Origin of the sequence: Kocuria sp. NPDC057446 (genome assembly GCF_042802875.1) — a bacterium.
Lineage (GTDB): Bacteria > Actinomycetota > Actinomycetes > Actinomycetales > Micrococcaceae > Kocuria.
Genome location: NZ_JBHVDI010000010.1, coordinates 1 through 47,085 on the forward strand (window position 1 = coordinate 1; position 47,085 = coordinate 47,085).

The window sequence follows — 47,085 nt, forward strand, 5'->3', positions numbered from 1 at the left end:
CTCGTGCGAGCGGGCCCCGTCGTCGTCCCCGGGCGGGGGCGGGTCAGCGCCGGTCGATCCAGTGGGCCGGCGAGTCGTGGATGGGCTCGAGGGCCGTGGCGGCCGCGCCGGTCAGGGCGGGGTGGGCGTCCGCCGCGGAGCGCTCGATCTCGACGGGGCCCACCTCCGCCGTGAGCGCGTGCGCCTCCAGGACCTCGCGCAGCACGGGCTCCAGCTCCGGGGCGATCGGGGCGAAGTACCCGGAGAGCACGACCGTCGACAGGTCCAGGACGTTCATCGAGTTCGCGAGCACCACGCCCAGGGGCCGCCCGATCATCTCCATGACCGCCTCCCGGCTCTGCAGCCGCTCGGCCGTGGCCGCCACGAGGTCCTCGATCCGCACGTCCTCCGGGAGGCCGGTCCGGCCCCGCAGCGCGTGGTAGCTGGCGTAGGCCTCGAGGCAGCCGCGCCGCCCGCACCGGCACAGCTCCCCGCCGGGAGTGACCGTGACGTGGCCCAGCTCCCCCGCCCAGCCGTGCTCACCGCCGTGGATGCGTCCCTCCAGGACCACGGCGCCGCCGATGCCGGTCTGGCCGTGCAGGAAGAGGAAGGACGCGCCGGGCCGGCGCAGGACCTCGGTGCGCGCGGCGAGCATGCTGTCGTTGCCGGCGGTGAGCGCCGCGCCCCGGAACGCCGGGTGCTCCCGGAGCCGCTCGACCAGCGGGACGTCCTGCCAGGCGAGGTTGGGGGCGGAGAGCACGGTGGCGCGGTCCGTGGAGAGCCTGCCGGGGACCGAGATGCAGATCCCGGCCACGGGCACGTCCCGGCGGGGCGCGAGGGCGGTGTCCAGCAGACCGGCCAGCACGGCGGCGACCTCGTCCACGGACGCCCCGGCGAAGGCCCCGAAGCGGGACTCCTCGTGCAGGACGCGGCCGCCGAGATCCGTGACGAGGCACGCCAGGTGGTCGGCGGCGATCTCCAGGCCCACGCCCAGCACGGTCCCCCGGGCCACGGTCAGGGGGACCGTCGGCCGCCCGGACACCCTCGCGGCCGCCTGCCGGCCCTCGACGAGCAGACCCGCCTCGAGCAGCTCCTGCACCAGCTTGGACACGGTGGGCTTCGTGAGCCCGGTGAGCTTGGCGAGCGCGGCGCGCGAGACCGGCGCGTCCGCCCCGGCGACGGCGCGCAGCACGGTGGAGAGGTTGTGCTCCCGCAGGTGGCTCGACTGCACGGACGGCTCTCCTCTGGTGCCGACGGGACCGGGCCCGGTGCGGATCCCGGCCGACCGGACGGCAGAAAATCCGCCGCCGGTCTTCCCCCACGGTAACCCAGCTCCTATAGTAAGTAACGGTAACTAACCAACTGGGAAAGGACCTCCGATGCCCACCGCCTCCCCCGCGACCTCCCTCGCCTCCTCGCTCACCCCGTCCCCCGCGGACAAGTTCTCCTTCGGCCTGTGGACCGTGGGCTGGGCCGCCCGCGACCAGTTCGGCACTGCCTCCCGGCCCGAGCTCGACCCCCTCGAGTCCGTGCGGAGGCTCCAGGAGCTCGGCGCCTGGGGCTTCACCTTCCACGACAACGACCTGATCCCCTTCGACGCCGCCGAGGCCCAGCGCGAGAAGCTGATCGGGCAGCTGAAGCAGACCATCGACGAGACCGGCATGGTCTGCGAGATGGTCACCACGGACACCTTCGCGGAGCCGATCTTCAAGGACGGCGCGTTCACGTCCAACGACCGGCGGGTCCGGCGCTACGGCCTGCGCAAGGTGCTGCGCAACGTGGACCTCGCCGCCGAGCTCGGCGCCACGACCTTCGTGATGTGGGGTGGGCGCGAGGGCACGGAGTACGACTCCTCCAAGGACCTCCACGCCGCCCTGGACCGCTACGCCGAGGGCATCGACACCGTGGCCGGGTACATCAAGTCCCAGGGCTACGACATGCGCATCGGGATCGAGCCGAAGCCCAACGAGCCCCGCGGCAACATCTTCCTGCCCACCATCGGGCACGCGCTGGCGTTCATCGAGCGGCTCGAGAACGGGGACGTCGTGGGCGTGAACCCGGAGACCGGGCACGAGCAGATGGCCACGCTCAACTACACGCACGGCCTCGCCGAGGCGCTGTGGTGCGAGAAGCTGTTCCACATCGACCTCAACGGGCAGAACGGCCCGATGTACGACCAGGACCTGGTGTTCGGCCACGGCAACCTGATCAGCGCCTTCTTCACGGTCGACCTGCTGGAGAACGGGTTCCCGTCCCTGCCGGGGGCCTACCAGGGGGCCCGCCACTTCGACTACAAGCCCTCGCGCACCGAGCACCTCGACGGCGTCTGGGACTCGGCCGCGGCGAACATGCGGATGTACCTGCTGCTGAAGGAGCGGGCCGTGGCCTTCCGCCAGGACCCCGACGTCCAGGAGGCCATGGAACAGTCCGGCGTCCTCGAGCTCGGCGAGCCGACCCTCGCGGAGGGCGAGGACCTGGAGGCCTTCCTCGCCGACCGCAGCGCCTACGAGGAGCTCGACCTGACGGGCCCGTCGGAGCGCAACTACGGCTTCGTGCGCCTGCACCAGCTCGCCGTCGAGCACCTCATGGGCGCCCGGGGCTGAGACACCCGGGGCCGGCACCCACCCCCCCGATCCCGGGTGCCGGCCCCGTTCCGGCCCGGACCGGCGCACGTCCCCCCTGCGCCGGCCCGGGCATCCCCCGGCCTCCTCCCCGCGGTGTCCTCGCGGCCCCGCCCCGATCCTGCACCGAGGTTCTTCATGGCACGCACCACCGTCCTGGGCATCGACTCCTCCACCCAGTCCACCAAGGCGCTCCTCGTCGACGCCGGCACCGGCGAGGTGCTCGCGCAGCGCCGCGCCCCCCACCCGGACGGGACGGAGGTGGACCCCCGGGCCTGGCTCGCCGCGTTCGACGACGCCGCCGGGCCCTTCCTCGAGGAGGCCGCCGCGGTCTCCGTCGGCGGCCAGCAGCACGGGATGGTCGCCCTCGACGAGCACGACGCCGTGGTGCGCGACGCCCTGCTGTGGAACGACACCCGCTCGGCGCCGCAGGCCCGCCGGCTCGTCGAGGAGATGGGCGGTGCGGCCGCCTGCGCCGAGGAGCTCGGCAGCGTGCTGGTCGCGTCCATGACGTCCACCAAGCTGCGCTGGATGGCGGAGCACGAGCCCGAGCACGCCGCCCGCACCCACCGGGTGCTGCTGCCCCACGACTACCTGTCCCACCACCTCGACGCCGACCCGTCGTCCTTCTTCACCGATCGCGGCGACGCCTCCGGGACCGGCTACTTCTCCACGCGCACCGGCGCGTGGGACCACGCCCTCGTGGAGCAGGCGCTCGGCCACGACCTGGAGCTCCCGCGGGTGCCCGCGGCCCCCCAGGAGGTCATGGGCCGCACGGCCGCGGGGGCGGTGCTCGCGGCCGGCACGGGAGACAACATGGCCGCCGCGCTGGGCGTCACGCTCGGCCCCGGGGACGTGTCCCTGTCGATCGGCACCTCCGGGGTCGCGGCCATGGTCTCGGAGACCCGCACCGCGGACCCCAGCGGTCTCGTGACCGGCTTCGCCGACGCCACCGGCCGGTACCTGCCCATGGCCACGACCCTCAACGCCGCACGGATCCTGGAGTTCGGGGCCCGGGTGCTGGGCGTCGACCACGCCGGTCTCGCCGACCTGGCCCTCGCGGGCCGTCCCGGGGCGGGCGGCGTCACCCTGCTCCCGTACCTCGACGGGGAGCGCACGCCCAACCGGCCCGACGCCCGCGCCACCCTGCACGGGATGTCCTCGCGCACCGACCGGGAGGACATCGCCCGGGCCTGTGTGGAGGGCCTGCTCTGCTCCCTCGCCGACGGCGTGGCCGCGCTCGAGCGGGCCACCGGGACCACCGCGGAGCGGATCTTCCTGATCGGCGGCGGCGCGCAGTCCGAGGCGGTGCGCCGGCTCGCCCCGGCCGTGCTGGGACGCCCCGTGCTCGTGCCCGCACCGGCCGAGTACGTGGCCCTCGGCGCCGCCCGGCAGGCCGCCTGGGCCCTCTCCGGGGACGCGGAGCCGCCCGCCTGGGCGCTCGCCGGCGCCCAGCAGTACGAGGCGGAGCCCACGCCCCGGGTCCTGGAGTCCTACCGCACGCTGCGCGACCGGACCGCGGACTGGTCCAGGTCCCCGGCGGGAGCCGATCGTGGGCGCTGAGACCGGCCCGGAGGCCTTCGGCACGCTGCCCGACGGCCGGGAGGTGACCGCCCACGTCCTGGGCGCCCCGGGCGGACCGGTCCTGCGCGTGCTCGACCTCGGCGCCACCGTCCAGTCCCTGCACCTGCCCGACGGATCCGGGGGCACGGTCGACGTGGCCCTGGGCCACCCGGACGCCGCCGGCTACGCCGAGCACGCGGACGCGTTCCTGGGCTCGGTCGTGGGCCGGTACGCCAACCGGATCTCCGGCGCCCGCTTCCGCCTCGACGGCGAGCTCGTGCGGCTGGCGGCCAACGAGGACGGCAACACCCTGCACGGAGGACCCGACGGCTTCCACCGCCGCACCTGGCAGGTCCTGGACGCCGGCCCCGACCGCCTGGTGCTGGAGCTGGTCAGCCCGGACGGGGACCAGGGCTTCCCCGGCCGGCTCAGCCTGCGCGCCGCCTACGCCGTCACCGGGCACACCGTGGCCCTGGACCTGGAGGCCCGCACCGACGCCCCCACCGTGGTCGGGCCCGCGAGCCACGTCTACCTCAACCTCGCCGGGGAGGGGTCCGGGACCGTCGACGACCACCGGCTCGCCGTCGAGGCGGACCGTTACCTTCCCGTGGGCCCGGACGGCCTGCCGCTGGGCGGCCTCGCCGCCGTGACCGGGACACCGTTCGACCTCACGGCACCGGCCCGGATCGGGGACCGGGTGCGGGCGGAGCACCCGCAGACGATCGCCGTGGGCGGCATCGACCACTCCTTCCACCTGCGGGGGACGGGCCTGCGCCGGGCGGCGCGGCTGGAGCACCCGGCGAGCGGGCGATCCGTGGAACTGTGGACCGACCAGCCCGCCCTGCAGGTCTACACGGGCAACTCCCTGGACACCACCGGCAGCTCGGGGCGCCGGTACCGCCAGGGCGACGGCGTGGCCCTCGAACCCCAGCGGCACCCCGACTCCCCCAACCGGCCCGAGCTCACCGACCCGGTGCTGCGCCCGGGGCAGACCTGGCAGTCCCGCACGGAGTGGCGCTTCCGGTACTAGCCGCTCACCCCAGCGCCTCCTCCAGCACGGCCAGCACCTCGGCCGCGCTCCCGGCGTCGAGGAGGGCCCGCCGGCAGGACTCCCCGGCCAGGGCCTCGGAGAGCTCGGCCAGCAGCCCCAGGTGCTCCTCCCCGGAGCGCTCCTCGGGGAGGGAGATCAGGAAGACCAGGTGGACCGGTTCGCCGTCGAGCGCGTTCCACTCCACGCCGTCCCGGCTGCGGGCGAACGCGATCATCGGCCGCTCGGCACCGGCGGACTTGGCGTGCGGCAGGGCCACGCCGTTGCCCACCCCGGTGGACCCCTCCTCCTCCCGGGCCAGGGCCGCCGCCACGGTGCTGTCGGCGTCGTACGCGCGCCCCGTGTGCGCGCCGAGCTCGGCGAGCTGCCGGATGACGCCGTCCCGGTCCGCCCCGTGGACGTCCAGGAGCACGGTCGACTCGCTCAGGTGGTCCAGGACGGCGCCGGAGCGCCCCGGGGAGTCGTCCGCGGCGCGGGAGGTCCTGTCGCTCATGTGCTGTCCCATCGGTGGAGGTGGACGGGCGGCGCGGCCCCACCGCGCTGCCCGCGGCACCGCTGCGCCCTCGTGCGGGCCAACCTACGGGGAGCGCGGGCTGGCGTCCACCGTCCGGGACACGATCCGACCCGGGGAAAAAATTGTTGAACAATCCTGGAGGACAGGGCATCCTGGAGGGACCGACGTGACAAGGAGCACAGCATGCCCCCCTTCGACATCGATCTCAACGCGGACTGCGGGGAGTCGCTCAGCGCCTGGGCCATGGACGGCGACGAGGCCGTCCTGCACGTGGTCACCAGCGCCAACGTGGCCTGCGGCTTCCACGCCGGGGACCCGACGGTCGCCCGCCGGACCTGCACCGTGGCCGCCGAGCAGGGCGTGGCCGTGGGCGCCCAGGTCTCCTACGACGACCTCAAGGGCTTCGGCCGCCGCTTCATCGCCGTGCCCCGGGCGGAGCTGAGCGACCAGCTGGTGTACCAGATCGGCGCCCTCCAGGCCCTGGCCCGCGTCTCCGGCACCGCGGTGCGCTACGTCAAGCCGCACGGCGCCCTGTACAACGCGATCGTCCACCACGAGGAGCACGCGGGAGCCGTCGTGGACGCCGTGCGCGACGTCGACGACACCCTGCCGCTGCTGGTGCTGCCCGGCTCCGAGATCGAGCAGCAGGCCCGGGCGGCCGGGCTGCGCACGGTCCGCGAGGCCTTCGCGGACCGCGGCTACACGCCGCAGGCCACGCTCGTGCCCCGCACCGAGTCCGGCGCCGTCCTGCACGACGCCGAGGAGATCGCCGCCCGCGTGGTGCGGATGGCCGTCGAGGGCGTCGTCGAGGCCGTCGACGGCTCCCTCGTGGCGGTGGACGCCGAGAGCATCTGCGTGCACGGGGACACCCCGGGAGCACTGGCCATCGCCGAGCGCGTGCGCCGCGCCCTCGAGGAGGCCGGCCTGCGGGTCGGCAGCTTCATGTGAGCGGGCGGCCCCCCGCCGAGGCCCGCCGGGTCCGGCCGCTCGGCCCGCGGGCGGCGCTGGTCGAGTGCGCCGACCTGCACGACGCCGTGGCGGTGCACGCCCGGATCGCCGCCGCCGGCCTGCCGGGGCTCGTGGACTGCGTGGCCGGGGCGGAGACCGTGGTGGTGCGCGCGAGCAGCACCGCGGCGCTGCGGGACGTCGTCCGCGCCGCCCGCACCGCCCCCCGCGGCGGCGCCGGTGCCGGCGAGGCCCGCACCGTGAGCATCGACGTCGTCTACGACGGCGAGGACCTCGCGGCCGTCGGCGAGATCACGGGCCTCGGCGCGGACGGGGTGGTGCGGCTCCACTCCGAGCAGGTCTGGACCGCCGCCTTCGCCGGCTTCGCCCCCGGCTTCTTCTACTGCGTGGGCGAGGACGACCTCGACGTCCCGCGCCGGGACACCCCGCGCACCGCCGTCCCCGCCGGGTCGGTGGCCCTGGCCGGCCGGTTCTCCGCCGTCTATCCCCGCGCGTCGCCCGGCGGCTGGCAGCTCATCGGGCGCTCCGCCGCCCGGATGTTCGACCTCGGCCGCGAGGACCCCGCCCTGCTGCGCCCCGGGGACCGGGTGCGCTACCGGCCCGTGCGCGAGCTCGTGGCGGTGGCCCCGGCCGCCGCCGGGACGCCCCCGGTCCGGGGACCCCACCTGGAGGTCGCGTCCGCCGGGCTGCAGACCCTCGTCCAGGACCGCGGTCGCGCGGGCTCCGCCGGAATGGGCGTCTCCCCCTCGGGTGCGCTCGACGCCCCCGCCGCCGGATCCGCCAACCGGCTCGTGGGCAACGCCCCCGGGGCGGCCGTGCTGGAGCACCTGCTCGGCGGGCTCGAGCTGACCGCCCACGGGGAGCACGTCCTGGCGGTCACCGGCGCGCGGGCGGCGCTGACCGTGGAGGGCCCGGCCCCGTGGCGACCGCCGCTGGGCACCCCCTTCGCCCTGCGCGACGGCGAACGGCTGGCCGTCGGCACCGTGACCGCCGGGGCGCGGGTCTACGTGGGCGTCCGCGGCGGGATCGCGGTCCCGCCGGTGCTGGGCAGCCGCTCCGCCGACACGCTCGCGGGACTGGGCCCGGACCCGCTGACCAGCGGCGACGCGCTGCCGGTCGGACCGGACCCGGGCACCGCCGTGCGGCCCGCCGAGCCGGTGCCGGACCCGCCCGCGGTGGCCGGGGTCCGCGTGGTCCCCGGCCCCCGCGACGACTGGTTCTCCTCCGCCGCCGCGGCGTCCTTCTTCGCGCAGGAGTGGGAGCTGACGGCCTCCTCCGACCGCGTGGGCGCCCGGCTGTCCGGCGAGCCGCTGGAGCGGGTGCGCACGGACGAGCTGCCCAGCGAGGGGACCGTGCCCGGCTGCGTCCAGGTCCCGCCCTCCGGACTGCCCGTGGTCCTGCTGCAGGACGCGCCCACCACCGGCGGCTACCCCGTGCTCGGCGTGGTGCACCCGGAGGACCTCGCCGTGCTCGCCCAGCTGCGCCCCGGCGGGCGGCTGCGCTTCGTACGGCTGGCGGCGCCCGAGCTCGGCGCGCCGCTTCCCGAGGACCCCGCCGCCGGGCATTCCACCGACACCGACACCTCCCAGGAGTAGCACCGTGCGCAAGATCCTGATCGCCAACCGCGGGGAGATCGCCGTCCGCGTCGTCCACGCCTGCGCCGAGGCGGGCCTCGCGTCCGTGGCCGTCTACGCGGACCCCGACGCCGACGCCCCCCACGTCCTGCTGGCCGACGAGGCCTACGCCCTGGAGGGCACCTCGGCCGCGGAGACCTACCTGGACGGGGACGAGGTCCTCGCGATCGCGCTGCGATGCGGCGCCGACGCCGTGCACCCGGGCTACGGGTTCCTCTCCGAGAACGCCGGCTTCGCCCGGGCCGTGATGGAGGCCGGCCTCACCTGGATCGGCCCCTCCCCCGAGACGATCCTGCTGCTGGGGGACAAGGTCGCCGCCCGTGAGATCGCCCGGCGCGCCGGCGCCCCGCTCGTGCCGGGCAGCGACGGCCCGGTCGAGTCCCCGGAGGACGCCCGCGCCTTCGCGCAGGAGCACGGCCTGCCCGTCATCGTGAAGGCCGCCCACGGCGGCGGGGGCCGCGGCATGCGCGTGGTCCGGGAGCTCGAGGAGGTCGAGGAGGCCTTCCGCTCGGCCGCCCGCGAGGCGCAGAGCGCCTTCGGCCGCGGCGAGTGCTTCGTGGAGCGCTTCCTGGACCGTCCGCGGCACGTGGAGGCACAGGTCGCGGCGGACGCCCACGGCCACGTCGTCGTCCTCGGGACCCGGGACTGCTCCCTGCAGCGCCGCCACCAGAAGCTCGTCGAGGAGGCCCCGGCGCCCTTCCTCACGGACCCCCAGCGCGAACGGATCGCCGCCGCCGCCGAGGGCATCTTCCGGGAGGCGGGGTACGTGGGGGTGGGCACCGCCGAGTTCCTGGTGGCCCCGGACGGGCTGATCTCCTTCCTGGAGGTCAACACCCGGCTCCAGGTGGAGCACCCGATCACCGAGGAGGTCTACGGCGTGGACCTCGTGCGCACCCAGCTGGCGGTGGCCGCCGGGGAGCCCCTGCCGGTGCTCGAGACCCCGGCCCCGCGCGGGCACGCGTTCGAGTTCCGGATCAACGCCGAGGACCCCGGCCGCGGCTTCCTGCCCTCCGGGGGCACGGTCGAGGCCGTCGACACCCCGACCGGCCCGGGCGTGCGCGTGGATTCGGGAGTGCACCGCGGCACCCGGGTGGCCACGACCTTCGACTCGCTGCTGCTCAAGCTCGTGGTCAGCGCGCCCACCCGGGCGCAGGCCCTCGTGCGGGCCCGCACCGCCCTGCGCGAGCTGCGGGTGCACGGGGTGGCCACCACGATCCCGTTCCACCGCGCCGTGCTGGACGCCCCCGCCTTCACCGGGGACGAGGAGCTCGGTGTGTGGACCACGTGGATCGAGGACGAGTTCGCCGGCCGGCTCGCCCCGGACACCGGCTATGCCCGCGCGGACGAGCCGGGCCGCACCCGCTTCACCGTGGACGTGGACGGGCGGCGGATGAGCGTCGGGATCCCCGACGCCCTTGCCGCGGCCCTGCGCGCCGGCCCCGCGGCGGAGGCCGCCGCCGCGGCCGCGGAGCCGGCCGACGAGGGCGCCGTCACCGCGCCCTTCGCGGGCACGCTCGTCGCGTGGCTGGTGTCCGAGCAGGACGACGTGGAGGCGGGCCAGGACGTCGCCGTGCTGGAGGCCATGAAGACCGAGACCCGGGTGTCCGCGCCGCGGGCCGGGACGGTGCGGGAGCTCGTGGTGGGTCCGGGGGACGCGGTGGCCGCCGACCAGGTGCTCGCCCGCCTCTCCTGACCGGGCTCCGCCCCGGGACGGCCGGGGCGCCCCGGGGCGCTCACTCGGGGAGCAGCTCCTCGAGGGGCGGCGCCTCCTCGATGAGCCCGTGCTGGACGGCGAGGTCCGCGAGCTCCTGCACGGACTGCCGGTTCACCTCGGTGGGGTAGGCGGGCAGGACGAGCTGGTCGATCAGCTCCGCGTCGAGCTGCGTGTAGCTGGGCAGGACGGCGCGGACCTCGTCGGGGTTGTCCTGGGCGAACTGCAGGGACCTCTCGATGGCCGACCGGAACGCCTCGACGGTCTCCGGCTCCTGGGCCAGCACGTCCTCGGTGGTGAAGTACACGGCCACCGTGAGGTTCTCGATCGGGAAGGCGTAGTTGGAGACCGCCGAGCGCGCCCCGTCCTGCATGGCGATGGTCCGGAACGGCTCGATCGAGCCGATGGCGTCCACCTCGCCCCGGTCCAGGGCCGCCGGCATGTCGGGCAGCGGGATCTCGACGAAGTCGACGGCGCCGGGATCCCCGCCCTGCGCCTCGATGGCCGCCCGGATGGTGGTGTCGCTGATGTTGTTCAGGGTGTTCACGCCGACGGTCCGGCCCTCCAGGTCGGCGGCGTCCTGGACGTCGCTGTCCTCGCGCACCAGGACGTCGGCGAAGTCCTCGCCCTGGACGCCGGTCGAGTTGTTGGCGTTGGCGATGATCTGCAGCGGCAGCCCCTGGGCGCGGGCGACGATCAGCGACGTCACGTTGCTGAAGCCGAAGTCCATCTCCCCGCTGACCACGGACGGGACGATGGCCGCCCCGCCCTGGGCCTGGGTGATGTCGAGTTCCAGGCCCTCCTCCTCGAAGAAGCCCTGCTCGATCCCCAGGTAGAGGGGGGCCACGTCGGTGCTCGCGATGACGCCCACGCTGACCGTGGTCAGCTCCCCGTCCTCGCCGGCCCCGCCGCCGGAGTCCCCACCCCCGCACGCGGTCACGGTCAGGACGGCCGCCGTGGCGAGTGCTGCGCCGGTCTTCTGCATCGAAGCCTCCAGGGAGTGGGTCGGACGTCCTGACAGCGTAGAGGACGGGACGGGCCCCCACCAGGGTGCGGCGCACGGCGGGGCGCCGCCGGGATGTCAGGATGGGGACCGATGAACACCGTGGAGAACGAGTTCCTGACGGCGGCCGTGGCGCTGGCCGGGCCCGCCCCGCAGGGCGAGGCCATCCCGTGGGCGGTGGACGTGCTGCGCCAGGGCGTCGTCGCGGGCCGGCTGCCGCCCGGGACGCGGCTCTCCGAGGCCCGGGTCAGCGAGGCGCTGGGGGTCTCCCGCAACACCCTGCGCGAGGCGTTCACGATCCTCGTCGGGGAGAACCTGCTGGTCCGGGTGCCCAACCGCGGCGTGTCGGTGGCCCGGCCCGGCGCGGACGACGTGCGGGAGATCCACCGGGTGCGGCTCGCGCTGGAGACCTCGGCGCTGCGCTGGTCGGAGCCGGCCCCGCAGCCGGGCCTGCACGCCGCCGTGGCGGACGGCCGCGCCGCCCGCCGCCGCGGGGACGCGCCCGGCATGGCCGACGCGAACCAGCGGTTCCACCGCGGCGTGGTGGAGCTGGCCGGCTCGGCGCGCCAGGACGAGCTGATGGCCCGGACGCTCGCGGAGCTGCGGCTCGTGTTCTACTCCATGCGGCAGGACCCGTCCTTCCACGAGCCGTACATCGAGCGCAACGCCCGGATCCTCGAGCTCTTCGAGCAGGGCCGGCGCGAGGAGTCCGCGGTGCAGATGCACGACTACCTGGAGGCCTCGCGGCGGCAGCTGCTCGAGGTCCTGGAGGGTCCCGGGCCGGGCCCGGTCAGGGCACCTGGTACTGCCAGTCGGGCACGTCCGTGACGAGCATGTGCCCGGGGGCGTGCCCGAGGGCGAACGGGACCCCGGACTCGAGCACCGCCGCCTGCGGCGTGACCCCGCAGGCCCAGAACACGGGGACGTGGCCGTCCGGGATCCGCACCGCGTCCCCGTGGTCCGGTGCGGCGAGGTCCCGGATGCCCAGCTCTCCCGGCGCCCCCACGTGCACGGGGGCCCCGTGCACGGCGGGATAGCGGGAGGTGATGCGCACCGCGTCGGCCACCCGGGACGCGGGGACCGGCCGCATGGACACGACCAGCGGCCCGGACAGCCGCCCGGCGGGCGCGCAGGGGACGTTCGTGCGGTACATCGGGACGTTGACGCCCTGCTCGATGTGGGCGACGGGGATCCCGGCCTCCTGCAGGGCCGCCTCGAAGGTGAAGCTGCAGCCGAGGGCGAAGGTCACGAGGTCCTCCTGCCACACGTCCAGCAGATCGGTGCGGGTGCCGACCGCCTCCCCGTCCCGGTAGACGGTGTAGAGCGGGACGTCGGTGCGGACGTCGCCCCCGCCCAGCAGGGGCCCGGTCACCTCGCCGGCCTCGAGCACGCCCAGCACCGGGCACGGCTTGGGGTTGCGCTGGGCGAAGAGCAGGACGTCGAAGGCCCAGTCCTTCGGGACGACGATCAGGTTGGCCTGCGCGAACCCGTCGCACCAGCCCGACGTGGGCGTGACCAGCCCGCTGCGGAACATCGCCCGGGCGGCGCCCGGGGTCAGCGCGGCCCGGCCCTGCCGGGTCCCGGTGTCCGCCGCTCCCACGGCGCTCACGCCCACAGCGCGGCGATGCCGCTGAGGGACTGGTAGCCCAGGAACAGGGTCAGCAGCCACACCGCGGTCCCGATCAGCGCGAGCCACGTGGGATACGCGTAGCCGCCCAGCAGGTCCCGGCGGCGCCACGCCACCCACAGCAGCACGGCGAAGCCCAGCGGCAGGATGAGCCCGTTCACGGCTCCCGCCACGATCAGCAGCGTGGAGGGCGCCTGCCCCAGCAGGGCGAACACGGTGGCCGAGACCAGGATGAACGCGACGGTCATCAGGTTCCGGGTGCGGGGCCTCGTCCGGGACGTGGTGAGGAAGGAGACCGAGGTGTAGGCGGCGCCGATCACCGAGGAGATGGACGCGGCCCACAGGATGACGCCGAACAGGCGCAGGCCGACCTCCCCGGCGGCGGAGCGGAACGCCTGGGCCGCCAGGTTCTCGCCCGTGAGCTGGGCGCCGCCGGCGACCACGCCGAGGATCGCCAGGAACAGCAGGAAGCGCATGACCCCGGTGAGCACGATGCTCACCACCGAGCTGCGCGAGATCTGCTTGACGCTCTCCACGCCGGTGATCCCGGCGTCGACGATGCGGTGAGCACCCGCGTAGGTGATGTACCCGCCCACGGTCCCGCCGATGAGGGTGGTGATGATCAGGAAGTCGACGTTCTCGGGCAGCACCACGTTGCGCATCGCCTCCCCCACCGGGGGGCTCGAGACGAACGCGACGTAGCTGGTGACGAGGAGCATGAGCACGCCGAGGACCACCACGATGCGGTCCAGGGCGACGCCCGCGCGCTTGCTGACGAACACGCCCACCGCGATCAGCGCCGTGAGGATGCCTCCCCACGTGGGGTCCAGCCCCAGCAGCGCGTCCAGGCCGAGTCCGCCGCCGGCGGTGTTGCCGACGTTGAAGACCAGGCCGCCGAGGGCCACGAGCGCGGCGATGAACCAGCCGAGGCCCGGCAGGACGCGGTTGCCGAGCTCGTGCGCCTTGAGCCCGGAGACGCCGATGATCCGCCACACGTTCAGCTGCACCGCGATGTCCACCACGATCGAGACGACGATGGCGAACGCGAAGGCGGCACCGAGCTGCACCGTGAAGTTCGCGGTCTGGGTGATGAACCCGGGGCCGATGGCACTGGTGGCCATCAGGAAGAGGGCGCCCAGCAGGGCGGAGCGGTTCACCACGCGCATCGCCGCGGGGCTGCCGACGGAGCCGCGGCCCTCCGGGGCGGGAGGGACGGGGGCGGAGCTGGACATGCGGTCTCCTCGGGACGGAGTGCCACCTGCGCCGGAGCACGGCGCCGGCCACCCTGGACGTGGCCGCGGTCACTTTCGTGCCAGTGTAGTGATTGTTGAACAATCTGCACAGGGCTTCGTGGTTTTTCCTCCTGGACAGGCGGCGGCCCCCCGGCCAGGCTGGGTCCCGGACCTCCGCCCCTCGACGACCGGGAGCAGCGCATGCACGACGACGGGTCCGCGGGTGCCGTGGACGTCCTGCTCCCGCCGCCGGCGTCCCCGGGGTTCCTCCGGGACTTCCTGGCGTCCCAGGCCGTGCCCGGGTGCGACGACCTCGCGGGCGGCGCCCACCGGCGTCCCGTGGTCGTGGACGGTGCCGCCCGGACCGTGACCGTCGACTGGCACGGTCTCGGCCCGGCCGGTCTCCCCGTGCGCGTGGGCCCCGGACCGGCGCACACCCTGGCGCCCGTGCTGGACCGGGTGCGCCGCTGGCTCGGCGAGGGCACGGAGTCCCCCGCGGCGGACCGCGCCCTGGCCGCCGACCCCGCGCTCGCGGCGGACGTGCGCGCCTGGCCCCTGATCCGGCTGCCCGGCGCCCCGGACGGCTTCGAGACGGCGGTCCTGACCGTGCTCGGGCAGCAGGTCTCCCTCGCCGCGGCCCGCACGTTCGCCGGGCGCCTGGTCCGCCACCACGGCACCCCGGTGGCGGGCGGCGCCACGGCCTTCCCCCCGGCCCACCGGATCGCCGGGACGGACCCCGCCCGGCTGCAGCGGGACATCGGCGTCACCACCCGCCGGGCCGCGACCGTCCACGCGCTCGCGGTGGCGGTCCGCGACGGACTCGTCCTCGACGCCCCGCCGGGCGGCGGCCCGGCCGGGGAGCAGGCCGCGCTGCTGCGCGAGCGTCTGCTCGCCCTGCCCGGCATCGGGCCGTGGACGGCGGGGTCGATCTCGCTGCGCGTCCTGGGCGACCCCGACGTCTTCCTGCCCCAGGACCTGGTCCTGCGCCGCGCGCTCGGGGTGTCCGGGGCGTCGGCCGCGGCCGCCGCGGCCGCCGCGGCCGCCCGCTGGGCCCCCTGGCGCAGCTACGCCGTGATGCGGCTGTGGGCCCGCGCGGCGTTCCCGGACTCGGCCGCGGTCCCCGCCGGCGGGGACCGCGCAGCGCCCGGCGGCCCCTGCCCCGCCGAGGGCCCCGGAGGGTCCGGGGCCCGCTGAGCCCGTCCGGCGGCGCGGGGCGGCCGCCCGGGCCGGCGGCTACGCCGAGCCGGGCACGAGGTCCCGGCTCTCGGCGAAGTGGCAGGCCGCCGGGTGGCCCTGGCCGCGGTCCACGAGCTCCGGCTCCTGCTCGGCGCACACGTCCCGCGCCTTCCAGCACCGCGTCCGGAACCGGCACCCGGAGGGCGGGTTCGCGGGACTGGGCAGGTCGCCGCTGAGCATGATCCGCTCACGCCCCCCGCGCAGGGCGGGCTCGTGGACCGGTACCGCGGAGAGCAGGGCCTGCGTGTACGGGTGGGCGGCCCGGTGGTAGATCGCGTCCCGGTCGCCCGTCTCCACCACCTTGCCGAGGTACATCACCGCGACCCGGTCGCTGAGGTGGCGCACCACAGAGAGGTCGTGGGCGATGAAGAGGAAGGACAGGCCGAACTCGTCCTGCAGGTCCTGCAGCAGATTGATGACCTGCGCCTGGACGGAGACGTCCAGGGCCGAGACCGGCTCGTCGCAGATGATCACCTCGGGGCGCAGGGCCAGGGCCCGCGCGATCCCGATGCGCTGCCGCTGGCCCCCGGAGAACTGGTGCGGGTACCGGTTGGCGTAGTCGGGCCGCAGCCCCACCCGCTCCAGCAGCTCCCGGACCGTGGCCGCGCGGTCCTGCCGCGCCACCGCGTTGGGGTGCACGTCCCAGGCCTCGGCCACGATGTCCCCCACCGTCATCCGCGGGTTGAGGGACGAGTAGGGGTCCTGGAAGATGATCTGCACGTTGCGGCGGTACTCCCGCAGCTGCCGCGAGGACATCGCGGCCACGTCCCGGCCCTTGTACAGGACCTGGCCCGCGGTGGGCTGCTGCAGCGCCATGATGAGCTTCGCCACGGTGGACTTGCCGGAGCCGGACTCGCCCACGAGCCCCAAGGTCTCCCCCGGGCCGAGGGTCATGCTCACGCCGTCCACCGCCTGGACCTGGCCCACGGTCCGCCGAAGCAGCACCCCCTGGGTGAGGGGGAAGTGCTTGGTGAGCCCGCGCAGCTCCAGAAGGGGCGCGTCCGCCGTCGTCGTCGGCCGGGTGTCACTCATGCTGGAGCTCCTCGCTGTAGTGGCACGCGGCCGTCCGACCCGGCACGACCTCGCGCAGCACCGGGACGTCCGCGGCGCAGTCCTTGCCCGGCGCCGCCGTCCGCCCGAACCGCGCCATCGGGCAGCGCGGGTGGAACGCGCAGCCGGCGGGGACGGCGGAGAGGTCCGGCGGGGTCCCGGCGATGGGCAGGAGCCGCTCGCCCTGGGACTCGAGGCTGGGCATCGAGGACATCAGCCCCCGGGTGTAGGGGTGCAGGGGCGCCGAGAGCACCTCGTCGACCGTGCCGTTCTCCACGATGCTGCCCGCGTACATCACCGCGACCCGGTCGGCGACCTCGTTGACCACCCCCAGGTCGTGGGTAATGAGGATGACGCCCATCCCGGTCTGCGTGCGGAGCTCCGTGAGCAGATCCATGATCTGGGCCTGGACGGTGACGTCGAGCGCGGTGGTCGGCTCGTCGGCGATCAGGATGTCCGGGTCCAGGGCGATGGCCATCGCGATCATCACGCGCTGGCGCATGCCGCCGGAGAACTGGTGCGGGAAGTCGCCCACGCGCTCCCGGGCCGCGGGGATCCCCACGCGCTCCATGAGCTCGATCGCCCGGGCCTTCGCCTCCTGCCGGGAGGCGCCCCGGTGGGCGCGGAACAGCTCGCCGATCTGGTGGCCCACGGAGAAGACCGGGTTCAGCGCGGAGAGGGCGTCCTGGAAGACCATGGCGATGCCCGGCCCCCGCACCGCCCGCTGGTCCCGGCGGCTCATGCCCAGCAGGTCCTCGCCGTGGAAGCGGATCTCGCCGTGCGTGATGCGGGCGGGCGGGATGTCGAGGATGCCCATGACGGCCTGGGCGCTGACGCTCTTGCCGGAGCCGGACTCCCCGACGATCGCGAGGGTCTCGCCGGCCCGGACGGTGTAGCTGATCCCGTTGACGGCCCGGACGGTGCGCCGGCGGGAGCGGAACTCCACCGCGAGGTCGACGACCTCGAGCACGGGGTCCGCCGCGCCCCCCGGCGGAGCGGGCACGGGGGCGGGGTCCGCCGCGCCCCCCGGCGGAGCGGGCACGGGGGCGGGGGTGGGGACGGAGGAGGGTGTCATCGGCGCAACTTCGGGTCGAGGGCGTCGCGCAGCGCGTCGCCCATGAGGATGAACGAGAGCACGGTCAGGGACAGGAACAGCGACGGGAAGAGGATCAGGTGCGGGGCGTCGCGCAGCCTGTTCTGCGCCGCGTTGATCTGCAGGCCCCAGGAGATCTCCGGCAGCTGCAGACCCACGCCCAGGAAGGTGAGCGTCGCCTCCGAGGCGATGATCGTGCCCACCGCGATGGTGGAGTAGACCAGGACGGGCGCCACGGCGTTGGGCAGGATGTGCTTGGTGAGGATCCGGCCGGTCCGCGCGCCCAGCGCCCGGGCCGCCTGGACGTAGTCGGCCTCCTTGACCCCGATCACGTTGGAGCGGACCAGGCGCATGGCCGTCATCCAGCCGAACGCGATCAGCGCGAGGGAGACCTCGAGCACCCCGCGCTCGGGCAGCACGGAGAGCAGGATGATGGCGCCCAGGATGAGGGGGAGGCCGTAGAAGATGTCGGTGATCCGGGCGAGCAGCGAGTCGAGCCAGCCGCCGTAGTAGCCGGCGAGCGCGCCCACCACCACGCCGATGGCCAGGGTGCCCAGGACGGCGAGGAAGCCGATGGCCAGGGAGATGCGCGCGCCGTGCACCACGTTCGAGTAGTAGTCGCAGCCCTGGACGTCGTAGCCGAACGGCGCCCCGGGCTGCGGGCCCTCCCCCGAGCGGCCGAGGCTGCAGGCCCGCGGGTCCACTGAGGTGAACACCTGCGGGGCGAGGGCCATCACCGCGAACACGACGAAGAGCAGGGCTCCCACCAGGAAGAAGGGGTTGCGGAGCAGGCCCTTCCAGGCGTCCCGCCACAGGCTGACCTGCTCGATGTCCCCGGCGGCCGCCGCCGAGGCGATCTCGTCCGCGCGGTCGTCCACGCGGTCGGAGAAGGTCTCGTGGCGGGCGTCCCGTTCCTCGCGGACGCTCTCCGGACGCGGCTCATTCATAGCGGATCCTCGGGTCGAGGGCGGCGTAGAGGACATCGACCACCAGGTTGAAGAAGATGTAGAAGAAGACGAACAGGGTGACGATCCCGACGACGACGGCGCCCTCCTGCCGCAGCACCGCGTCGTAGACCGCCCGGCCGAGGCCGGGGATGTTGAACACCGACTCGGTGACGATCGCCCCGCCCATGAGGGCGCCGAGGTCGGCGCCGATGAAGGTGACCACCGGGATGAGGCTGTTGCGCAGGGTGTGCTTGCCGACCACCGACACCTCGCTGAGACCCTTGGCGCGCGCCGTGCGCACGTAGTCGCTCTGCAGGTTCTCCGCGAGGCTCGTGCGGGTCAGCCGGGCCACGTAGGCGAGCGAGAGCGCCGCGAGCACGAAGCCGGGCAGGACGTAGCTGTACCAGCCGTCCGAGATGCCGGCGATGGGGAACCAGCCGAGCCGCACGCCGAAGACGTACTGGGCGAGGAAGCCGAGGACGAAGACGGGGATGGACACGACCACCGTGGTCGAGACCAGCACGAGGTTGTCGAAGAAGGACCCGCGCCGCAGGCCTGCCAGCACGCCGGCGAGGATGCCGATGAGGATCTCGAAGGCCACCGCGACGAGGGCCAGCCGGGCCGTCACCGGCAGCCGGTCCAGGATCGTGTCGAGGACGGGACGGCCCGAGAAGTCGGTGCCGAAGTCGCCCTGCACCAGGCCGCCCAGGTACTTGGCGTACTGGATCAGCAGCGGGTCGTCGAGATTGTACTCGGCGCGCAGCTGCGCCTGCACGGCCTCGGACAGCGGACGGTCGCCGGCCAGCGCCCGGATGGGATCGCCGGGAAGCGCGTAGACCATCGCGAAGATGAGCAGGGACGCGCCCAGCAGCACCGGGACGGTCAGCAGCAGACGGCGGAGGACGTACCGCCCCATGGGTCTCCTTGTGTGTTGAGGTGTTGCGTGGACAGGTGGCCCCGGGGCGCCCCGTGCGGGGCGCCCCGGGTCAGGGTCGGATCATTCCGAGGTGACGACGACGTCCTCGACCTCGACGCGGCCGAAGCTGTTGACGTAGACCTCGTCCACCTTCTCCGAGTGGGCGTACTGCACGAGCCCGAAGAACAGCGGCGTGGCCGGCATGTCGGCCACGAGCAGGTCCTCGGCCTCCTGGTAGGCCTGGATCGCCGAGTCGATCGAGTCGGCGGCGTTGCCCTCCTTCAGCTTGGCGTCGAACTCCTCGTTCGAGTAGAACGTCACGTTCGACCCGGCCGGCGGCAGGGCCGCCGTGGAGTAGGTCGGGCCGAGCATGTTCTCCATGACCGGGTAGTCCATGATCCAGCCGGAGCGGAACGGTCCGGTCATGCCCTTCTCGTCCTGCTTGGGCAGGTACTCGGCGAACTGGAGGTCGCCGCGCAGCTGGTACTCGACGCCCAGGTTCTCGCGGAGCTGGTTGCCGACGGCCTGCATCCACTCCTCGTGGCCGGCGCCGGCGTTGAACCACAGGTCCACGGGCTCGGACTTGTCGAAGCCGGCCTCGTCGAGGATCCGCTTGGCCTCCTCGACATCGAGCTCGCACACGTCGCAGGCGTCCTCGCGGTGGCCGTCGATCACGGGCGAGACGAAGGACGCGGCCGGGGTGCGAGCGCCCTGGAAGATCGCGTCGGTGATCGCCTGCCGGTCGATCGCCATGGAGAAGGCCCGCCGGACCTCCGGGTCGGCGAAGCGCTCGTCGTAGGTCGGGAAGCCGAGCGCGGTGATGTCGCCGCGCGGGGTGGTCTTGAACCGTTCGCCGAACTGGTCCTCGGCGGAGCCGATGGCGTCCGGCGGGATCTGGTCGACCACGTCGAGCGAACCGGCCTGGAGGTCGTTGTAGGCGGTGTTGATCTCGGTGTAGACCCGGAACTCCACGCCCGCGGCCTTGGCCGGCTCGTCGCCGCCGAACTCCTCGTAGCGGGTGAGCGTGATGCCCTGTCCCTCCTGGAAGGCCTCGTCCGCCTTGAAAGGGCCGTTGCCGATCGGCTGCTCGCCGAAGCCCTCGGGGTTGTCGAAGAACGCCTCCGGCATCGGGAAGAACGCGGTGTAGCCGACGGTGGTCGGCCACTGCGCGTAGGGCTCGCTCAGGGTGACCTCGAAGGTCTGCTCGTCGACGACGCGCAGACCGGACATCTCCGTGGCGGTGGGGCTCGCACCGTCCTTGCCCTGGAGGGCGTCGTAGCCCTCCACGTTGGAGAAGAAGTACGAGTTGCCCTGCGCGTTCTCGCTGTTGGCCACGTAGTTCCACGAGTCCACGTAGCTCTGGGCGGTCACCGGGGACCCGTCGTGGAAGGTCCAGCCGTCCTTGAGGCTGACCGTCCACGTCGTCTGGTCGTCGGACTCGATCGACTCCGCGACGCCGGTGTAGACGGCCTCGTTGGACTCCCGGTCGTACTCGACCAGACCGGTCCACAGCGCGTCGACGACCTGGCCGCCCTCCGTCTCGCCGGTGTTGCCGGGCAGCAGCGGGTTCTCGGGCTCGCCGATGTACACACTGAAGGTGCCGCCGCCGTCGCCGCCCTCGGCGGAGGTGCCCCCGCCGCCTCCCCCGCCGCACGCGGTGAGCAGCAGGGCTCCGGAGAGCACCACTGACGTGCCCGCGATCCGCTTCGTTCTCATCGTTTCCTCCATGGGTCGATACGGGCCCGCCAGGAGTGCTGGGTTCGCAGTCCGAGGGGGACGGGGCCACGCCGGGGCGAGCACGGGGCTCGCGTCGTGGAGCACGAGGCTCCGGGTCCGACGTGACGGAGATCACCGTCCGCCGCACCCAGAAGAAATCTATGTGGTCCATCCGGGGGGCGGCAGCAGACACGCCAGAAGAAACAGAAACCGCCGGTATCGGTTACCCATCGGCAACAACAACGGCGGGGCCCTGTACCGCCACCGGGCCGGAGGTCGGCTCAGCCGGCGGCGGGCAGCCCCCCGAGCCCCGCCCCGGGAGCGGCAGAGCGCAGTACGGAGCGCACCTCGTCCAGCTCCGTCACGGAGGCCTCGGCGAGGAGGACGAGCGGGACGCCGCGCCGCGCCGCGCAGCGGATCTCGGCGTGCAGGGCGCCCACCGCCCGGTCCAGCGACCAGCGCGCCGATTCGAGGGCGCCGTCGAGGGGTGCGACGTCGAGACCGATGCCCACCTCCTCCCCGGAGGCCACGGCGTCGAGGACCCGGTCGAGCGCCCACTCCGCCGCCTCCACCTCTCCCGCCGCGGCGAAGACCCGCTGGAGGAGCCCGGCGGGGTGCAGACCGAGGTCTTCGTCCTGGCGGTCGGGGGCGGCGTCGTCGGGGTGCTCCGGGAGCAGCGGGACGTGGACGGGGTCGACCGACCGGGACGTCGGCCGGGGGGACAGTGCACTGCTCATCGTCGAACCCTCCTCAGGACCTGCAATCGCACCCCCTCCGCCCGGCGCCCGGCGCGGGCCGAAGGGGTCTGCTCCCATGGAACCAGCGACCCCGGCGGACTTCCAGAGGGGCGCCGGTGAACACGTCACAAACGCGTTGTGACCTGCGACAATGCAAATGCGTCAAGTGGACAGGAGAAGATCCGGCTCCTAGGGTCGGAGGCGGCCCGAGAGGGATTCGGGACCGCCGCCGCACCGGGCCCCCGCCCGGGCGCACCGCCGTCCGCACCGGCCCCTCCCCCGGGGTCGGTGCGGACGTCCCACCTGCCGGCCGCCCGGATCCCCGCGAGCCGCCCCGTCCGCGCGCACCCTCTGCGCACCCCCCGCGCACGGGCCGCACCGGTCCCCGCCGGCAGCGGTCACGATCCCCTGCGCTCCCCCGCCCCCGGAGATCCCATGAGCCGAACGTCCGAAGCCCCCACGACCGGCACCACCCGCTCGACCGCCGCGGCCCCCGCCCGCAGACCCCGCCTCATCGCCGTGGACGCCGCCCGCGGCTTGGCGCTGATCGGCATGATCGCGGTCCACATCCTGCCCGTCCACGACCCCGAGACCTTCGAGCCCACCCTGCAGTGGAGTCTGTTCGGCGGGCGCGCCGCGGCGCTGTTCGCCCTGCTGGCCGGGCTGAGCCTGGCGTTCTCCTCGGGCGGGCGGAACCCGCACCGGGGCCGCGCCCTGACAGCCACCCGCGCCGGACTGGTCGTCCGGGCCCTGCTCATCGCCGCCCTCGGGCTGGCGATCAACCAGGTCATGCCGTCCCCGGCGCCCGCGCTGGGCATCCTCGTCTACTACGGCGCGTTCTTCCTGCTCGCCCTCCCCCTGCTCGGCCTGCGGCGCCGCACGCTGGCCGCCGCCGCGGGCCTCTTCGCGGTCCTGGGCCCCGTGCTCGTGCACGTGCTCGGCCCCGCCCTGCCCCAGCCCGGGACCGTGAACCCCACCCTCGGCAGCGCGCTCGCGGACCCGGGCGCCACCCTGGCCCAGGTGCTGCTGACCGGGACCTACCCGGCCGTGCCCTACCTGACGTACCTGTGCGCCGGTCTGCTCCTCGGCCGGACCGACCTGCACGAGGTCGTGGTGCGGGTCCGGATCGCCGTGCTCGGCGTGATCCTGGCGCTCGGCGCGTGGTTCGTCTACTGGGTGCTGGTCCTGCAGGCCGGCGGCTACGACCAGCTGATGCGGCACACCCCCTGGCTGAGCGAGGACCAGATCGACGAGATCCTCGTCTGGGGGCCGAGCCCGGACCTGCCCACCTCCACCTGGTGGTGGCTGCTCACCCCCGGCCCGCACAGCAACACCCCGGTGACGCTGCTCATGGACCTGGGCACCGGCCTGGCCGTGCTGGGGCTCTTCCTGCTCGTCGCGCGTCCCGACCGGTTGTGGACCGCGCTGGGCGCCATGGGCGCCCGCACGCTGACCCTGTACTCGGCCCACCTGCTCGCCCTGGCCACGACGGTCCACTACGCGGACCGTGCGCTCTGGTTCGCCGTGCACGTGGCCGTGGCCGCCGGCTTCGCCGTGCTCTGGCAGCGGACGCTGGGGCAGGGGCCGCTCGAGCGGGTGGTCGCGGCCGCCGTGCGGGCCACCCGCCGCCTGGTGCTGAGCGGGGCCTCCCGGACGGGGGGAACGCCCCGCGGCTGAGGGGTCCGGCACGCCGGGGCCCGCACCGCGGGCCCCGCACCCCGGGCGGACGCCCCCGACGGCACACTTCTCCGGTGTGGCCCCTGCCACAGCGGGGCTCGGCGGGCTATGCTCCTGGCATGTCACGATTCAGTCCCTTGGAGTGGCCGGTCCTCCGGCAGATCCGTTCGGGCGACCTGCTCGGTCGCGGCCCGGCGGTGACCTCGGAGCGCACCCGATCCACGGCCCCGCGCACGAGCACCGCGGACCGGGTCGTGCAGAGCGTGTGCCCGTACTGCGCGGTCGGCTGCGGTCAGCGCGTGTACGTCAAGGACGAGAAGGTCGTCCAGATCGAGGGCGACCCGGACTCGCCGATCTCCCGCGGCCGCCTGTGCCCCAAGGGCTCGGCGAGCGAGCAGCTGGTCAACGCGCCCGGCCGGCAGACCGAGGTGCTCTACCGTGCGCCCCGGGCCACCGAGTGGCAGCGGCTGGACCTGGACACCGCCGTCGAGATGGTGGCCGACCGCGTCCTCGAGGCCCGCCGCAACGGCTGGCAGGACGCCGACGAGCAGGGCCGTCCGCTGCGCCGCACGATGGGCTTCGCCGCCCTGGGCGGCGCCACGCTGGACAACGAAGAGAACTACCTGATCAAGAAGCTCTTCACCGCCGCGGGAGCGATCCAGATCGAGAACCAGGCCCGTATTTGACACTCCGCGACGGTTCCCGGTCTGGGAGCCTCGTTCGGTCGCGGTGGCGCGACGCAGTCCCTGCAGGACATGGCCAATGCCGACTGCATCGTCATCCAGGGCTCCAACATGGCCGAGTGCCACCCCGTGGGCTACCAGTGGGTGACCGAGGCCAAGGCCCGCGGCGCGCGGGTCATCCACGTCGACCCCCGCTTCACCCGCACCTCGGCCGTCGCTGACAAGCACGTCCCGATCCGGGCCGGCTCGGACATCGTCCTGCTCGGAGCGCTGGTCAACCACGTGCTCACGCACGACCTGTGGTTCGAGGAGTACGTCCGCGCCTACACCAACGCCGCCACGCTGGTGAACGAGGACTTCCGCGACGCCGAGGACCTCGACGGCCTGTTCTCGGGCTTCGACCCCGAGACCGGCCAGTACGACATGTCCACCTGGGCCTACGACGAGAAGGAGGACGGCGCCGGGGACGACGACGGCAAGGTGGACGCGCCCGCGGGCGACCCCGACAACGGGGCCGAGGCCGGAGCCGAGGCCGTGGAGGAGGCCGCCGGTCAGCAGCTGGGCAGCGGCGGCGCCCCGATGGAGCACGCCCGCATGCTGCGCGACGACACGCTGCAGGACCCCCGGACGGTGTTCCAGATCCTCAAGCGGCACTACGCGCGCTACACCCCCGAGATGGTGCAGGAGGTGTGCGGCATCTCCACCGAGGACTTCGCGTACCTCGCCCGCTCCGTCACGGAGAACTCCGGGCGCGAGCGGACCACGTGCTTCGCCTACGCCGTGGGCTGGACCCAGCACAGCCTGGGCGCGCAGTACATCCGCACCGCCTCGATCCTGCAGCTGCTGCTGGGCAACATGGGCCGTCCCGGCGGCGGGATCATGGCCCTGCGCGGGCACGCCAGCATCCAGGGCTCGACCGACATCCCGACGCTGTTCAACCTGCTGCCCGGCTACCTGCCGATGCCGGTGGCCGGCACCCACGACACGTTCGAGGACTACCTGGCCGCGATCGCGTCGAAGAAGCAGAAGGGCTACTGGGCCGAGGCCGACGCCTACACGACGAGTCTGCTCAAGGCCTGGTGGGGGGACGCCGCCACCGCGGACAACGACTGGGCCTACGACTACCTGCCGCGCCTCACCGGGGCCCACGGCACCTTCCAGACGCTGACGAAGATGCTCGACGACGAGGTGGAGGGGTACTTCCTGCTCGGCCAGAACCCCGCGGTGGGGTCCTCCAACGGCCGGATGCAGCGCATGGCCATGTCCCACCTCAAGTGGCTGGTGGTGCGCGACCTCAACCTCATCGAGTCGGCGACCTGGTGGAAGGACGGCCCGGAGATCGCCTCGGGCGAGCTGCGCACCGAGGACATCGAGACCGAGGTGTTCTTCCTGCCCGCCGCCACGCACGTGGAGAAGTCCGGCACCTTCACCCAGACCCAGCGGCTGCTCCAGTGGCGCCACCAGGCGGTGGCGCCGCCGGGCGAGTGCCAGAGCGAGCTGCAGTTCTTCTTCGAGCTGGGCCGGCGGATCCGGGAACGGCTGGCGGACTCCGGCGACGAACGGGACCGCCCGCTGCTCGACCTCACCTGGGACTACCCCGTCGACGAGCACGGCGAGCCCGACCCCGAGGCGGTGCTCGCCGAGATCAACGGCCGCCACCTCACCGGACCGGACGCCGGGAAGCCGCTGTCCTCGTACACCGAGATGCGCGCGGACGGCTCGACCTCCGGCGGCTGCTGGATCTACACCGGCGTCTACGCCGACGGCGTCAACCGCGCCGCCCTGCGCCGGCCGGGTCAGGATCAGGCCCCCGCGGCCCTGGAGTGGGGCTGGGCGTGGCCGGCCAACCGCCGCCTGCTCTACAACCGCGCCTCGGCCGACCCCGAGGGCAGGCCCTGGAGCGAGCGCAAGAAGCTCGTGTGGTGGGACGAGGAGCAGGACCAGTGGGTCGGGGACGACGTGCCCGACTTCCCGCTCCGCCTCGCCCCGGGCACCCGTCCCGACCCCGACACCGGCGGCGCGGCCGCCCTCGCCGGCGACGACCCGTTCATCATGCAGGCCGACGGCAAGGGATGGCTGTACGCGCCCAAGGGCGTGCTGGACGGACCGCTGCCCACCCACTACGAGCCGCAGGAGTCGCCGGTCGCCAACGCCCTGTACAGCCAGCAGCGCAACCCCTCCCGGGTGCTGTTCGCCCGCCGGGACAATCTCACCGCCCCGAGCGCCGGGGAGCCGGGGGCGGACGTGTACCCCTACGTGTTCACCACCTACCGGCTCACCGAGCACCACACCGCCGGTGGCATGAGCCGCTGGCTGCCCTACCTCTCGGAGCTGCAGCCGGAGATGTTCTGCGAGGTCTCCCCCGAGCTCGCCGCCGAGTGCGGGCTGGAGCCCTACGGCTGGGCCACGATCGTCTCCCCCCGGGCGGCGATCGAGGCGCGGGTGCTGGTCACCGAGCGGATGACCCCGCTGACGGTGCGCGGGCACACCGTGCACCAGATCGGCCTCCCGTACCACTGGGGGGTGGGTGACGACGCCGTGGTCAGCGGCGACTCCGCCAACGACCTGCTGGGCCTCACGCTCGAGCCCAACGTGCAGATCCAGGACTCCAAGGTGGGCTCGTGCCACATCCGCCCGGGCCGCCGGCCGCGGGGCGCCGAGCTGCTCGACCTGGTCGCGGAGTACCAGGAGCGCGCCGGCGCCACGGTGGAGACCGGCAACACCCGGATCGACGTCCCCGGCGACGTCCCGGCCCCCGGCCGGAGCGGCGACCGGAGCCCGGACCCGGCCGCCGGCGAGACCACCGACCCGACCACCGACCCGACGAGGGAGCACTGATGGGCCAGCTGGCCGGACCGACCGATCCCACGGCAGACGCGCACTGGGAGCACCGGCACGAGCGGAAGGGCTTCTTCACGGACACCTCGATCTGCATCGGATGCAAGGCCTGCGAGGTGGCGTGCAAGGAGTGGAACCAGAACCCGCAGGACGGGGAGCTCGAGCTGCTCGAGTCCTCCTACGACAACACCGGCTCGCTGGGCGCCAGCACCTGGCGGCACGTGGCGTTCGTGGAGCAGGACAGCGAGCGCATCGAGGAGGCCCGCGAGTCCGGGCGCAAGCTCGTGAGCCTGGGCATGCCGCGCGTGGGCCCGCCCGAGGCGCGCCCGCAGCCCGCGGGGGACACCACCCCGCCGGACACCCCGGAGTTCCGCTGGCTGATGTCCTCCGACGTCTGCAAGCACTGCACGCACGCCGGGTGCCTCGACGTGTGCCCCACCGGGGCGCTGTTCCGCACCGAGCACGGCACCGTGGTGGTCCAGGACGACGTGTGCAACGGGTGCGGGACCTGCGTGGCCGGCTGCCCGTTCGGCGTGATCGAGCGGCGCACCGACGGCACGGCCGCACCCCGCACGGAGCGGGACGGGCAACCGGGCAAGCCCGAGGTGAAGAACGTGGGCGTCGCCCAGAAGTGCACCCTGTGCTACGACCGCATGGTGGACGACCAGACGCCGGCGTGCGCGCAGACCTGCCCGACGACCTCCATCAAGTACGGCGAGCACGACGACATGGTCGAGACGGCCCGGCACCGGGTCGCCGAGCTGCACGCCCAGGGCCGCACCGAGGCCCGGCTCTACGGCGCCAACGAGCTGGACGGCGTCGGCGGCACCGGCTCGGTGTTCCTGCTGCTCGACGAGCCGGAGGTCTACGGGCTTCCCCCGGACCCCCGTGTGCCCACCGCGGACCTGCCCCGGATGTACCAGCGGGCCGGCCTGGCCGCGGCGGGCATGCTCGCCGCCGCCGCCCTGGCCTTCGCGGGAGGCCGCTCGTGAGCCTGTCCGAGTTCGACAGCTACCGTCCGCCCGAGCCGCCGCGCCGCCCGCGGCGGGACGGTGCGCGCCGGCGGGGCGCCGGCCGGGCCGGGGGCGGCGACGGCTCCCGGGAGATGCCGATGGTCCCGGAGCCGGAGTTCGGCTCCTACTACGGGCGCCCGGTGGTCAAGCCGGCGCCCTGGGGCCACGAGGTCGCCGCGTACCTGTTCCTCGGCGGCGTGGCCGGCGGCTCGGCGCTGCTGGCCCTCGGCGGTCAGCTGACCGGCCGGGACGAGCTGCGGCGCAACGCACGCCTGGGCTCGGTGACCGCACTCGGCCTGGGCGGCGCGGCCCTCGTCGCGGACCTCGGCCGCCCCGAGCGGTTCCTGCACATGCTGCGCACGTTCAAGCCGACCTCGCCGATGAGCATGGGCACGTGGATCCTCAGCGCGTTCGGGGCCGGCATGGGGACCGCGGTCGCCTCCGAGGTCGACCGGATGACCGGGTCCCGCCTGCCGCTGGGCCCGCTGCGCCCGGTGCTGCGCGCCGTGGAGGGACCGGCCGGCGTGGAGGCCGCCGTCTTCGCCGGCCCGCTCGCCGCCTACACCGCGGCCCTGCTCTCCGACACGGCGACGCCCACCTGGAACGCGGCCCGCGAGGACCTGGCGTTCGTCTTCGTGAGCTCGGCGAGCCTCGCCTCGGGCGGTCTGGCGATGGTCACCACGTCCGTGGACGAGGCCGGCCCCGCGCGGCGGCTGGCGGTGCTGGGTGTGGCGGGCGAGCTGGTCGCCACGAAGCTCATGGAGCGCCGCATGGACCCGGTCGCGGCCGAGCCGCTGCACCACGGCCAGGCCGGGACGATGCTCGCGTGGAGCGAGCGGCTGGCGGTCGCCGGCGGTCTCGGCACGCTGCTGGGCGGGCGGCACCGGGCCGTCGCCGCGCTCTCGGGGCTGGCGCTGCTGGCCTCCTCGGCGCTGACCCGGTTCGGCGTGATGGAGGCCGGCATGCACTCCGCCGTGGACCCGCGCTACACGATCGAGCCGCAGAAGGCGCGGCTGGCCGCGCGGCAGGCCGCCGGGGTCACCGACGACTCGATCACCACCGTCGGCTGAGCGCCCGGCGCCGTCCCCGGGCGGGGCTCAGCGCACCTCGATCCCGGACCCCGCGACCGTGTGGCCGACCACGGGGTGTCCGGGCACCTCGCCGACGACCAGCAGGCCGCCCGAGGTCTGCGCGTCGGCCAGCAGCAGCAGGTCGTCCTCGGTGACGCCGCTCGCGGCCCGCAGGTGCGGGCGCACCCAGTCGAGGTTGCGGCGGGTCCCGCCGGAGACGTAGCCGTCGCGCAGCGCCTGCGCCGCGCCCTCGACGAGGGGCACGGCGCCGCGGTCGAGCACCGCGCCGACCCCGGAGGCACGGCACAGCTTGTGCAGGTGCCCGAGCAGCCCGAAGCCGGTGACGTCGGTGGCCGCCCGGGCCCCGGCCGCCAGCGCCGCATCGGCCGCGTCCCGGTTGAGCCGGGTCATCGTGGCGATCGCCTCCTCGAACACCTCGCCGGTCGCCTTGTGCCGGTTGTTGAGCAGCCCCACGCCGATCGGCTTGGTGAGGGTGAGGGGCAGCCCCGGGGCGGCGGCGTCGTTGCGCAGCAGCCGGTGCGGGTCGGCCACACCGGTGACGGCCATGCCGTACTTGGGCTCCGGGTCGTCGATGGAGTGCCCGCCGATCACCGGGCACCCCGCCTCGGACGCGACCGCCAGACCGCCGCGGAGCACCTCCGTCAGCAGCTCCATCGGCAGCTTCTCCCGCGGCCACCCGACCAGGTTGATCGCCATGACCGGGCGCCCGCCCATGGCGTAGACGTCCGAGAGCGCGTTCGCGGCGGCGATCCGGCCCCAGTCGTAGGCGTCGTCGACGACCGGGGTGAAGAAGTCGGCGGTGGAGAGCACCGCGAGGTCATCGCCCACCAGGACGGCCGCGGCGTCGTCGCCGTCGTCGAGACCGACCAGCACCCCGGCCCCCGGCCGACCCGTGAGGCCCCGGACAGCGTCCTCGAGCTCGCCGGGAGGGATCTTGCACGCGCACCCGCCGCCGTGGGCGAAGCCGGTCAGCCGGACCGCCCCGGTCGCGGGCGGGGGCGGGGCGGACGTCTCGGTCTGTTCCATGCCGTCAGCCTACTGGCCACGGCGGTGCTAGGTTAGGTGGCGGAGGCGTCCGGGTCCTGGTGGGCCCCCCGGTCTTCAAAACCGGTGAGGCCGAGCACCTCGGCCTGGCGGGTTCGATTCCCGTCCGCCTCCGCCAACCTCTGCGCTGCCCACCCGCGCACCGCCCACCCGCACCGCGTGCCGCCCGACGAGGAGGTCCTGTGGCCCTGGACGACCCGCGCCGGCTGATCCCGCGCACCGATCAGCTGCTGGCCCTGCCGCCCGTCCGCCGGGCCCGCGAGCGGTTGAGCGAGGACGTCGTCCGCGACCTGGTCCGCGAGACCCAGGACCGGGCCCGGCGGGGTGAGATCGCCCCGGACGAGGTCGAGCCGGCGGTGCTCGCCGCGCTCGGGGCCCGCTCCGCCTCGAGCCTCACGCCGGTGCTCAACGCCACCGGCGTGGTGGTGCACACCAACCTCGGCCGCGCCCCGCTGTCCGCGGCCGCCCTCGACGCCCTGGTCACGGCCGGCGGGTACGTCGACGTGGAGCTCGACCTGGTGAGCGGCACCCGCTCCCGCCGCGGCGCGGCGGCCCGGGCGGCCCTGCTCGCGGCCTGCCCGCCCGCCGAGGAGGCGCTGGTCGTCAACAACGGCGCGGCCGCCCTGGTGCTGGCCACGACGGCCCTGGCCGCCGGCCGCGAGGTGGTGATCAGCCGCGGCGAGCTCGTCGAGATCGGGGCCGGCTTCCGGCTGCCGGAGCTGATCGAGTCGACCGGCGCCCGGCTGCGCGAGGTGGGCACGACCAACCGGACCCACCTGCGCGACTACGCCGAGGCGATCGGCCCGGAGACCGGCTGCCTGCTCAAGGTGCACCCGAGCAACTTCCGGCTGGAGGGGTTCACCTCGGGCGTCGGGGTGGACGATGTGCGGCCGCTGGCCCGGGCCCACGGCCTGCCCCTGGTGGCCGACCTCGGCAGCGGGCTCCTGACCCCCGACCCGCGGCTGCCGTCCGAGCCCGACGCCGCCACCGCCCTGGAGGGCGGCGCCGACATCGTCATCGCCAGCGGCGACAAGCTGCTCGGCGGTCCGCAGGCCGGTCTGGTGCTCGGCGGCGCCGACGTCGTCGCCCGGCTGGCCGCCCACCCCCTCGCCCGGGCCGTCCGCGCGGACAAGCTCGCCCTCGCCGCGCTGGAGGCCACGCTCACCGGCGGGCCCGCCCCGGTCGTGCGCGCGCTGCACGCGGATCCGCAGCGGCTCCGCGACCGGGCCGAGCGGCTCGGCGCGGCCGCCGGCGCGCCGGTGGTCGCCCACGACGGCCGCGTCGGCGGCGGCGGCGCGCCGGGCGTGCCCCTGCCGGGCTGGGCCGTCCGGCTGCCCGAGGCGGCGGCCCCGCTGCTGCGCACCGGCCGCCCCGCCGTGCTCCCGCGGGTGCACGACGGCGCGTGCCTGCTGGACCTGCGCTGCGTGCCCGAGTCCGACGACGAGCGCCTGCTCACCGCGGTGCAGGCGGCCCTGAGCGCCCTCGCCGGGGCGGACGGCGGCCCGGGAGGGGCCCGGTGAGCGTGCACGTCGTCGCCACGGCCGGGCACGTCGACCACGGCAAGAGCACCCTGGTGCGCGCCCTCACCGGCATGGAGCCCGACCGGTGGGAGGAGGAGCGCCGCCGCGGGCTGACCATCGACCTGGGCTACGCCTGGACCACGCTGCCGTCCGGGCGGGACGTGGCCTTCGTGGACGTCCCGGGCCACGAGCGCTTCCTCGGCAACATGCTCGCCGGCCTGGGCCCGGCGCCCGTCGTGTGCTTCGTCGTCGCGGTCGACGAGGGCTGGCAGGCCCAGTCGAGCGACCACCGCGACGCCGTCGCGGCCCTCGGCATCGAGCACGGCGTGGTGGTGCTGACCCGGGCCGACCGGGCCCCTGGACGCACCGGCGAGGTGCTCGCCCAGGTCCGCGCGGAGCTGGCCGCGACCGGTCTGCGCGACGCGCCCGCCGTCGCCGTCTCGGCTCTCGAGGGCACGGGCCTGACCGAGCTGCGCGCCGTCCTCGACGACGTCCTGGCGCGGGCGCCCGAACCGGCCGCGGGACGGCTGCGGCTGTGGGTGGACCGGTCGTTCACGATCACCGGGTCCGGCACCGTGGTGACCGGCACGCTGACCGCGGGATCGCTCCGGCAGGGCGACCGGCTGCACCTGCTCGGCCACGGCGAGGCCGTGCCGGTCGTGGTCCGGGGCATGCACAGCCGCAACGTGCCGCACACGGCGCTGGAGCCGCACACCCGGGTGGCGCTCAACCTGCGCGGGGTCCCGGCCACCGACGTGCACCGCGGCGACGCCCTGGTCACCCCCGGTACCTGGCCGCTCACCGGCGTCCTCGACGTCCGCCGGGCCACCGGACCCGCCTTCCGGGACACCGCCGAGCAGCTCGTGGTCCACGCCGGCACCGCGGCGGTGCCCGCCCGGCTGAGCCCGTTCGACGACGACCACGCCCGGCTGGTCCTCGACAGGCCCCTGCCCCTGGTCCTCGGGGACCGACTGGTGCTGCGCGACCCGGGCAGCCGCTCGGTGCTCGGCGGTGCCCAGGTCCTCGACGCCGATCCGCCGGCCCTGCGACGGCGCGGCGACCGGGCCCGCCGGGCCGCCCGGCTCACCGGCATGGACGTCCGCGGCGACGTCCTGGTGGAGGTGGCCCGCCGCGGCGCCGTGCAGGCACAGCACCTGCACCGCCTCGGGCTGCCGGCCGCCGGCGCCGTCCCGCCCGGCGACGTGCGCGTGCTCGGCGACTGGTGGGTGCACGCCCCGGTGCTCGACTCCTGGACGCAGCGGCTGCGCACCGCGGTGGAGGACCTGCACGCCCGCGACCCCCTGGCCGCGGGTCTCTCGCGGGGCGCCGCCCGCGACCTGCTCGCGCTGCCGGACGCCGCGCTGGTCGAGCCCGTGGTCCGCGGGGCGGGACTGGTCCAGGACGGCGGGCACATCCGCTCCCCGCAGCACCGCGCGGGGCTCGGCGCCCACGAGGCCGCGGTGCTCGAGCTGGAGCGGCGGCTCGCGGCCGAGCCGTTCCGGAGCCCGGAGGCCGACGACCTGACGGCGCTGCGGCTCGGCTCCCGGGAGCTCGCCGCGGCCGAGCGCACCGGCCGGCTGCTCCGGCTGGGGGACGGCGTGGTGCTCCTGCCCACCGCCCCCGCACTGGCCATGCGCGAGCTCGCCCGGTTGCCGCAGCCCTTCACCACGAGCCAGGCGCGCCAGGCGCTCGGCACCTCCCGGCGCGTCGCGATCCCGCTGCTCGAGCACCTCGACGCCCGCGGCTGGACCCGGCGCCTGGACGCCGGCCACCGCACGGTGGTGCGCTGAGCCGACGGCCCGGGGCCGAGCCCCGCCGCCCGGCGCCTATCCGCGCAGCGCCCGGAGGTGCTCGACGGCCTGGGGCAGCACCGTCCGCAGGTCGCCCACGATGCCGAGGTCGGCGATCTCGAAGACCGGCGCCTGCTCGTCCTGGTTCACGGCCACGATGGTGCCCGCCGTCTGCATCCCCGCGCGCTGCTGGACGGCTCCCGAGATCCCGCAGGAGACGTAGAGCTGCGGGGAGACGGTGCGGCCGGTCTGGCCCACCTGCGCCTCGGGGCCGATCCAGCCCGCGTCCACCGCCGCGCGGGAGGCACCGACGGCCCCGCCGAGGACGTCCGCGAGCTGCTCGAGCGGACCGAAGTCCCCGCCCGTGCCGCGGCCGCCGGCCACGACCACGCGCGCCTCGCCCAGCGCCGGGCGCCCGGAGGCCGGCAGCCCGGCACGGCCCACCACCCGGGCCGCCGGCCCGGTGTCCCGGAGCGCGTGCGTGCGCACCCGCGGGCGCTGCGCCTCGGCCGGTGCCGCGGCGGCGACGTCGGCCGGGAGCTCGACCGCGTTCGGGCGGACGGTCGCGATCAGCACCGGGCTCGTGGCCCGGCACCGGGTGGTCCAGCCCCCGGCGAGCACGGACTTGGTGGCGACGCGGTCGGCGTCGAGGGCCACCACGTCGGTGATCACCCCGGCCTCGAGCCGCACCCCGAGGTGCGCGGCGACGTCGGCGGCCTCGGGGGTGGCGGCGAGCAGGAGCACGGTGGCACCGGTCTCCCGGGCGGCGGCCTCCGCGAGCGCGACGGCCGGGGTGGTGAGCCGGTCGCCGGGCCCGCCCTCCGGCGCGTGCACGGTGCGCACCGCGTGGGCGGCGAGCGCGTCGAGCAGGGCGTCGCCGGGTGCGTCCGGGACGACGACGTGCGTCTCGCCCACGGTGCCCGCGAGCACGAGCAGCTCCCGGTCGGCGCGGCGCAGCCGATCGGTGGCCGCCAGCACCACCAGGGCCGTGGTCGAGTTCGCGGTCGTCGGGGTCGGGGTCATGGTGGTTCCTCCTCCTGCCCGGCGGGCGGGCGCGTGCAACGGGTCCCGGGGGCGGCCGGGGTCAGACGAGCTTGCGGGCCACGAGGAACTCGGCGAGGCGGATGCCGCCCTCGCCGTCGTCGTGCACGACCTCCCCGGCGGTCCGGGGCGGGCGCGGCACGGCGTCGAGCACCTCGGTGAGCGAGCCCGCGGAACCCACGGCGCCGGCGTCGAGGCCGAGGTCGGTGACCGACCACGTCTGCACGGGCTTCTTCTTGGCGGCCACGATCGCCTTGAAGTTGGGATAGCGCGGGGTGTTGACCTGGTCCGTCACGGCCACGAGCGCCGGGAGGTCCACGGCGATCCGCAGGGCCTCGGTCTCGGTGTGCCGGACGGCCGTGAGCGAGGCGCCGTCCTCGGCCGGGGCCAGGGAGCTCGCGAAGCCGACGTGGGCGAGACCGAGCCGCTCGGCGAGCTGCCCGGGGACCAGGGACGTCTCGCCGTCGGTGGAGGCCATCCCGGTGAGCACCAGGTCCACGGCCCGGTCCTCCTCGGCGGCGATCCGCTGCACCGCCGCGGCGAGCACCCGTGCGGTGACCCAGGCGTCCGAGCCGGTGAGGGCGTCGTCGAGCACGTGGAACCCGGCGTCGGCGCCCAGCTGGAGGGCGCGCTTGAGCGCGTCCCGCGCGCCTGCGGGCCCCACGGTGAGGGCCAGCACGCGGTGCCCGGCCGCGGCGCCGCCGTGCGTCTCGACGATCTGCACGGCGGCCTCGAGGGCGTACTCGTCGAGCTCGGAGAGGATCCCGGACGAGCGGTCGAGCAGCGGCGGCGTCCCGGCGAGGAGCCGGTCCCCCGCGGCGTCGGGGACGTGCTTGACGGGGACGACGATCGTCAGGGGCTGGCTCATGGTCTCCTCCGGACGGAACGGGGTAGGACGGGTCGGTGCGGGTCGGTGCGGAGCGGGTCGGTGCGGAGCGGGTCGGGCGGTCCGGTCAGGCGTCCGCGCGGTGCACGAGGCGCTCGGCGTGGCGGAGCAGGGGCTCGTCGACCATCCGGCCGCGGAACGCGAAGACGCCGGGGGTGCGGCGGGCCGCGGCGAGCAGCTCGCGGGCGGCCTCGACCTCCTCGGCGCCGGGCCGGTAGGCGGCGCGGACGGTCCCGACCTGCTCCGGGTGGACGCAGGCGGTGGCCGCGAAGCCGGAGGCCACGGCGTCGAGGGCCTCCTCGCGCAGCCCGTCGAGGTCGGCGATGTCCACGTGCACCGCGTCGATCGCGGGCCGGCCGGCGGCGCCCGCCGCGAGCAGCACGGCCGAGCGGGCGTGGCGGGCCACGTCCCGGTAGGCGCCGTCCGGGCGCCGGGACGAGCTGCCGCCGAGCGAGGCCACGAGGTCCTCGGCGCCCCACATCAGCGCCACCACGTTCGGGGCCCGGGCGATCTCGGCCGCGTTGACCACCCCCTCCGCGGTCTCGCACAGCGCGACGATCCGGTGCAGACCCAGCTCCGCGGCGACGGCGAGCCGTTCGGCGGAGGCGGTCTTGGGCAGCATCACGGTGCTGTAGCCGGTGTGCCGGAGGGCGACGAGGTCGTGGGCGAAGTCCTCGGTGTCCTCGGCGTTGATCCGCACGATCGTCCGGGCGGGGTCCAGGGGCGTGGCCACGAGGGCGTCCCGGGCGGCGGACTTGGCGGCCGGGGCCACGGCGTCCTCGAGGTCGAGGATCACGGCGTCGGCGCGCTCGGCCGCCTTGGCGTAGCGCTCGGGGCGGTCGGCCGGGCAGAACAGCAGGGCCGGTCCGAGGGTGAACGGGTCGGTCATCGGGGCTCCTTCACCGGGGTGTGGCTGCAGGGTGTGACGGCGGGGTGCGGCTGGGGGGACGTCGTTGCGGCGGGTGGCTGCGGACGACGGCGGGGATCGGGGCGCGGTCACTGCGGGGCGGCGTCGCGGGACCACACGAGCACCGAGCGGGTGCACCGGGCGACCACGACGCCGTCCTGGGTGCGGCCCACGTGCTGGAGGCGGACGATGCCCTGCCCGGGCCGGGACGCGGAGGCCCGCGCGCCGAGGACCTCGGAGGACGAGTACAGGGTGTCCCCGTGGAAGAGCGGGTGCGGGAAGGCCACCTCCTCGAAGCCGAGGTTCGCCACGATGGTGCCCTGGGTCAGCTGGGCCACGGACGCCCCCACGAGGGTCGAGAGGGTGAACATGGAGTTCACCAGCCGCCGGCCGAACGGCTGGCGCGACGACCAGGCCGCGTCCAGGTGCAGGGACTGGGTGTTCATGGTGAGGGTCGTGAACAGCACGTTGTCCGCCTCGGTCACGGTCCGGCCCGGGGCGTGCTCGTAGACCGTGCCGACCTCGAACTCCTCGAACCACAGCCCGCGCTGGCGGACCACCTTGCGCTCCCCGGTCACGGCCGCCTCCTCACAGTCCGAGCTCGCGGGCGATGAGCATGAGCTGCACCTCGGTGGTGCCCTCGCCGACCTCGAGGATCTTGGCGTCCCGGTAGTGGCGGGCCACCCGGAACTCGTTGATGAACCCGTAGCCGCCGAAGACCTGGGTGGCGTCCCGGGCGTTGTCCATCGCGGCCTCCCCGGCCACGAGCTTGGCGATCGCGGCCTGCGTCTTGAACGGCCGCCCGGCGAGCATCCGGGACGCGGCGTCGTAGTAGGCCAGCCGGGCGGTGTGGGCACGGGCCTGCATCCGGGCGATCTTGAAGGAGACGGCCTGGTTCTCGCCGATGGGGCGGCCGAAGGACTGCCGCTCCCGGGCCCAGCGCACGGACTCCTCGACGCAGCCCTGGGCCGCGCCGGTGGCCAGGGCCGCGATGGCGATGCGGCCCTCGTCCAGGACGGACAGGAAGTTCGCGTAGCCGCGGCCCTCCTCCCCGAGCAGGTTTCCCTCCGGGACCCGGACGTCCTGCAGGGACAGCGGGTGGGTGTCCGAGGCGTTCCAGCCGACCTTGTCGTAGGCCTTCTCGGCGCGGAAGCCGGGGGTGTCCGTGGGGACGATGATCGTGGAGATCTCCTTCCGGACGCGTCCGTCCGGCAGCTCCGTGGTGCCGGTGACCGCGGTGACGTTGACCAGGCTGGTGATGTCCGTGCCGGAGTTGGTGATGAACTCCTTGGCGCCGTTGACCACCCACTGCCCGTCCTGCCGCCTGGCGGTGGTGCGGGTGCCGCCGGCGTCCGAGCCGGCCTCCGGCTCGGTGAGGCCGAACCCGGCGAGCGCCCGGCCCGCGGCGAGGTCCGGGAGCCACCGCTGCCTCTGCTCCTCGGTGCCGAAGCGGAAGATCGGCATGGCGCCCAGCGACACCCCGGCCTCGAGGGTGATGGCCACGGACTGGTCGACCCGGGCGATCTGCTCGAGCGCCAGGCACAGGGCGAAGTAGTCCCCGCCCATCCCGCCGTACTCCTCGGGGAAGGGCAGGCCGAACAGTCCCATCTCCCCCATCTGCGCCACGACGTCGTAGGGGAACTCGTGGGCGGCGTCGTAGCGCGCGGAGACCGGGGCGATCACCTCGTCGGCGAAGTCGCGGACGGTGTCGGAGAGGTCCTGGTACTCCTCGTCGAGCTCGAAGTTCATGGGGTGCGCTCCTCGTCGGTCGGGCGGGGCTCGGTCTGCGGGCGGGGGCCGGGGGCGTCCGGTCCGGGGACGACGTCGGGGACCACGCGGGCGAGCAGCTGGTGCAGCCGCACCTGCTCGCCGGCCCGCACGGAGAGCTCCACGGTGCCGGCGGTGGGCGCGGTCAGGCGGTGCTCCATCTTCATGGCCTCGACCACCACCACGGTCTGGCCCTCGACCACCCGCTCCCCGGTGGCGGCGGGGACGGCCACGACGGTGCCGGGCATGGGCGAGTGCAGCTCCGGGGCGGCGGGTCCTGCCGTGCGCTCCAAGGCGGCGAGCGCGCGCTCGAGCCGGCGCTCCCGGGACAGGACGGTGAGCTCGACCGCGAAGCCGTCCTCGCCCACCCAGACGCTCTCCCCGTCCTCGCCGGCGGCCACGTGGACCACCCGCGACGTGCCGCCGGTCTCGAGCAGGTGCGCGGCCGGGCGCCCCGGCAGCGGGCTCAGGCGCACGGCGGGGTCCACCACGGTCCGGCGGGGCTGCTCGAGCCCGTGGGCGAGCACCACCGCGGGCCGGGCGCGGCCGGTGGGCCGCCAGCCGTCCGGGCGGGACCAGGGACTCGCGTCCCCGGCGGGGCGCGGGTCCTCGGGGTGGTGCCGGGCGAGGTGGGCGGCCGCGGCGGCGAAGTGGCTCTCGTCGGGGGCCGTGAACTCCAGCTCCGGCAGGCGCCGCTCGATGAGGGTGGTGTCCATGTCCCCGGCGCGCACCCCGGGATCGGCCAGCAGCGCGCGCAGGTACTCGGTGTTGGTGCCCAGCCCGAGCACCACGGTCTGCGCCAGGGCCAGGTCGAGCCGGTCCAGGGCCTCGGTCCGGTCGGTCCCCCAGGCGACGACCTTGGCGAGCATCGGGTCGTAGTCCGAGCCCACGCGCAACCCCGGCGCCAGCGCGGAGTCCACCCGGATCCCCGGGCCGGAGGCCTCCTCCAGCGCCAGCACGGTGCCGGCGGTGGGCAGGAAGCCGCGGGCGGGGTCCTCGGCGTAGAGCCGCGCCTCGACCGCGTGGCCGGTGAGCACCACCTCCTCCTGGGCCAGGCCCAGCGGCTCGCCCGCGGCGACGCGGATCTGCTGGGCCACGAGGTCCACGCCGGTGACCAGCTCGGTGACGGGGTGCTCCACCTGCAGGCGGGTGTTCATCTCCATGAAGAAGAAGGTGCCGGGCTGCGCGGCGGGCACCAGGAACTCCACGGTGCCGGCCCCGGTGTAGCCGACGGAGCGAGCCACCCGGCAGGCGGCCTCCCCGATCCGCTCCCGGCCGGCGGCGTCCAGCAGCGGCGAGGGGGCCTCCTCGATGACCTTCTGGTGCCGCCGCTGCAGGGAGCACTCCCGCTCCCCCAGGTGCACCACGGCCCCGTGGGCGTCGGCGAGGACCTGCACCTCGATGTGCCGGGGGGACTCGACGAGCTGCTCGAGGAGCAGGGTGTCGTCCCCGAACGCGGCCTCGGCCACCCGGCGGGCCGTGGCCAGGGCCTCGGGCAGCTCGCCGGGGCTGCGCACCACGTGCATGCCCTTGCCGCCGCCCCCGGCCGAGGGCTTGATCAGGATCGGGTACGTCATCCCGGCGGCCGCGGCGACCAGGGCGTCGTCGTCGAGCCCGGGCTCCGCGACCCCGGCGACCGTGGGCACCCCGGCTGCGGAGACGTGCCGCTTGGCGCGGATCTTGTCGCCCATCGTCTCGAGCGCCTCGGGCCCGGGTCCGATGAACACGATCCCCGCGGCCGCGCAGGCGCGGGCGAAGTCGGCGTTCTCGGAGAGGAACCCGTAGCCGGGGTGGATCGCCTGCGCGCCGGTGGCGCGCGCGGCCGCGAGCACGGCGTCGATCCGCAGATAGCTCTGCGCCGGGGCGGCCGGGCCCAGGCACACGGCCACGTCCGCCTCGCGCACGTGCACGGCGTCCCGGTCGGCCTCGCTGTGGACCGCGACCGAGCGGATCCCGAGCGCCCTCAGCGTGCGCAGGACCCGGCGGGCGATCTCCCCGCGGTTGGCGACGAGGACGACGTCGAAGCGGCGCGGCGGCGTGCTGGCGGTCATGCGGGTCACATCCTGAAGAGGCCGAAGGCGGGCTCGGGCAGCGGGGTGCGCGAGCAGACCTCGAGGGCCAGCCCGAGCACCTCCCGGGTGTCGGCGGGGGCGATCACGCCGTCGTCCCACAGCCGGGCGGTGGAGTACCAGGGGCTGCCCTGCTCCTCGTACCGCCGGCGGATCGGCGCCATGAACGCCTCGCGCTCGGCCGGGTCCCACTCCTGCCCGCGGGCGGCCAGCTGGTCGGCCTTCACCGTGGCCAGCACGGAGGCCGCCTGGGCCCCGCCCATCACCGAGATCCTCGCCTGGGGCCACAGGAACAGGAATCGCGGGGAGTAGGCCCGCCCGCACATGGAGTAGTTGCCGGCCCCGAAGGAGCCGCCGATCACCACGGTCAGCTTGGGCACCCGGGTGGTGGCCACCGCGGTGACCATCTTGGCGCCGTGCTTGGCGATGCCACCGGCCTCGTAGTCGCGGCCCACCATGAAACCGGTGATGTTCTGCAGGAACAGCAGCGGGATCCCCCGCTGGTCGCACAGCTCGACGAAGTGCGCGCCCTTCAGCGCCGACTCCCCGAAGAGCACCCCGTTGTTGGCCACGATGCCCACGGGGTGGCCGTGGACGTGGGCGAAGCCGGTGACCAGCGTGGTGCCGTACTCGGCCTTGAACTCCGCGAAGCGGCTGCCGTCCACGAGCCGGGCGACGACCTCGTGCACGTCGTAGCCGGTGTTCGGGTCCACCGGGACCACCCCGGGCAGCTGCGCCTCGGGCACCGCCGGGGCCTCGGGCACCCGCACCGGCCAGGCCCGGGGTCCGGCGGGGGGCAGGGTCGCCACGATGTCGCGGACGATCTGCAGGGCGTGGGCGTCGTTCTCCGCGAGGTGGTCGGCCACCCCGGACGTGCGGGCGTGCAGCTCCCCGCCGCCGAGCTCCTCGGCGGTGACCTCCTCCCCGGTGGCGGCCTTCACCAGCGGCGGCCCGCCCAGGAAGATGGTGCCCTGGTTCCGCACGATCACGGTCTCGTCGCTCATCGCCGGGACGTAGGCCCCGCCCGCGGTGCAGGAGCCGAGCACGGCCGCGATCTGCGGGATCCCCGCCGCCGAGAGATTGGCCTGGTGGTAGAAGATCCGCCCGAAGTGCTCCCGGTCCGGGAAGACCTCGTCCTGCAGCGGCAGGTACGCCCCGCCGGAGTCCACGAGGTAGACGCAGGGCAGCCGGTTCTCGAGGGCGATCTCCTGGGCGCGCAGGTGCTTCTTGACCGTCACGGGGAAGTACGTGCCGCCCTTGACCGTCGCGTCGTTGCACACGACCATCACCTGCCGGCCGTGGACCAGGCCGATCCCGGCGATCACGCCGGCCCCCGGGCACTCGTCGTCGTACATCCCCTCCGCGGCCAGGGCGCCGATCTCCAGGAACGGGCTGCCCGTGTCCAGCAGGTGCTCCACCCGCTCGCGCGGCAGAAGCTTGCCCCGGGCCGTGTGGCGCTCGCGGGAGGCCTCCGGACCGCCCTGCGCCGCCCGCGCCAGGCGCCGGGCCAGCTCCTCGGCCAGGCCGGCCTGGGCCGCCTCGGTGGCGGCGTATTCCGCGCTGTCCGGATCGGCCTGGGTGCTCAGCACGCGCATCCGTTCCTCCCGCTCCCGGCCGGCGGCCCGGGGATGCCATCTCGGTTAATCTGTACTAACTTGAGGGTCAGGTTAGTGGCGACTCACTAGAATGTCCAGGAATCCGATCCCGAGAGCAGGACCCGTGACCCAGACCGAGCGCAGCCCCGCCCCGCCCACCACCGTGCGCGGACAGGCCAAGGCCCAGCGGCGCCAGGACCTGCTCACCGCCGCCGCGGCACTCTTCGCCGAACGCGGCTTCGCCGGTGTCTCGATCGACGACATCGGCGCGGCCGCGGGGGTCAGCGGCCCCGCCGTCTACCGGCACTTCCCCAGCAAGCAGGCCGTGCTGGGCGCGATCCTCCTCGAGGTCAGCTCCGACCTGCTCGACCGTGGCCGGGAGGTCGCGGCCCGCTCCCCCGATCCGGCCCGGCGGCTGCGGGCGCTCATCGCCTTCCAGGTGGACTTCGCGCTGCACCGTCCCGCCGTGATCGTGGTGCAGGACCGGGAGCTGCCGAACCTCACCGACGAGGACCGCCGGGCCGTCCGCGCCCTGCAGCGCGGCTACGTGACGCTGTGGGTGGACGCCCTGCGCGAGCTGGCCCCCGCCCGCGACGTCGCGGAGCTCACCCTGCGCGCGCAGGCCGCCTTCGGGCTCATCAACTCCACCCCCCACTCGCTGCGCACGGCGCGCCGGCTGCGCACCCCGCAGGACGCAGGGCGGCTCGACGTGGCCCGCGCCGCCCTCGAGGAGATGACCTGGGCCGCGCTGCGCACCGCCTTCGGCCCCACGCCCGCCAGCACAGGAGGCACACCGTGAACGAGACACCGGCCGCCCCGCCGTTCTACGAGGAGGAGCACGAGGAGTTCCGCGGGCTCGCCCGCGAGTTCACGACCCGCGAGGTGGCGCCGCACTACACCGCGTGGGAGGCCCAGCACATGATGCCCCGGGCCCTGTGGACGGCCGCCGGCGAGGCGGGCCTGCTCGGCCTCGCCGTGCCCGAGGAGTTCGGGGGCATGGGCCTGACCGACTACCGCTTCCGCGCGGTGCTCGACGAGGAACTGGTCCGCCAGGGCGCCCTCGGCGTGGCCCTGGCCCTGCACCTGCACGACGACTGGGTGCTGCCCCACCTGCTCGCCCACGGCACCGCCGAGCAGAAGCATCGGTGGCTGCCGCGCATGGTGACGGGCGAGCTCGTCACCTCCGTGGCCTGGACCGAGCCGGGCGCGGGCTCCGATCTGCGCGGGGTGCGCACCCGCGCCGTGCGCGACGGCGAGGAGTGGGTGCTCACCGGGCAGAAGACGTTCATCGGCAACGGGATCAGCGGGGACGCCGCCCTCGTCCTGGCGCGCACGGACGGAGGCGCCGGGCGCGCCGGGGAGGACGGACTCAGCCTGTTCCTGGTGCACCGGGCGGACTCCCCCGGCTACGAGACCGGCCGGCAGCTCGACAAGATGGGGGTGCGGGCCTCGGACACCGCCGAGCTGTTCTTCGCGGACGTCCGGGTGCCCGCCGCGAACCTGGTCGGCGCCGAGGGCGGCGGGCTGCGGCAGATCCAGCAGGTGCTGCCGCAGGGGCGGCTGGCGGTCGCCGTGGCCGCGAGCGCCGTAGCCCGCTCGACCCTGGACAGCACCCTCCGGTACACCGGCGAGCGGACGGCCTTCGGCTCCCGGGTGCTCGACCTCCAGCACACCCGGTTCGAGCTCGCGGAGCTGACGGTCGAGGTGGAGGTCGTCGAGGCCTACGTGCAGCGGGCCGTGCACGCCTTCAACGCCGGCGCCCTCGACGTCGTCGGGGCCTCCAAGGCGAAGTACTGGGCGAGCGAGCGGGCCAAGACCGTCACGGACCGGTGCCTGCAGCTGCACGGCGGGTACGGCTACATCCTCGACTACCCGGTGGCGCAGGCCTTTCTCGCGTCCCGGCTGCTGACGATCTTCGGGGGCACCAGCGAGATCCTGCGGGAGACGATCGGGCGGGCGGTGGCCGGGGAGACCTGAGGCCCGCCCCGGTCAGCGCGCCTCGAGCGACGCCCGGCGTTCCGCCGGTGCGGCGCCGAGCCGCTGGGACACCTCCCGGGCCGCCGCGACGGCGGCGGCCGCGAGCAGCTCGGCCTGCTCCGGCGTGACCCGGTAACGGGGTGCGGCGACCATGACGGCCGCGACCAGCTGGTCCCGGTGGTCGCGGACGGCGGCGGCGACCCCGATCTCCTCCACGGAGGTCTTGCCGTAGTTGAGGGCCACCCCGTCCTCGGCGACCTGCCGCAGGGACTCCAGGTAGAGCGCGATGCTCGCCTCGGTGGGGTCGGGCAGCTCGACGATCCCGGACAGCAGCAGCGCCCGGACCCGCTCGGGCGGCTGCTCGGCGAGAAAGATCTGCACCGAGGCGCTCAGGGCCGTGCCGTACCGGGTGCCCAGCGGAGTGGTGTGCTTGATCTGGCGGGGACTGGGGATCTGCTCCACGCACACGGCCTGGTCCCCGTTCCAGACCAGCAGCGCACTGGTCTCCCCGGTGCGCTCGGTCAGCTCGAGCAGCACGGGGTACGCCACCCGCCGCTCGTCCAGCTCCGCGAGCAGCGGGCCGGCCACGGAGATCAGGCCGAGTCCCAGGCGGTAGCGCCGCGTCTGCGGATCGCGCTCCACCACGTCCTCGCGCTCCAGGGTGGCCAGGAGCCGGGAGACGGTGCTCTTGTGCAGGCCCACGCGGGCGGCGATCTCGGTCACCCCGAGCGTCGGCTCGTCCACGGAGAAGCAGCGCAGCACCCCCAGCGCGTGGGAGACGACGGAGGCGGCGCGGGCGTCGCGCGAGGAGGCACTGGCCGGTGATTCAGTCATAGGATCTCTCATTCTCCTGCACGGAGGGCGGTTCCGTCGTCGTGGTCCACCATCATGGATCGCTGTCGTGTCCTGTCGTCGTGCCCTGCCCCGGAGACGGGAGCGTGTCCTGCCTCCCGGTCGTCCCGCGGCGGCACCCCGGGACGATCCGCCCGCGGCCGGGGCCGCGGGCGGGGTGTCACGGCCGCACGAGCGCGTCCGGGACCGGATCCCGGCCGACGACGGGCCCCTCGGACGGCTGGGCCGGGGGCTCGTGGGCCGCCCGCTCCAGCACCGGGGCGCCGTCGCCGCCGGCCGCACCCGGTGAGGGGTCGTTGACCTCCCGCTCCAGGCGCTCGGTCTCGGCGGTGCGGGTCAGCAGCCGGCGGATCAGGTTCGCGATCATCAACAGGATGACGAAGGAGAACGGGAAGGCGCCGATGATGGTGCCGGTCTGCACCGTGTCGACCACCGCGGTGCCGCCCAGCGTGAGCAGCGTGACCGCCACGGCGGCGATGCTGGCCACGAGCACCACGCGGAAGAGGGGCCCGGCCCGCCGGGGCGCGGAGACGAACTCGGCCAGAGCGTGGGCGCCGGAGTCCAGGGAGGTCACGTAGTACGTGGCGACGAGCACGGTGGCCACCACGAGCAGCAACGAGCCGACGACCGGCACGGACTCCAGCATGACGAACAGGCCGCTGGAGGTGTCGGCCCCGACCGCCGCGGAGATGCCGCGGTCGCTGCGGTCGTCGTAGTGCAGGGCCGCCGAGCCGATCACCCCGATCCACGCCATCACGATCAGGGAGGGGACCACGGTGACGCCGATGACGAACTCGCGGATGGTCCGCCCGCGGGAGATGCGGGCGATGAAGCCGGCGACGAACGGGCTGAAGGCGATCACCCAGCACCAGATGAACACGGTCCACCAGCCGTTCCAGCTGTCCTGCCAGGTCGAGAGGCCCTGACCGGCGGTGCCGGCGTCCGTCCAGAAGCTCATCGGCAGGAAGTTGGCGAAGAAGGATCCGAAGGTCTGCGTGATGTTGGAGATGAGGAAGATCGTGGGACCGAAGACGAACACGGCCACGAGCAGCACGATGCTCAGCACGGAGTTGAGCTCGCTGATCCGCTTCATGCCCTTGTTGATGCCGAAGAACGCGGAGACGGCGGTGAGTCCGCCGAGACCCAGGATCACCAGCAGCCAGACCCCGGAGCTCGGGGACAGCCCGGTGAAGGACGCGAGCCCCGAGCTGAACTGGAGGGCGGCGAAGCCGAAGGACGTGGCCAGGCCCAGGACGGTGGCGATGATGGCCAGCAGCTCCACGACCACGCCGGCCCCTCGCTGCGACCACTTCGGCAGGATGTCGACCGTGGCCTCCCGGAAGGTGAGGGTCTTGCCGAGGTTGTGGTGGGAGTAGGCGAGGCAGACCGCCACCACGCAGTACATGGCCCAGGCCGTGAGGCCCCAGTGGAAATAGGACCACACCATGGCGCCCTCGGCCGCCCCGTCCTGACCCGCGGGCACGACGGGGTTGTCGTCCCGGAGCAGGATCGGCTCGGCGACCGACCAGAAGATCAGCCCGATGCCCTGGCCGCACGCGAAGAGCATGGAGTACCAGGCGAACTTGCCGTGCTCCGGGCGGACGTCCGGGCCGCCGAGACGGACCGAGCCGACGCGGCTGACGACCAGCCACACGCAGACGGCGACCGCCACGAGCGAGTAGAGGACGAACAGCCACGTGAAGTTCCCGGTCACGAAGGTGCGTGCCGTGGAGATGGCCTCGGCGGCGCCGCCCGGGTTCAGGGTCACCACCACCAGCACGGCGATGATCAGCAGGGGCGGGAGGACCGTGATGACGAGCCGGTCCAGGGCCGGCAGGTGCCGTCCCCGGAACCGCGGGACGGTCACGGCCTCGGTGGCGGCCGCCGCGGAGGCGTGTGACTTCTTCATGTGTTTCTCACTTCCCGAACTCGCTGATGACCGCCCGGACGATGCCGGTGCGGACGGTGGAGAGCAGCAGCTCGCCGCGCTGGGCGGTCGCGCCGGCTGGAGAGGAGAGGCACCCGGAGCTCGGGGTGCGAGCGGGGTCCTCGGGGAAAACGTCGTAGGGGGCCAGTTCAGCGGGGGGATGGTCGGGGGCCCGGGACATGTCGACCTTCTCGGGGTGCAGGTGGAGCATCAGCGAGGTCTCGAGGACGCCCCCGTGCTCGATGTCCCAGCCCAGGAAGCCGTCGGGGAAGACGGCCGCCAGGGTCTGCTCGTCGACGAAGTCCCAGTACGAGAGCAGCAGGGCCCGGCTGTCGTCGAGGCCACCGGCCCGGGCCTCGCGCACCGCGAGATCGAGTCCTTCGTAGAGGAACTGGTAGTTCTCGAAGTGGCCGTTGACCACCGCGATCCGGCGGATGCCGTGGCGGAAGAACTCCAGCACGACGTCCTTGGTCTGCGCGATGAGGGCCTGGGCCGAGAGACTGGTGGTGCCGGTGCGGTGGTTGCCGCCGCCGGAGCGCGGCTGGGACTTGTAGCCGTAGCAGAAGGCCGGCGCCACCAGGGCGTCGAGGTCCTCCGCCGCGGCGGCGCAGACGGCGCGGGCGAGCATGGCGTCCACGCCCAGCGGCATGTGGGGCCCGTGCTGCTCCGTGGCCCCGGTGGGGATGAGCACCAGCCCCTGGCCGGTGGACGCGTAGTCCTGGTAGCTGTGCGCGTCGAGGTCTTCGAGGAAACGGGTGCTGACCACAGGGATCCTTCCGTGTGCCGTGGTGCGAGTGCCGTGGACCCGGTGGCGC

At 74.6% G+C, this 47,085-nt stretch carries 38 protein-coding genes and 1 tRNA gene; 17 read left to right on the forward strand and 22 right to left on the reverse strand.

All coding sequences use genetic code 11. The features are described 5' to 3' along the window. Positions 1–43: 43 nt before the first annotated feature. Positions 44–1,210 carry an ROK family protein gene (locus ACFU0Y_RS02535; RefSeq protein WP_380212871.1) on the reverse strand — a complete coding sequence of 389 codons (1,167 nt, stop codon included), beginning with the start codon at positions 1,208–1,210 and terminating at the stop codon, positions 44–46. A 148-nt stretch (positions 1,211–1,358) separates the two neighbouring features. Here ACFU0Y_RS02535 and xylA point away from each other — a divergent pair, with 148 nt between their 5' ends. From xylA to ACFU0Y_RS02550, 3 genes are all read left to right on the forward strand, one after another. Further along, the gene (gene xylA / locus ACFU0Y_RS02540; protein ID WP_380212872.1) at positions 1,359–2,582 is read left to right on the forward strand and encodes a xylose isomerase; all 1,224 of its coding nucleotides are present in this window, start codon (positions 1,359–1,361) and stop codon (positions 2,580–2,582) included. Positions 2,583–2,738: 156 nt separating this feature from the next. Continuing rightward, positions 2,739–4,163 (forward strand): xylulokinase, encoded by a 1,425-nt coding sequence (gene xylB, locus ACFU0Y_RS02545; RefSeq protein ID WP_380212873.1) that lies wholly within the window; start codon positions 2,739–2,741, stop codon positions 4,161–4,163. After that, positions 4,153–5,193 (forward strand): aldose epimerase family protein, encoded by a 1,041-nt coding sequence (locus ACFU0Y_RS02550; RefSeq protein ID WP_380212874.1) that lies wholly within the window; start codon positions 4,153–4,155, stop codon positions 5,191–5,193. The genes xylB and ACFU0Y_RS02550 overlap by 11 nt, the downstream gene beginning before the upstream one ends. Positions 5,194–5,197: 4 nt before the next feature. On the opposite strand, the gene ACFU0Y_RS02555 is transcribed toward ACFU0Y_RS02550, so the two are convergent. Continuing rightward, a complete protein-coding gene (locus ACFU0Y_RS02555) occupies positions 5,198–5,704 on the reverse strand; it encodes a PTS sugar transporter subunit IIA (RefSeq protein WP_380212875.1) in 507 nt (168 codons plus the stop codon). A 204-nt stretch (positions 5,705–5,908) separates the two neighbouring features. Between ACFU0Y_RS02555 and ACFU0Y_RS02560 the strand changes: the two genes are divergently transcribed. The 3 genes from ACFU0Y_RS02560 to ACFU0Y_RS02570 are packed head-to-tail and all read left to right on the forward strand — an operon-like array spanning position 5,909 to position 10,018. Further along, positions 5,909–6,673 carry a LamB/YcsF family protein gene (locus tag ACFU0Y_RS02560; protein ID WP_380212876.1) on the forward strand — a complete coding sequence of 255 codons (765 nt, stop codon included), beginning with the start codon at positions 5,909–5,911 and terminating at the stop codon, positions 6,671–6,673. Beyond that, positions 6,670–8,286 (forward strand): 5-oxoprolinase/urea amidolyase family protein, encoded by a 1,617-nt coding sequence (locus ACFU0Y_RS02565; protein ID WP_380212877.1) that lies wholly within the window; start codon positions 6,670–6,672, stop codon positions 8,284–8,286. Before ACFU0Y_RS02560 ends, ACFU0Y_RS02565 begins: the two co-directional genes overlap by 4 nt. Before the next feature lie 4 nt (positions 8,287–8,290). Further along, positions 8,291–10,018, forward strand: a complete 1,728-nt coding sequence (locus ACFU0Y_RS02570) for an acetyl/propionyl/methylcrotonyl-CoA carboxylase subunit alpha (RefSeq protein ID WP_380212878.1) — start codon at positions 8,291–8,293, stop codon at positions 10,016–10,018. A 40-nt stretch (positions 10,019–10,058) separates the two neighbouring features. Here ACFU0Y_RS02570 and ACFU0Y_RS02575 read toward each other — a convergent pair whose 3' ends face one another. Next, a complete protein-coding gene (locus ACFU0Y_RS02575) occupies positions 10,059–11,021 on the reverse strand; it encodes an ABC transporter substrate-binding protein (protein WP_380212879.1) in 963 nt (320 codons plus the stop codon). 111 nt (positions 11,022–11,132) lie between these two features. Here ACFU0Y_RS02575 and ACFU0Y_RS02580 point away from each other — a divergent pair, with 111 nt between their 5' ends. After that, complete coding sequence (locus tag ACFU0Y_RS02580; protein ID WP_380212880.1) at positions 11,133–11,867, forward strand: GntR family transcriptional regulator; 735 nt, start codon at positions 11,133–11,135, stop codon at positions 11,865–11,867. Here the strand turns inward: ACFU0Y_RS02580 and ACFU0Y_RS02585 are convergent. After that, the gene (locus ACFU0Y_RS02585) at positions 11,830–12,573 is read right to left on the reverse strand and encodes a putative hydro-lyase (RefSeq protein ID WP_380212906.1); all 744 of its coding nucleotides are present in this window, start codon (positions 12,571–12,573) and stop codon (positions 11,830–11,832) included. The two genes, ACFU0Y_RS02580 and ACFU0Y_RS02585, sit on opposite strands and share 38 nt — an antisense overlap. A 71-nt stretch (positions 12,574–12,644) precedes the next feature. Then, on the reverse strand, positions 12,645–13,898 hold the full coding sequence (locus tag ACFU0Y_RS02590; RefSeq protein ID WP_380212881.1) for an NRAMP family divalent metal transporter: 1,254 nt from the start codon (positions 13,896–13,898) through the stop codon (positions 12,645–12,647). A gap of 201 nt (positions 13,899–14,099) precedes the next feature. Between ACFU0Y_RS02590 and ACFU0Y_RS02595 the strand changes: the two genes are divergently transcribed. Further along, positions 14,100–15,092, forward strand: coding sequence for a DNA-3-methyladenine glycosylase family protein (locus tag ACFU0Y_RS02595; protein WP_380212882.1), 993 nt, complete (start codon positions 14,100–14,102; stop codon positions 15,090–15,092). Between the two features lie 39 nt (positions 15,093–15,131). Here ACFU0Y_RS02595 and ACFU0Y_RS02600 read toward each other — a convergent pair whose 3' ends face one another. The 6 genes from ACFU0Y_RS02600 to ACFU0Y_RS02625 form a co-directional block, all read right to left on the reverse strand. Next, positions 15,132–16,166: an ABC transporter ATP-binding protein gene (locus ACFU0Y_RS02600; RefSeq protein WP_380212883.1), complete on the reverse strand. Its 1,035-nt coding sequence runs from the start codon at positions 16,164–16,166 to the stop codon at positions 15,132–15,134. After that, the gene (locus tag ACFU0Y_RS02605) at positions 16,159–17,187 is read right to left on the reverse strand and encodes an ABC transporter ATP-binding protein (protein WP_380212907.1); all 1,029 of its coding nucleotides are present in this window, start codon (positions 17,185–17,187) and stop codon (positions 16,159–16,161) included. Before ACFU0Y_RS02605 ends, ACFU0Y_RS02600 begins: the two co-directional genes overlap by 8 nt. 68 nt (positions 17,188–17,255) lie before the next feature. Then, entirely contained in the window at positions 17,256–18,224 is a 969-nt protein-coding gene (locus ACFU0Y_RS02610) for an ABC transporter permease (protein WP_380212884.1), read from the reverse strand. Continuing rightward, positions 18,217–19,140, reverse strand: coding sequence for an ABC transporter permease (locus tag ACFU0Y_RS02615; RefSeq protein ID WP_380212885.1), 924 nt, complete (start codon positions 19,138–19,140; stop codon positions 18,217–18,219). The genes ACFU0Y_RS02610 and ACFU0Y_RS02615 overlap by 8 nt, the downstream gene beginning before the upstream one ends. Positions 19,141–19,221: 81 nt before the next feature. Next, entirely contained in the window at positions 19,222–20,856 is a 1,635-nt protein-coding gene (locus tag ACFU0Y_RS02620) for an ABC transporter substrate-binding protein (protein WP_380212886.1), read from the reverse strand. 281 nt (positions 20,857–21,137) lie between these two features. Then, positions 21,138–21,593: a hypothetical protein gene (locus tag ACFU0Y_RS02625; RefSeq protein WP_380212887.1), complete on the reverse strand. Its 456-nt coding sequence runs from the start codon at positions 21,591–21,593 to the stop codon at positions 21,138–21,140. Between the two features lie 435 nt (positions 21,594–22,028). Between ACFU0Y_RS02625 and ACFU0Y_RS02630 the strand changes: the two genes are divergently transcribed. The 4 genes from ACFU0Y_RS02630 to nrfD all read left to right on the forward strand — a co-directional run bounded on the left by ACFU0Y_RS02630 (position 22,029) and on the right by nrfD (position 28,874). Beyond that, positions 22,029–23,270, forward strand: a complete 1,242-nt coding sequence (locus ACFU0Y_RS02630; RefSeq protein WP_380212888.1) for a heparan-alpha-glucosaminide N-acetyltransferase domain-containing protein — start codon at positions 22,029–22,031, stop codon at positions 23,268–23,270. A gap of 119 nt (positions 23,271–23,389) precedes the next feature. After that, complete coding sequence (fdh, locus tag ACFU0Y_RS02635; RefSeq protein ID WP_380212889.1) at positions 23,390–26,791, forward strand: formate dehydrogenase; 3,402 nt, start codon at positions 23,390–23,392, stop codon at positions 26,789–26,791. After that, complete coding sequence (locus ACFU0Y_RS02640; protein ID WP_380212890.1) at positions 26,791–27,783, forward strand: 4Fe-4S dicluster domain-containing protein; 993 nt, start codon at positions 26,791–26,793, stop codon at positions 27,781–27,783. Before fdh ends, ACFU0Y_RS02640 begins: the two co-directional genes overlap by 1 nt. Continuing rightward, positions 27,780–28,874 carry an NrfD/PsrC family molybdoenzyme membrane anchor subunit gene (gene nrfD, locus ACFU0Y_RS02645; protein WP_380212891.1) on the forward strand — a complete coding sequence of 365 codons (1,095 nt, stop codon included), beginning with the start codon at positions 27,780–27,782 and terminating at the stop codon, positions 28,872–28,874. The genes ACFU0Y_RS02640 and nrfD overlap by 4 nt, the downstream gene beginning before the upstream one ends. Positions 28,875–28,901: 27 nt before the next feature. Here nrfD and selD read toward each other — a convergent pair whose 3' ends face one another. Beyond that, entirely contained in the window at positions 28,902–29,921 is a 1,020-nt protein-coding gene (gene selD / locus ACFU0Y_RS02650) for a selenide, water dikinase SelD (protein ID WP_380212892.1), read from the reverse strand. Positions 29,922–29,962: 41 nt separating this feature from the next. Between selD and ACFU0Y_RS02655 the strand changes: the two genes are divergently transcribed. The 3 genes from ACFU0Y_RS02655 (at position 29,963) to selB (ending at position 33,249) form a co-directional block, all read left to right on the forward strand. Then, a tRNA-Sec gene (locus ACFU0Y_RS02655) sits at positions 29,963–30,057 on the forward strand. A 64-nt stretch (positions 30,058–30,121) separates the two neighbouring features. Continuing rightward, positions 30,122–31,459 (forward strand): L-seryl-tRNA(Sec) selenium transferase, encoded by a 1,338-nt coding sequence (selA, locus tag ACFU0Y_RS02660; RefSeq protein ID WP_380212893.1) that lies wholly within the window; start codon positions 30,122–30,124, stop codon positions 31,457–31,459. Positions 31,460–31,461: 2 nt separating this feature from the next. Further along, on the forward strand, positions 31,462–33,249 hold the full coding sequence (selB, locus tag ACFU0Y_RS02665; protein ID WP_380212908.1) for a selenocysteine-specific translation elongation factor: 1,788 nt from the start codon (positions 31,462–31,464) through the stop codon (positions 33,247–33,249). A gap of 36 nt (positions 33,250–33,285) precedes the next feature. Here selB and ACFU0Y_RS02670 read toward each other — a convergent pair whose 3' ends face one another. The 7 genes from ACFU0Y_RS02670 to ACFU0Y_RS02700 form a co-directional block, all read right to left on the reverse strand. Beyond that, positions 33,286–34,272, reverse strand: a complete 987-nt coding sequence (locus tag ACFU0Y_RS02670; RefSeq protein ID WP_380212894.1) for an electron transfer flavoprotein subunit alpha/FixB family protein — start codon at positions 34,270–34,272, stop codon at positions 33,286–33,288. Between the two features lie 61 nt (positions 34,273–34,333). Next, entirely contained in the window at positions 34,334–35,158 is an 825-nt protein-coding gene (locus ACFU0Y_RS02675; RefSeq protein ID WP_380212895.1) for an electron transfer flavoprotein subunit beta/FixA family protein, read from the reverse strand. An 85-nt stretch (positions 35,159–35,243) separates the two neighbouring features. Next, the gene (locus tag ACFU0Y_RS02680; RefSeq protein ID WP_380212896.1) at positions 35,244–36,065 is read right to left on the reverse strand and encodes an HpcH/HpaI aldolase/citrate lyase family protein; all 822 of its coding nucleotides are present in this window, start codon (positions 36,063–36,065) and stop codon (positions 35,244–35,246) included. Positions 36,066–36,172: 107 nt separating this feature from the next. Further along, positions 36,173–36,661: a MaoC family dehydratase gene (locus ACFU0Y_RS02685; protein ID WP_380212897.1), complete on the reverse strand. Its 489-nt coding sequence runs from the start codon at positions 36,659–36,661 to the stop codon at positions 36,173–36,175. 10 nt (positions 36,662–36,671) lie between these two features. After that, a complete protein-coding gene (locus ACFU0Y_RS02690) occupies positions 36,672–37,832 on the reverse strand; it encodes an acyl-CoA dehydrogenase family protein (protein ID WP_380212898.1) in 1,161 nt (386 codons plus the stop codon). After that, positions 37,829–39,901 (reverse strand): biotin carboxylase N-terminal domain-containing protein, encoded by a 2,073-nt coding sequence (locus ACFU0Y_RS02695; protein WP_380212899.1) that lies wholly within the window; start codon positions 39,899–39,901, stop codon positions 37,829–37,831. Before ACFU0Y_RS02695 ends, ACFU0Y_RS02690 begins: the two co-directional genes overlap by 4 nt. A gap of 5 nt (positions 39,902–39,906) precedes the next feature. Further along, a complete protein-coding gene (locus tag ACFU0Y_RS02700; RefSeq protein ID WP_380212900.1) occupies positions 39,907–41,514 on the reverse strand; it encodes a carboxyl transferase domain-containing protein in 1,608 nt (535 codons plus the stop codon). A 124-nt stretch (positions 41,515–41,638) separates the two neighbouring features. Here ACFU0Y_RS02700 and ACFU0Y_RS02705 point away from each other — a divergent pair, with 124 nt between their 5' ends. Together ACFU0Y_RS02705 and ACFU0Y_RS02710 are read left to right on the forward strand one after the other, a co-directional pair. Next, positions 41,639–42,313, forward strand: coding sequence for a TetR/AcrR family transcriptional regulator (locus ACFU0Y_RS02705; protein ID WP_380212901.1), 675 nt, complete (start codon positions 41,639–41,641; stop codon positions 42,311–42,313). Continuing rightward, a complete protein-coding gene (locus ACFU0Y_RS02710; RefSeq protein ID WP_380212902.1) occupies positions 42,310–43,491 on the forward strand; it encodes an acyl-CoA dehydrogenase family protein in 1,182 nt (393 codons plus the stop codon). Before ACFU0Y_RS02705 ends, ACFU0Y_RS02710 begins: the two co-directional genes overlap by 4 nt. Positions 43,492–43,503: 12 nt before the next feature. On the opposite strand, the gene ACFU0Y_RS02715 is transcribed toward ACFU0Y_RS02710, so the two are convergent. The 3 genes from ACFU0Y_RS02715 to ACFU0Y_RS02725 all read right to left on the reverse strand — a co-directional run bounded on the left by ACFU0Y_RS02715 (position 43,504) and on the right by ACFU0Y_RS02725 (position 47,036). Next, positions 43,504–44,325 (reverse strand): IclR family transcriptional regulator, encoded by an 822-nt coding sequence (locus tag ACFU0Y_RS02715; RefSeq protein WP_380212903.1) that lies wholly within the window; start codon positions 44,323–44,325, stop codon positions 43,504–43,506. A 178-nt stretch (positions 44,326–44,503) separates the two neighbouring features. Beyond that, positions 44,504–46,252, reverse strand: coding sequence for a BCCT family transporter (locus tag ACFU0Y_RS02720; protein ID WP_380212904.1), 1,749 nt, complete (start codon positions 46,250–46,252; stop codon positions 44,504–44,506). 7 nt (positions 46,253–46,259) lie between these two features. Next, a complete protein-coding gene (locus ACFU0Y_RS02725; RefSeq protein ID WP_380212905.1) occupies positions 46,260–47,036 on the reverse strand; it encodes a creatininase in 777 nt (258 codons plus the stop codon). Positions 47,037–47,085: the final 49 nt, after the last annotated feature.

What these genes read in the sequence shown, in the direction of transcription:
- xylA (WP_380212872.1), top strand. Translation starts at nt 1,359, where the DNA reads ATGCCCACCGCCTCCCCCGCGACCTCCCTCGCCTCCTCGCTCACCCCG.
- xylB (WP_380212873.1), top strand. Translation starts at nt 2,739, where the DNA reads ATGGCACGCACCACCGTCCTGGGCATCGACTCCTCCACCCAGTCCACC.
- ACFU0Y_RS02555 (WP_380212875.1), bottom strand. Translation starts at nt 5,704, where the DNA reads ATGAGCGACAGGACCTCCCGCGCCGCGGACGACTCCCCGGGGCGCTCC.
- ACFU0Y_RS02560 (WP_380212876.1), top strand. Translation starts at nt 5,909, where the DNA reads ATGCCCCCCTTCGACATCGATCTCAACGCGGACTGCGGGGAGTCGCTC.
- ACFU0Y_RS02575 (WP_380212879.1), bottom strand. Translation starts at nt 11,021, where the DNA reads ATGCAGAAGACCGGCGCAGCACTCGCCACGGCGGCCGTCCTGACCGTG.
- ACFU0Y_RS02580 (WP_380212880.1), top strand. Translation starts at nt 11,133, where the DNA reads ATGAACACCGTGGAGAACGAGTTCCTGACGGCGGCCGTGGCGCTGGCC.
- ACFU0Y_RS02585 (WP_380212906.1), bottom strand. Translation starts at nt 12,573, where the DNA reads ATGTTCCGCAGCGGGCTGGTCACGCCCACGTCGGGCTGGTGCGACGGG.
- ACFU0Y_RS02590 (WP_380212881.1), bottom strand. Translation starts at nt 13,898, where the DNA reads ATGTCCAGCTCCGCCCCCGTCCCTCCCGCCCCGGAGGGCCGCGGCTCC.
- ACFU0Y_RS02595 (WP_380212882.1), top strand. Translation starts at nt 14,100, where the DNA reads ATGCACGACGACGGGTCCGCGGGTGCCGTGGACGTCCTGCTCCCGCCG.
- ACFU0Y_RS02600 (WP_380212883.1), bottom strand. Translation starts at nt 16,166, where the DNA reads ATGAGTGACACCCGGCCGACGACGACGGCGGACGCGCCCCTTCTGGAG.
- ACFU0Y_RS02610 (WP_380212884.1), bottom strand. Translation starts at nt 18,224, where the DNA reads ATGAATGAGCCGCGTCCGGAGAGCGTCCGCGAGGAACGGGACGCCCGC.
- ACFU0Y_RS02615 (WP_380212885.1), bottom strand. Translation starts at nt 19,140, where the DNA reads ATGGGGCGGTACGTCCTCCGCCGTCTGCTGCTGACCGTCCCGGTGCTG.
- ACFU0Y_RS02620 (WP_380212886.1), bottom strand. Translation starts at nt 20,856, where the DNA reads ATGAGAACGAAGCGGATCGCGGGCACGTCAGTGGTGCTCTCCGGAGCC.
- ACFU0Y_RS02625 (WP_380212887.1), bottom strand. Translation starts at nt 21,593, where the DNA reads ATGAGCAGTGCACTGTCCCCCCGGCCGACGTCCCGGTCGGTCGACCCC.
- ACFU0Y_RS02630 (WP_380212888.1), top strand. Translation starts at nt 22,029, where the DNA reads ATGAGCCGAACGTCCGAAGCCCCCACGACCGGCACCACCCGCTCGACC.
- ACFU0Y_RS02640 (WP_380212890.1), top strand. Translation starts at nt 26,791, where the DNA reads ATGGGCCAGCTGGCCGGACCGACCGATCCCACGGCAGACGCGCACTGG.
- selD (WP_380212892.1), bottom strand. Translation starts at nt 29,921, where the DNA reads ATGGAACAGACCGAGACGTCCGCCCCGCCCCCGCCCGCGACCGGGGCG.
- ACFU0Y_RS02670 (WP_380212894.1), bottom strand. Translation starts at nt 34,272, where the DNA reads ATGACCCCGACCCCGACGACCGCGAACTCGACCACGGCCCTGGTGGTG.
- ACFU0Y_RS02675 (WP_380212895.1), bottom strand. Translation starts at nt 35,158, where the DNA reads ATGAGCCAGCCCCTGACGATCGTCGTCCCCGTCAAGCACGTCCCCGAC.
- ACFU0Y_RS02680 (WP_380212896.1), bottom strand. Translation starts at nt 36,065, where the DNA reads ATGACCGACCCGTTCACCCTCGGACCGGCCCTGCTGTTCTGCCCGGCC.
- ACFU0Y_RS02690 (WP_380212898.1), bottom strand. Translation starts at nt 37,832, where the DNA reads ATGAACTTCGAGCTCGACGAGGAGTACCAGGACCTCTCCGACACCGTC.
- ACFU0Y_RS02695 (WP_380212899.1), bottom strand. Translation starts at nt 39,901, where the DNA reads ATGACCGCCAGCACGCCGCCGCGCCGCTTCGACGTCGTCCTCGTCGCC.
- ACFU0Y_RS02700 (WP_380212900.1), bottom strand. Translation starts at nt 41,514, where the DNA reads ATGCGCGTGCTGAGCACCCAGGCCGATCCGGACAGCGCGGAATACGCC.
- ACFU0Y_RS02715 (WP_380212903.1), bottom strand. Translation starts at nt 44,325, where the DNA reads ATGACTGAATCACCGGCCAGTGCCTCCTCGCGCGACGCCCGCGCCGCC.
- ACFU0Y_RS02720 (WP_380212904.1), bottom strand. Translation starts at nt 46,252, where the DNA reads ATGAAGAAGTCACACGCCTCCGCGGCGGCCGCCACCGAGGCCGTGACC.